Source organism: Vibrio sp. 2433-A1, assembly GCF_056726085.1.
This window is the reverse complement of the sequence record NZ_JBRESC010000003.1, coordinates 173015-230685: the sequence shown is the minus strand read 5'-3', so window position 1 is coordinate 230685 and position 57671 is coordinate 173015. Positions and strand designations below refer to the sequence as shown.

Annotated in this window: 55 protein-coding genes, 1 tRNA gene and 1 pseudogene (2 of these 57 running past the window's edge); 29 read left to right on the top strand and 28 right to left on the bottom strand. The window is 43.5% G+C overall.

Going from position 1 to position 57671, the window contains the following annotated elements; genetic code table 11:
• The 4 genes from epd to mscS all read left to right on the top strand — a co-directional run.
• Positions 1-232 carry the end of an erythrose-4-phosphate dehydrogenase gene (gene epd / locus ACU01J_RS04895; protein WP_481084655.1) on the top strand. 809 nt of this gene lie to the left of the window's left edge, so only the last 232 of its 1041 coding nucleotides appear in the window; the start codon falls outside the window, past its left edge; its stop codon occupies positions 230-232.
• A gap of 153 nt (positions 233-385) precedes the next feature.
• Positions 386-1546, top strand: a complete 1161-nt coding sequence (locus ACU01J_RS04890; RefSeq protein WP_053441065.1) for a phosphoglycerate kinase — start codon at positions 386-388, stop codon at positions 1544-1546.
• 153 nt (positions 1547-1699) lie between these two features.
• The gene (fbaA, locus tag ACU01J_RS04885) at positions 1700-2776 is read left to right on the top strand and encodes a class II fructose-bisphosphate aldolase (RefSeq protein ID WP_049845540.1); all 1077 of its coding nucleotides are present in this window, start codon (positions 1700-1702) and stop codon (positions 2774-2776) included.
• Between the two features lie 317 nt (positions 2777-3093).
• Positions 3094-3960 carry a small-conductance mechanosensitive channel MscS gene (gene mscS, locus ACU01J_RS04880; protein ID WP_481084654.1) on the top strand — a complete coding sequence of 289 codons (867 nt, stop codon included), beginning with the start codon at positions 3094-3096 and terminating at the stop codon, positions 3958-3960.
• A 49-nt stretch (positions 3961-4009) separates the two neighbouring features.
• Here the strand turns inward: mscS and ACU01J_RS04875 are convergent, their stop codons facing one another.
• Complete coding sequence (locus ACU01J_RS04875; RefSeq protein WP_481084653.1) at positions 4010-4492, bottom strand: YbaK/EbsC family protein; 483 nt, start codon at positions 4490-4492, stop codon at positions 4010-4012.
• A 7-nt stretch (positions 4493-4499) separates the two neighbouring features.
• Positions 4500-5126, bottom strand: a complete 627-nt coding sequence (locus tag ACU01J_RS04870; protein ID WP_481084652.1) for a LysE/ArgO family amino acid transporter — start codon at positions 5124-5126, stop codon at positions 4500-4502.
• 117 nt (positions 5127-5243) lie between these two features.
• Between ACU01J_RS04870 and ACU01J_RS04865 the strand changes: the two genes are divergently transcribed.
• A complete protein-coding gene (locus ACU01J_RS04865; protein WP_481084651.1) occupies positions 5244-6140 on the top strand; it encodes a LysR family transcriptional regulator ArgP in 897 nt (298 codons plus the stop codon).
• A gap of 113 nt (positions 6141-6253) precedes the next feature.
• Positions 6254-6949 (top strand): oxidative stress defense protein, encoded by a 696-nt coding sequence (locus tag ACU01J_RS04860; protein WP_481084650.1) that lies wholly within the window; start codon positions 6254-6256, stop codon positions 6947-6949.
• 78 nt (positions 6950-7027) lie between these two features.
• Here ACU01J_RS04860 and pykF read toward each other — a convergent pair whose 3' ends face one another.
• Positions 7028-8440, bottom strand: coding sequence for a pyruvate kinase PykF (pykF, locus tag ACU01J_RS04855; RefSeq protein WP_481084649.1), 1413 nt, complete (start codon positions 8438-8440; stop codon positions 7028-7030).
• A 429-nt stretch (positions 8441-8869) separates the two neighbouring features.
• Between pykF and ACU01J_RS04850 the strand changes: the two genes are divergently transcribed.
• Together ACU01J_RS04850 and glmS are read left to right on the top strand one after the other, a co-directional pair.
• Positions 8870-9631 (top strand): DeoR/GlpR family DNA-binding transcription regulator, encoded by a 762-nt coding sequence (locus ACU01J_RS04850; protein WP_481084648.1) that lies wholly within the window; start codon positions 8870-8872, stop codon positions 9629-9631.
• A gap of 77 nt (positions 9632-9708) precedes the next feature.
• Positions 9709-11541, top strand: coding sequence for a glutamine--fructose-6-phosphate transaminase (isomerizing) (gene glmS, locus ACU01J_RS04845; protein WP_481084647.1), 1833 nt, complete (start codon positions 9709-9711; stop codon positions 11539-11541).
• Positions 11542-11636: 95 nt separating this feature from the next.
• Here glmS and ACU01J_RS04840 read toward each other — a convergent pair whose 3' ends face one another.
• The 3 genes from ACU01J_RS04840 to kdgR all read right to left on the bottom strand — a co-directional run bounded on the left by ACU01J_RS04840 (position 11637) and on the right by kdgR (position 15081).
• A complete protein-coding gene (locus ACU01J_RS04840) occupies positions 11637-12344 on the bottom strand; it encodes a 3'-5' exonuclease (RefSeq protein WP_481084646.1) in 708 nt (235 codons plus the stop codon).
• A 2-nt stretch (positions 12345-12346) separates the two neighbouring features.
• On the bottom strand, positions 12347-14215 hold the full coding sequence (locus ACU01J_RS04835) for a DUF294 nucleotidyltransferase-like domain-containing protein (protein WP_481084645.1): 1869 nt from the start codon (positions 14213-14215) through the stop codon (positions 12347-12349).
• An 83-nt stretch (positions 14216-14298) separates the two neighbouring features.
• Positions 14299-15081: a DNA-binding transcriptional regulator KdgR gene (kdgR, locus tag ACU01J_RS04830; RefSeq protein WP_481084644.1), complete on the bottom strand. Its 783-nt coding sequence runs from the start codon at positions 15079-15081 to the stop codon at positions 14299-14301.
• Positions 15082-15338: 257 nt separating this feature from the next.
• On the opposite strand from kdgR, the gene kduD reads away from it, so the two are divergent.
• The 6 genes from kduD to ACU01J_RS04800 all read left to right on the top strand — a co-directional run bounded on the left by kduD (position 15339) and on the right by ACU01J_RS04800 (position 19449).
• A complete protein-coding gene (gene kduD, locus ACU01J_RS04825; protein WP_481084643.1) occupies positions 15339-16100 on the top strand; it encodes a 2-dehydro-3-deoxy-D-gluconate 5-dehydrogenase KduD in 762 nt (253 codons plus the stop codon).
• A 15-nt stretch (positions 16101-16115) separates the two neighbouring features.
• Positions 16116-16643, top strand: coding sequence for a YgjV family protein (locus ACU01J_RS04820; RefSeq protein ID WP_481084642.1), 528 nt, complete (start codon positions 16116-16118; stop codon positions 16641-16643).
• 7 nt (positions 16644-16650) lie between these two features.
• Positions 16651-16971: a cupin domain-containing protein gene (locus ACU01J_RS04815; RefSeq protein WP_481084641.1), complete on the top strand. Its 321-nt coding sequence runs from the start codon at positions 16651-16653 to the stop codon at positions 16969-16971.
• Between the two features lie 40 nt (positions 16972-17011).
• Positions 17012-17647 carry an RpiB/LacA/LacB family sugar-phosphate isomerase gene (locus tag ACU01J_RS04810; protein WP_481084640.1) on the top strand — a complete coding sequence of 212 codons (636 nt, stop codon included), beginning with the start codon at positions 17012-17014 and terminating at the stop codon, positions 17645-17647.
• Positions 17648-17884: 237 nt separating this feature from the next.
• On the top strand, positions 17885-18814 hold the full coding sequence (kdgK, locus tag ACU01J_RS04805) for a 2-dehydro-3-deoxygluconokinase (RefSeq protein WP_481084639.1): 930 nt from the start codon (positions 17885-17887) through the stop codon (positions 18812-18814).
• Between the two features lie 11 nt (positions 18815-18825).
• A complete protein-coding gene (locus tag ACU01J_RS04800) occupies positions 18826-19449 on the top strand; it encodes a bifunctional 4-hydroxy-2-oxoglutarate aldolase/2-dehydro-3-deoxy-phosphogluconate aldolase (protein ID WP_481084638.1) in 624 nt (207 codons plus the stop codon).
• Positions 19450-19528: 79 nt separating this feature from the next.
• Here ACU01J_RS04800 and ACU01J_RS04795 read toward each other — a convergent pair whose 3' ends face one another.
• From ACU01J_RS04795 to ispB, 9 genes and pseudogenes are all read right to left on the bottom strand, one after another.
• Positions 19529-19729 carry an MATE family efflux transporter gene (locus ACU01J_RS04795; RefSeq protein WP_481084706.1) on the bottom strand — a complete coding sequence of 67 codons (201 nt, stop codon included), beginning with the start codon at positions 19727-19729 and terminating at the stop codon, positions 19529-19531.
• Between the two features lie 276 nt (positions 19730-20005).
• On the bottom strand, positions 20006-22021 hold the full coding sequence (locus tag ACU01J_RS04790) for a heparinase II/III domain-containing protein (RefSeq protein ID WP_481084637.1): 2016 nt from the start codon (positions 22019-22021) through the stop codon (positions 20006-20008).
• A 9-nt stretch (positions 22022-22030) separates the two neighbouring features.
• Positions 22031-23455, bottom strand: coding sequence for a glucuronate isomerase (gene uxaC / locus ACU01J_RS04785; RefSeq protein ID WP_481084636.1), 1425 nt, complete (start codon positions 23453-23455; stop codon positions 22031-22033).
• Positions 23456-23562: 107 nt separating this feature from the next.
• Complete coding sequence (locus ACU01J_RS04780; RefSeq protein ID WP_481084635.1) at positions 23563-25329, bottom strand: sodium:solute symporter family protein; 1767 nt, start codon at positions 25327-25329, stop codon at positions 23563-23565.
• 409 nt (positions 25330-25738) lie between these two features.
• Positions 25739-25837 (bottom strand): annotated as a pseudogene (locus ACU01J_RS04775) (MltR family transcriptional regulator); the annotation flags it as partial.
• Positions 25838-25961: 124 nt separating this feature from the next.
• Positions 25962-26762 (bottom strand): glucosamine-6-phosphate deaminase, encoded by an 801-nt coding sequence (nagB, locus tag ACU01J_RS04770; protein WP_481084634.1) that lies wholly within the window; start codon positions 26760-26762, stop codon positions 25962-25964.
• 214 nt (positions 26763-26976) lie between these two features.
• Positions 26977-28011, bottom strand: a complete 1035-nt coding sequence (locus ACU01J_RS04765) for a TRAP transporter substrate-binding protein (RefSeq protein WP_481084705.1) — start codon at positions 28009-28011, stop codon at positions 26977-26979.
• A 316-nt stretch (positions 28012-28327) separates the two neighbouring features.
• Complete coding sequence (locus ACU01J_RS04760; protein WP_481084633.1) at positions 28328-30088, bottom strand: lysophospholipid acyltransferase family protein; 1761 nt, start codon at positions 30086-30088, stop codon at positions 28328-28330.
• Between the two features lie 436 nt (positions 30089-30524).
• Positions 30525-31496, bottom strand: coding sequence for an octaprenyl diphosphate synthase (gene ispB / locus ACU01J_RS04755; RefSeq protein ID WP_481084632.1), 972 nt, complete (start codon positions 31494-31496; stop codon positions 30525-30527).
• 268 nt (positions 31497-31764) lie between these two features.
• Here ispB and rplU point away from each other — a divergent pair, with 268 nt between their 5' ends.
• From rplU to folA, 7 genes are all read left to right on the top strand, one after another.
• A complete protein-coding gene (rplU, locus tag ACU01J_RS04750) occupies positions 31765-32076 on the top strand; it encodes a 50S ribosomal protein L21 (RefSeq protein ID WP_038207969.1) in 312 nt (103 codons plus the stop codon).
• A gap of 20 nt (positions 32077-32096) precedes the next feature.
• Positions 32097-32354: a 50S ribosomal protein L27 gene (rpmA, locus tag ACU01J_RS04745; protein ID WP_004409945.1), complete on the top strand. Its 258-nt coding sequence runs from the start codon at positions 32097-32099 to the stop codon at positions 32352-32354.
• Between the two features lie 300 nt (positions 32355-32654).
• Positions 32655-33830 (top strand): Obg family GTPase CgtA, encoded by a 1176-nt coding sequence (cgtA, locus tag ACU01J_RS04740; RefSeq protein ID WP_481084631.1) that lies wholly within the window; start codon positions 32655-32657, stop codon positions 33828-33830.
• Between the two features lie 141 nt (positions 33831-33971).
• Complete coding sequence (locus tag ACU01J_RS04735) at positions 33972-35027, top strand: FUSC family protein (protein WP_481084630.1); 1056 nt, start codon at positions 33972-33974, stop codon at positions 35025-35027.
• 108 nt (positions 35028-35135) lie between these two features.
• Complete coding sequence (locus ACU01J_RS04730; protein ID WP_481084704.1) at positions 35136-35903, top strand: threonine/serine exporter family protein; 768 nt, start codon at positions 35136-35138, stop codon at positions 35901-35903.
• Positions 35900-36373, top strand: a complete 474-nt coding sequence (locus tag ACU01J_RS04725; protein WP_481084629.1) for a threonine/serine exporter family protein — start codon at positions 35900-35902, stop codon at positions 36371-36373. The genes ACU01J_RS04730 and ACU01J_RS04725 overlap by 4 nt, the downstream gene beginning before the upstream one ends.
• An 18-nt stretch (positions 36374-36391) precedes the next feature.
• Entirely contained in the window at positions 36392-36871 is a 480-nt protein-coding gene (folA, locus tag ACU01J_RS04720; RefSeq protein WP_481084628.1) for a type 3 dihydrofolate reductase, read from the top strand.
• A gap of 69 nt (positions 36872-36940) precedes the next feature.
• On the opposite strand, the gene apaH is transcribed toward folA, so the two are convergent.
• The 6 genes from apaH to lptD form a co-directional block, all read right to left on the bottom strand.
• On the bottom strand, positions 36941-37744 hold the full coding sequence (gene apaH, locus ACU01J_RS04715) for a bis(5'-nucleosyl)-tetraphosphatase (symmetrical) ApaH (protein ID WP_481084627.1): 804 nt from the start codon (positions 37742-37744) through the stop codon (positions 36941-36943).
• A gap of 9 nt (positions 37745-37753) precedes the next feature.
• On the bottom strand, positions 37754-38131 hold the full coding sequence (gene apaG, locus ACU01J_RS04710; protein WP_481084626.1) for a Co2+/Mg2+ efflux protein ApaG: 378 nt from the start codon (positions 38129-38131) through the stop codon (positions 37754-37756).
• A gap of 69 nt (positions 38132-38200) precedes the next feature.
• Complete coding sequence (gene rsmA / locus ACU01J_RS04705) at positions 38201-39007, bottom strand: 16S rRNA (adenine(1518)-N(6)/adenine(1519)-N(6))-dimethyltransferase RsmA (protein WP_481084625.1); 807 nt, start codon at positions 39005-39007, stop codon at positions 38201-38203.
• Positions 39008-39019: 12 nt separating this feature from the next.
• Complete coding sequence (pdxA, locus tag ACU01J_RS04700; RefSeq protein ID WP_481084624.1) at positions 39020-40012, bottom strand: 4-hydroxythreonine-4-phosphate dehydrogenase PdxA; 993 nt, start codon at positions 40010-40012, stop codon at positions 39020-39022.
• Positions 40002-41300 carry a peptidylprolyl isomerase SurA gene (gene surA / locus ACU01J_RS04695; RefSeq protein ID WP_481084623.1) on the bottom strand — a complete coding sequence of 433 codons (1299 nt, stop codon included), beginning with the start codon at positions 41298-41300 and terminating at the stop codon, positions 40002-40004. Before surA ends, pdxA begins: the two co-directional genes overlap by 11 nt.
• Before the next feature lie 53 nt (positions 41301-41353).
• Positions 41354-43747, bottom strand: a complete 2394-nt coding sequence (lptD, locus tag ACU01J_RS04690; RefSeq protein ID WP_481084622.1) for an LPS assembly protein LptD — start codon at positions 43745-43747, stop codon at positions 41354-41356.
• A 148-nt stretch (positions 43748-43895) separates the two neighbouring features.
• On the opposite strand from lptD, the gene djlA reads away from it, so the two are divergent.
• Complete coding sequence (gene djlA / locus ACU01J_RS04685) at positions 43896-44747, top strand: co-chaperone DjlA (RefSeq protein ID WP_481084621.1); 852 nt, start codon at positions 43896-43898, stop codon at positions 44745-44747.
• Between the two features lie 251 nt (positions 44748-44998).
• Here the strand turns inward: djlA and ACU01J_RS04680 are convergent, their stop codons facing one another.
• The 6 genes from ACU01J_RS04680 to rpsU all read right to left on the bottom strand — a co-directional run bounded on the left by ACU01J_RS04680 (position 44999) and on the right by rpsU (position 52337).
• Positions 44999-46867, bottom strand: coding sequence for a reverse transcriptase/maturase family protein (locus ACU01J_RS04680; RefSeq protein ID WP_481084620.1), 1869 nt, complete (start codon positions 46865-46867; stop codon positions 44999-45001).
• Between the two features lie 139 nt (positions 46868-47006).
• Positions 47007-47082: transfer RNA gene (locus tag ACU01J_RS04675), tRNA-Ile, on the bottom strand.
• Between the two features lie 759 nt (positions 47083-47841).
• The gene (gene rpoD / locus ACU01J_RS04670) at positions 47842-49698 is read right to left on the bottom strand and encodes an RNA polymerase sigma factor RpoD (RefSeq protein ID WP_481084619.1); all 1857 of its coding nucleotides are present in this window, start codon (positions 49696-49698) and stop codon (positions 47842-47844) included.
• A gap of 98 nt (positions 49699-49796) precedes the next feature.
• Complete coding sequence (dnaG, locus tag ACU01J_RS04665; RefSeq protein WP_481084618.1) at positions 49797-51554, bottom strand: DNA primase; 1758 nt, start codon at positions 51552-51554, stop codon at positions 49797-49799.
• Between the two features lie 97 nt (positions 51555-51651).
• On the bottom strand, positions 51652-52095 hold the full coding sequence (locus ACU01J_RS04660; RefSeq protein WP_481084617.1) for a GatB/YqeY domain-containing protein: 444 nt from the start codon (positions 52093-52095) through the stop codon (positions 51652-51654).
• A 26-nt stretch (positions 52096-52121) separates the two neighbouring features.
• Positions 52122-52337 (bottom strand): 30S ribosomal protein S21, encoded by a 216-nt coding sequence (gene rpsU, locus ACU01J_RS04655; protein ID WP_001145625.1) that lies wholly within the window; start codon positions 52335-52337, stop codon positions 52122-52124.
• A 231-nt stretch (positions 52338-52568) separates the two neighbouring features.
• Here rpsU and tsaD point away from each other — a divergent pair, with 231 nt between their 5' ends.
• Together tsaD and ACU01J_RS04645 are read left to right on the top strand one after the other, a co-directional pair.
• Positions 52569-53585 carry a tRNA (adenosine(37)-N6)-threonylcarbamoyltransferase complex transferase subunit TsaD gene (gene tsaD / locus ACU01J_RS04650; RefSeq protein ID WP_481084616.1) on the top strand — a complete coding sequence of 339 codons (1017 nt, stop codon included), beginning with the start codon at positions 52569-52571 and terminating at the stop codon, positions 53583-53585.
• Positions 53586-53718: 133 nt separating this feature from the next.
• Positions 53719-54534: an alpha/beta fold hydrolase gene (locus tag ACU01J_RS04645; protein WP_481084615.1), complete on the top strand. Its 816-nt coding sequence runs from the start codon at positions 53719-53721 to the stop codon at positions 54532-54534.
• A gap of 43 nt (positions 54535-54577) precedes the next feature.
• Here the strand turns inward: ACU01J_RS04645 and plsY are convergent, their stop codons facing one another.
• Complete coding sequence (gene plsY, locus ACU01J_RS04640; protein ID WP_481084614.1) at positions 54578-55189, bottom strand: glycerol-3-phosphate 1-O-acyltransferase PlsY; 612 nt, start codon at positions 55187-55189, stop codon at positions 54578-54580.
• A gap of 153 nt (positions 55190-55342) precedes the next feature.
• On the opposite strand from plsY, the gene folB reads away from it, so the two are divergent.
• The 5 genes from folB to ispD form a co-directional block, all read left to right on the top strand.
• Positions 55343-55696 carry a bifunctional dihydroneopterin aldolase/7,8-dihydroneopterin epimerase gene (folB, locus tag ACU01J_RS04635; RefSeq protein ID WP_481084613.1) on the top strand — a complete coding sequence of 118 codons (354 nt, stop codon included), beginning with the start codon at positions 55343-55345 and terminating at the stop codon, positions 55694-55696.
• Positions 55693-56178, top strand: coding sequence for a 2-amino-4-hydroxy-6-hydroxymethyldihydropteridine diphosphokinase (gene folK, locus ACU01J_RS04630; protein ID WP_481084612.1), 486 nt, complete (start codon positions 55693-55695; stop codon positions 56176-56178). Before folB ends, folK begins: the two co-directional genes overlap by 4 nt.
• A 16-nt stretch (positions 56179-56194) precedes the next feature.
• The gene (locus ACU01J_RS04625; protein ID WP_481084611.1) at positions 56195-56998 is read left to right on the top strand and encodes an undecaprenyl-diphosphate phosphatase; all 804 of its coding nucleotides are present in this window, start codon (positions 56195-56197) and stop codon (positions 56996-56998) included.
• A 111-nt stretch (positions 56999-57109) separates the two neighbouring features.
• Entirely contained in the window at positions 57110-57388 is a 279-nt protein-coding gene (ftsB, locus tag ACU01J_RS04620) for a cell division protein FtsB (protein ID WP_481084610.1), read from the top strand.
• On the top strand, positions 57389-57671 hold the start of the coding sequence (ispD, locus tag ACU01J_RS04615) for a 2-C-methyl-D-erythritol 4-phosphate cytidylyltransferase (protein ID WP_481084609.1). Its footprint extends 422 nt past the window's final position; 283 of the gene's 705 nt are visible here — the first part of the coding sequence; the start codon lies at positions 57389-57391; its stop codon lies off the right edge, out of view.

Sequence of the window (57671 nt, the reverse complement as noted above, 5' to 3'; positions counted from 1 at the left end):
TCAAACCATTGTTAACGCATCTCAGTGTACATTACAGGGGATTGTTGACTATACTGAAGCGCCGCTCGTTTCAATCGACTTTAATCATGATCCCCATAGCGCGATTGTCGATGGTACACAGACACGAGTAAGTAACGGGCACTTAGTTAAAATGCTTGTTTGGTGTGACAACGAATGGGGCTTTGCGAACCGCATGCTGGATACGGCGCTCGCAATGCAAGCTGCAAAATAAGTCGTAATGTAGCGATGGAGAAATATTTATTTTTATACTTGAAATAAATAATCAGCGTCTCCATATCAAAACCAGTTTGAAGAATTTATAGGTCTGGCAGGGTTGCCGGGCTACTGAAAAACTTTACTTATTGAATATTTGAGAGGACACATCATGTCTGTAATCAAGATGACTGACCTGGAACTAGCAGGTAAACGTGTATTTATCCGTGCGGACCTAAACGTACCAGTAAAAGAAGGCAAAGTGACTTCTGATGCACGTATCCTAGCATCTCTACCAACGATCAAGCACTGTCTAGAAGCAGGCGCTAAGGTTATGGTTACTTCTCACCTAGGTCGTCCAACTGAAGGTGAATACGCAGAAGAGTTCTCTCTACAACCTGTAGTTAACTACCTAAACGACGCACTAGATTGCGAAGTTAAACTAGCGAAAGATTACCTAGATGGCCTAGAGCTAAACACTGGGGAACTTGTTGTTCTTGAAAACGTTCGCTTTAACAAAGGCGAAAAGAAGAACGAAGAAGAGCTATCTAAGAAGTACGCTGCACTATGTGACATCTTCGTAATGGACGCATTCGGTACAGCTCACCGTGCACAAGCATCTACTCACGGTGTTGGCATGAACGCACCTGTTGCGTGTGCTGGTCCTCTACTAGCTGCTGAACTTGAAGCATTAGGTAAAGCAATGGACAACCCAGAGCGTCCACTTGTTGCTATCGTTGGTGGCTCTAAAGTTTCTACTAAACTAACAGTTCTAGAATCTCTATCTAAAGTTGCTGACCAACTAGTTGTTGGTGGTGGTATCGCGAATACATTCATCGCAGCTGAAGGCCACAATGTAGGTAAGTCTCTATACGAAGCAGACCTAGTTGAAACTGCTCAGAAGCTAATGAAAGAGTGTGCAATTCCAGTTGCGACTGACGTTGCATGTGCAAAAGCTTTCGATGAGAACGCAGAAGCTGAAATCAAGCACGTATCTGAAGTTGCTGATGACGACATGATTTTCGACCTAGGTCCAGAGTCAACTGCAGCATTAGCTGAAATTATCGCTAACGCAAAAACTATCCTTTGGAACGGCCCTGTAGGCGTATTCGAGTTTAAGAACTTCGAAGCGGGTACAGCTGGTATCTCTAAAGCAATCGCTGAGTCTGCAGGCTTCTCTGTAGCAGGTGGTGGTGACACGCTAGCTGCTATCGACAAGTTCGGTATCAAAGCTGACGTATCTTACATCTCTACTGGTGGTGGTGCATTCCTTGAGTTTGTTGAAGGTAAAGTACTTCCTGCGGTAGCAATGCTTGAAGAGCGCGCTAAGTAATTAGGTGAAAGCGGGAGAGTTAATCTCCCGCTTTCTTGTTTGCTGCACATCACACTTTTTTGCTAGAATAGCGCGAGTTGTGAGCAAACGTTTGCAAGAATTTAAACTTAACAAGTTTTATTTTTAAAACGACAGATAAATAGGATTAAATCCATGTCTAAGATCTTCGATTTCGTAAAACCAGGTGTTATCTCTGGCGACGACGTACAGAAAGTATTTGAAGTAGCAAAAGAGAACAAATTTGCACTTCCAGCAGTAAACGTTGTTGGTACTGACTCTGTAAACGCAGTACTAGAAGCAGCAGCGAAAGTTAAATCTCCTGTTGTTGTTCAGTTCTCTAACGGCGGTGCAGCTTTCTTCGCTGGTAAAGGCGTTAAACTTGAAGGTCAAGGTGCTCAAATCCTTGGTGCTGTAGCTGGTGCTAAATACGTTCACGCTGTAGCTGAAGCTTACGGTGTGCCAGTAATCCTACACACGGACCACGCTGCTAAGAAACTTCTTCCATGGATCGACGGTCTACTAGACGCGGGCGAAGAGTTCTTCGCTCAAACTGGTAAACCTCTATTCTCTTCTCACATGCTAGACCTTTCTGAAGAGTCTCTAGAAGAGAACATCGAAACATGTGCTAAGTACCTAGAGCGCATGGCTAAAATGAACATGACAATCGAGATCGAACTTGGTTGTACTGGTGGTGAAGAAGACGGCGTTGATAACTCTGATATGGACGCATCTGAGCTTTACACTTCTCCAGAAGACGTTGCATACGCATACGAGAAACTAAGCGCAGTTAGCCCACGTTTCACTATCGCTGCATCTTTCGGTAACGTACACGGTGTTTACAAGCCAGGTAACGTTGTTCTAACTCCAACTATTCTACGTGACTCTCAAGCATACTGTGCAGAGAAGTTTGGTATTGCACCTAACGCTCTAAACTTCGTATTCCACGGTGGTTCTGGTTCTACTGAAGCAGAAATCCAAGAGTCTATCGGCTACGGCGTTATCAAAATGAACATCGATACTGATACACAGTGGGCTACATGGGATGGTATCCGTGCATACGAAGCGGAAAACCGCGATTACCTACAAGGTCAAATCGGTAACCCAACTGGCGAAGACGCACCAAACAAGAAGTACTACGATCCACGCGTATGGCTACGTGCTGGTCAAGCTTCAATGGTAGCTCGTCTAGAGAAAGCATTCGCTGACCTAAATGCAGTAGACGTACTATAATTCGTCTCAACTGATTGTTAAAAAACCCGCTCATTTGAGCGGGTTTTTTTATATCTGATACATCACGATTTAAAGACGCATAGGCGAAGAAAAAGTCTGGTGAAATGTAAAATCTTTGCGTAATCTGTAACAAGCCGATATCAGAGTTTTCTGATAAACCTTTGTTTTTGTTCTCTTTGCAAAAACTTGACTTTGAGAAAGGTCAAAAATGAGATATCGTGCCAAAAAACTGACATTACTTCAGTGAATGTATAGGGATGTCGTTGTTAATTAGTAATAGAAAGCAGTTTGGTCCATAGATTTTAGAGGATATAAATATGGCAGGTGAATCAGCGGGAATTGAAACTCCCCTAGTTGATGGTTTAAGCTACGCAAATAATTGGCTAACAAATAATTCTGATTTACTGGTTCAGTACGGTGTGAATATCATCTCAGCGGTTCTGATCCTGTTTATCGGTAACATTATCGTAAAAACAGTAGCGAATAGTGTTTCTAAAGTATTAGAAAAGAAAGACATGGACAAAGCGGTTGTTGGGTTCGTTCATGGATTAGTTCGTTACCTACTATTCGTTATCGTTCTAATTGCAGCATTAGGTCGTGTTGGCGTTCAAACCGCTTCTGTCGTGGCGGTTATCGGTGCAGCCGGTCTTGCTGTTGGTCTTGCTCTACAAGGTTCATTATCTAACTTTGCTGCTGGTGTACTTATCGTTGCGTTCCGTCCATTTAAGTCTGGTGACTACGTGGAAATTGGTGGTGTAGCAGGTAGTGTAGAATCGATTCAAATTTTCCAAACGGTACTAAAAACTCCTGATAACAAAATGGTCGTAGTACCAAACTCAGGTGTTATCGGTAGCCCAATCACCAACTACTCTCGACACGCAACGCGTCGTGTTGACCTTGTTATCGGTGTTTCATACGGTGCGGATCTTAAGCAGACTAAGAAAGTCATTCGTGAAGCGCTAGAAAAAGATGAGCGTATTCTGAAAGATCCTGATATCCAAATCGGTGTTCTGGCTCTTGCTGACTCTTCAGTGAACTTTGTTGTTCGCCCTTGGTGTAAGACAGCGGATTACTGGGATGTATATTTCGACTCAACTCAAGCAATTAAAGAAGCGCTTGATGAAGCGGGTATTGAAATTCCATTCCCACAAATGGATGTTCATTTGAACAAAGTAGAAGCTTAATTTTAGCGATACTAACGATTAATAAGCGAGGCCATAGAGCCTCGCTTTTTTACATCTCAATAACAGGGTTTTCTAACGCTTGCAAGATATCCATTAAACGTGAGCTTGGCAGCCCAATCGTGAAGTCCGGTTTACCAGGGGTGTATAACAACTCGTTTGAGCTAAACAAGTTACGATCGACGATGATTGGAATATGACTCGGTATGCCAAATGGGCACACTGCGCCTGGCACACAGCCTATGGCCTCGGTCATTTCATCATTATCGACAATCGACGGTCGCTTACCCGTTATTGCTTTAATCCCCTTACTGTTTAATCGGCTATCTTTATCGGTTAATAGCAGAGCATATCCTGCCCCTTTTAGCTTTAAAAACAGGCTTTTACTGTGGGTTCCTGTCCAGCCAAGTTCCTTAGCAACCTTCTCGTCGGTAACAAAGTCGAGAATAGGTTCGTGTTGCCACTCTTGATAGTTAATGGACAAGCTTTGCAGTAGTCCTTTGTTGAATTGGTAAATCGTTTCGAGTTTATCCATGTAGCACCTAGATAAATTGGTTCAGTAACTCATTTGCCAAAATGGCCGCAATGACAAACATCATAACGGCAACGGTGATATCAATTCCTTGCTTCACTCGCGGTTGTGACAACATTGGGCCGAGTTTTGCTGCTCCTATTGAAAGAGCAAAGAACCAGACTAGCGAGGCCAGCATCGTTCCTACTGCAAATGCTATACGATCGTCTCCTTCGAATTGACCACCTATCGAGCCGAGAATGACCACTGTATCAAGATAAAGGTGTGGATTAAGCACCGTAACGGCCAGTGCCCCAAGAATGACAGCTCTTTTTCCTCGCTGTGTATGTTGGTTCGCATCTTCATCTTTTTGTGCATAGAAAGCGCTTTTTAATGACAACAAACCATACACGGACAAGAAAGCGATTCCTCCTAGGGTGACCAATAATAATAAGGTGTCATTTTGCGCCAGTAACGCTCCGCCACCAAAGATACCTAATGAGATAAACACAATGTCGAGGACGCTGCATATCGTTGCGGTCGTTAGGTGATGTTGACGCTTGATACCTTGATTCAAAACATAAGCATTTTGAGCGCCAATGGGAATGATCATGCTCGCTCCGAGGCCGAAACCTTGCAGTAGAAGCCAAAGGTTCATGGCTAAGTCTCCAAATTATTTGTTGATGGCGACAAAGATAAGCAAGCTAGTGATATAAGTATATTTAATATTATTTATGCTATATAAGTAACTCTAATATTAAGAGGAGGGGGAGTTATGCGTGGCTTAGATTATCGTTGGATAGAAGCCTTAGAAGCCGTGGTGAGTTATGGCAATTTCGAACGAGCGGCTGAAGCGCTATTCGTGTCTCAATCCGCGGTTTCACAGCGAGTGAAGCAGCTAGAGAAGTTCTTGGCTCAGCCAGTTTTAGTCAGAGAGCAGCCGCCCAAACCGACGCCGGTTGGCCAAAAATTATTGGCTTTATATCAGCAGGTGCAATTGCTAGAAACGGAATTTATCCCTGAGCTGGATGGGAATAAAGTAGGCAAAGTACAACGAGCTGCGATCGCAACTAATGCAGACAGCTTAGCCACTTGGTTACTGCCAGCGTTAGCGCCTGTGATGAAGTCGAGAGATGTTGAACTAAACTTAGCCGTATACGGTGAAGGTCGCACTCTCGATAAGCTGAAAAATGGTGAAGTGATTGGGGCCTTAAGCATGGAGCCTAAGGCAATGGTGGGTTGTGAAGCTAACTACTTAGGCCGAATGGACTATGTTTGTGTCGCCAGTCCGGAGTTTGCTGCCAGTTATTTCCCCCATGGGGTGAATCGAGAGGCTTTACTAGACGCGCCAGCAGTCTCATTCGATCAATATGATCAACTGCATCGAGACTTCCTCAAATTGCACTTTAATATCTCATCTGATGCAGTGACACATCATCATGTCGCAAGCTCTGAAGCATTTGTTAATCTTGCTCTGATGGGGTGTGCTTATTGTTTGATCCCTAAATTGCAGATTGAGAAGGAGCTAGCATTAGGTGAGTTGGTTGATTTGATGCCTGACTTCTTTATGAGCTTTCGTATTTATTGGCATCATTGGCAGCTTGAAACGGCTTTGTTGAGTGAAATTACTCAGGCAATCATCAATCACACCAAAGACTTGTTACCCAAATAGGCCATGAATCAGTTTTTTGAGGTTAATTCTTTGTCAGAACTTGAGCGGGTCTGTGGTCTAAATTTGATCGCTATCTATGATGTAAAGAACTGCATTTAAAATGGTGATGAAGTATGAATGTATTTTCTAAAGTTGCAGCAACGCTATCGCTGTCTGTAATTAGTTTTGCCTCTTTTGCAACCAGCCCGGATTTTCCACACCTTGTTACGACAGGGTATGGCGAAGTTATCGCTAAACCTGATATGGCCCAATTTTCGGTAAAAGTGGTCGACTCAACAATGACCGCAGAGCAGGCGAAGCAGTCGGTAGACAGCAGTGTCACGGCATTCTTAAAGGCATTAAGTGACGAGGGTGTTGAGAATGACGATATCTCTAGCTCTAACCTTTATATTACGCCTCAATATCACTATCCGAAGAAAGGTAAGCCTGAGCTTGTTGGTTACCGAGCATCACGCAGTATTACGGTGACTGTTGAGGAACTTTCGGATCTCAATCGATATTTAGACTTGGCGCTGAACTCAGGAATCAATCAAGTCGATAACATTCAGTTGAAGGTAAAAGATCAGGCAAAATACCAGCAGCAAGCGCGCCTTGAAGCCATTAAAGATGCGAATAGTAAAGCAGAGTCTCTTGCCAAAGGGTTCGGGAAAAAGATTAATGGTGTATGGCGTATCGACTATAACATGTCGGGAAATCAGCCAATTTTGATGCGTTCTATGGCGATGGATGCGAGAACAGAATCAAACAGTTATCAAGACTCAAGTATTGCTATCCGTGACCGAGTTGATGTGATTTACAAGTTAGACTAGAGCTAATTTGAACGCTTTATAAATAAAAAGAGGGCATAAGCCCTCTTTTTATTTAATTGAGTGATTTACTCTAACTAATTATAGAACGTGCACAGATGCAGTGTTGGTTGTGCCTGAAGCAACTAGTGCACCAGAAACCATAACAACGATGTCGCCTTTGTTACCTAGGCCTGATTCTAGAGCGATTTCTTTACCCGCGATGTAGAATGCGTCAGTGCTTTCGATTGAATCAACAACAACTGGTGTAACACCTTTAGTTAGAACTAGCTGTGCAGCAGTCTTAGTGTTAGTTGTTAGAGCGATGATGTTCGCAGTTGGGAAGTACTTACGTACTGAACGTGCAGACTTACCGCCTTCAGTTGCAACAACAATTAGTGGAGCAGCTAGTTTTTCAGCTGTGTCTACAGCACCTTTACATACCGCTTCAGTGATACGTAGACGTGGGCTGTCTAGACGAGAACCTAGTTCAGCTTTAAGCGCTGAGTCAGTACGGTTCGCGATTTGAGCCATGATAGTCACTGCTTCAACTGGGTACTTACCTTTAGCAGTTTCACCAGAAAGCATTACTGCGTCAGTACCGTCCATCACTGCGTTAGCAACGTCGCCAGCTTCTGCACGAGTAGGGCGTGGGTTGTTGATCATAGAATCAAGCATTTGTGTTGCTGTGATAACCATCTTGCGTGCACGGTTACACTTCTCGATCATCATCTTCTGAGCGAAGATTACTTCTTCTGCTGGGATTTCAACACCTAGGTCACCACGAGCAACCATGATGCCGTCAGAAAGCTCTAGGATCTCGTCGAAGTTATCAACACCTTCTTGGTTTTCGATCTTAGAGATGATGTGGATGTTCTCGCCGCCGTTTGCAGTTAGAACTTCACGGATTTCTTGAACGTCAGATGCTTTACGGATGAAAGATGCTGCAACGAAGTCAACGCCTTGCTCACAACCAAATTTAAGGTCGTTCTTATCTTTTTCAGATAGTGCAGGTAGGTTTACAGAAACGCCTGGTAGGTTAACACCTTTGTTTTCACCTAGAGCACCGTTGTTAAGAACTTTACACTTAACTTCAGTTTCAGAGGTTGAGATAACTTCCATTTCGATTAGGCCGTCATCAACAAGGATAGTGTTACCAGCGTTTAGGTCAGCGGCAAAGCCAGCGTAAGTTACTGCAACTTTGTCTTTGTTACCAACAACAGCTGTGTCAGTTGTGAAAGTGAACTCTTGACCAGCTACTAGATCAACGTCGTCGCCGTTCTCTAGTTTGATAGTGCGGATTTCTGGACCTTTAGTATCTAGTAGGATAGCTAGTTGCTTACCAGACTCTTCCATAACTTTACGGAAGTTCGCGATACGAGTGCCGTGCTCTTCATAGTCACCGTGAGAGAAGTTCAGGCGCATTACGTTCATGCCTGCATTTACTAGTTCAGTTAGCTTCTCTACAGATTCAGTTTTAGGGCCAATCGTACATACGATTTTGGTCTTTTTCATGGAAGATACTCTCCGGTCGATATAGTTACAATTTGAAAGTCGGTTATTGGTCTGAAGCCAAAGCTATTTTTAGGCATTTTGTGCCTGCCAACTTATAAAAATAGCCCGTTATGTTGTTAGCTCCAGAACTGAAAGTCTTTCATAAGTTTAGTCATTTTATGACCAACTTATTGGGATTTAATGCCGTATTTGTGTGACAAAACTAGGATATAGGCGCTAGGTTGCAAAAAAATAACGGTCAATTCTGTAATTTTTTTTCTTTTCGGTTGCGAATTCTACCACCGAATCATTTCAATATCACTGCTTAACATTTGTCTTAGGACAAGGTTTTATCTCTATTTATTAATTTTTTGGATCGAAATAAATAGACTTGAAAGTTTCGACTTGACTATAATTGCTTTCAGTTCGAAACTTTAAAGTGTTAATTAAATGTCGAAACGAAACACACAGCTAAGAAGACACGCAATATCTAATCTAGTGAACGAGAAAGGAGAGGTGAGCGTCGAAGCGCTGTCCGCTAAGTTTGAAACATCGGAAGTCACGATTAGAAAGGATCTTGCCTCACTAGAAAAAAATGGTCAGTTACTGCGTCGTTATGGTGGAGCCATTGCACTACCAAAAGAAGTGGTCAGTGACGAAATGAGTGAAAATGTTTCGATTCGAAAGAATGAGCTAGCTCGAGCCGCTGCTAAATTGATTCGTGAACATAATCGAATTGTTATTGATAGTGGCAGTACTACAGGAGCATTGATTAAACAGCTCGATGGCATGAATGGCTTAGTGGTGATGACCAACTCGCTCAACGTAGCGAATGCCCTTAACGAGTTAGAGAGTGAGCCGACTTTATTGATGACTGGCGGTACTTGGGATGCGCATTCTGAGTCCTTTCAGGGGCAAGTCGCTGAATCTGTTCTACGATCATATGACTTTGACCAATTATTTATTGGCGCGGATGGCGTCGACTTAGACCGAGGTACTACAACCTTTAATGAGTTGGTTGGTTTGAGCAAGGTGATGGCAGAAGTATCACGTGAAGTGATTGTGATGGTCGAATCAGAAAAGATCGCTCGCAAGATCCCAAACCTAGAACTGGCATGGGATGCCATCGATATCTTGATTACAAATAAAGACTTAGAGCCTGAGTACAAACAAAAAATCGAATCTCATGGCATTAAAGTGATTTGCGCATAAACAACTAAACGAATTTAAAAACTTACCGAATTTGGCCTTTGCTTGCTGCCAATCGGAATTGAAAAATGGAGTAAAACATGTGTGGAATTGTTGGTGCGGTAGCACAGCGTGATGTAGCAGAAATTTTAGTCGAAGGTCTACGCCGCTTAGAGTACCGTGGCTATGACTCAGCGGGGGTAGTGGTTGTTGATAGCGACTCTAACTTAACTCGTGTACGCCGTTTGGGCAAAGTACAAGAGTTGGCTGATGCGGTCGAACAAGAGAGCGTTGTCGGGGGGACTGGTATTGCACATACACGTTGGGCAACCCATGGTGAACCGTCTGAAGCGAATGCACACCCACATATGTCTGGCGATATCGCGGTGGTACACAATGGCATCATTGAAAACCATGAAGAATTACGTGAACTACTAAAATCTCGTGGCTACGTATTTAATTCTCAAACGGATACTGAAGTGATTGCTCATCTAGTGGAGTGGGAACTTCGCACTTCTGCATCGCTTGTTGAAGCGGTACAAAAAACCGCTAAGCAATTAGAAGGCGCTTACGGCACTGTCGCCGTTGACCGCCAAGACCCTTCTCGAATTGTCGTTGCTCGCTCCGGCAGTCCAATTGTGATTGGTTTCGGTGTTGGCGAAAATTTCCTTGCTTCTGATCAACTAGCTCTGCTTAACGTAACGCGCCGCTTTATGTATCTAGAGGAAGGCGATGTAGCAGAAATTACTCGCCGTGAAGTGACCGTGTTTGATGCAACTGGTGAACGTGTTGAACGTGATATCGCTGAATCAAATGCCGAGCACGATGCGGGAGATAAAGGCAAATACCGTCATTTCATGCAAAAAGAGATCTACGAACAACCGACAGCTCTGATCAATACGATGGAAGGTCGCATTAGTGATGACGCAGTGATAACTGAAGCGATCGGCGTTAACGCGGCAGAGATCTTAAGTAAAGTTGAGCATGTTCAGATCGTAGCTTGTGGTACTTCTTATAATGCCGGTATGACAGCACGTTACTGGTTTGAAGATATCGCTGGTGTTAGCTGTGATGTCGAAATCGCCTCTGAATTCCGCTACCGCAAATTTGTCACTCGTCCAAATAGCCTGTTGATTACGCTCTCTCAGTCTGGTGAAACGGCGGATACTTTAGCGGCTTTGCGCTTAGCCAAAGAGAAAGGCTACATGGCAGCGATGACAATTTGTAACGTGGCGGGCTCTTCGCTGGTTCGTGAGTCAGACTTTGCCTTTATGACTCGTGCCGGTGTCGAGATTGGTGTGGCATCAACCAAAGCCTTTACTACTCAACTTTCTGCGCTATTAATGCTGGTGACTGCGCTAGGCAAGCAGCAAGCTCGCGTATCTAAAGAGAAAGAAAAAGAGATCGTACAGGCTCTGCACGCACTGCCAGCGCAAATCAATGCGGCGCTTTCATTTGAAAAGGACATTGAAGCCCTAGCAGAAGATTTTGCTGATAAGCACCACACATTATTCCTAGGCCGTGGTGAGTTCTATCCAATTGCGATGGAAGCATCTCTAAAACTTAAAGAGATCTCTTACATTCACGCTGAAGCCTACGCGGCGGGTGAATTGAAACATGGCCCTCTCGCACTGATTGATGCGGATATGCCCGTTGTGGTTGTTGCGCCAAGCAATGAGCTGTTAGAGAAGCTTAAATCGAATATTGAAGAAGTACGTGCACGCGGTGGTTTACTGTATGTCTTCGCTGATGAAGAGGCTGGTTTTGAAGCGGATGAAACGATGAAGATCATCACTATGCCGCATGTCAGCGATATTACAGCGCCTATCTACTACACGATACCAATGCAGTTGTTATCGTACTACGTCGCTTTAATCAAAGGGACCGATGTTGACCAGCCTCGTAATCTTGCCAAGGCGGTAACCGTTGAATAGTTTTGTGTTTAAAATGTTGGTAGATGTACGAGAGTAATAAAGTCTCATACTAAGAGGCAGCGAAGATTCGAACTCACTGCCTTTTTAGTCTCTATTCAGTTTATAAATGACTCAACTTTAAGTGTGGAAATGTGTAATTTTTTACTTTGGACTAAAAACAATTCCGCGCATGCCAAGGCATCACTCGCGGCAGAGTGCGACAAGTACCCAGGCAGATGATAGTAATAGCGCAAGTCATTTAATTGGTAACTGGTGTGTGCCCCACTTTTCCCTGCATAACTAAATTGTTTTTCGATTTGTAGAGTATCGACGAAATACACTGGGAAATTATCCAACTGGTAGCGAGAGAAAAAGTAGGCGTTGATGAATGCTTTTTCAATACAGCACCCGTGGGCGAGTACCACTTTGCCTTTTATACGTTGCAGTAAGCGATTCATTCCCTCATCTAATTGCAGTCCTTTGGCAAGAGCTTGAGGGGTTAAACCATTAATTTTTGCTGTTTCTGGTTTGATGTACTGCCCGTGACAAATGTACCACTCTTTGGAGCTAGCGATATCAATACCCTCTAGTGTCAAGTCGACCACGCCAATCGATAATATCTTATCTCCTTGAGCGTCCACGCCTGTGGTTTCAAAGTCTAACGCAACAAAACTCAGATCTTTTAAGGTCTTCGAGGTATCCACCAAAGGTTGTTGAATATAGTCTTTTAGTTCATTGGGCCAATCGTCGATAATATGAATGGCTTGGCGTTTTTGCTCTAGAGAGAGGTGTGTTTCCCACTGCTTAAACCAACGCTTAATCATAGTTATATCCCTTTCATAAACTTCAGTTTCGCGACATCTTGCAGTTCACTGATGATCTTAAATGCATCTTTTAAATGCTTTCGTTCAAAGCTGCTGAAATCATCCGGAGCGATGTGATTATCTGGTGTGGTGCCAGCCAAAATCGCATTTAACTGGTGATGAAAACGTACCTGTGTGATGAATCGATAAGCGCCAATGATGTTTTTGACACTGTCTTTTGACAATGTACCGTGTTGAGCCGCGTAGCGAAAACGCTCTTCTGTGCCGGTTAATGAACCTCCAGCAGAAAGACTGAAAATACGGGCTAGGTCTATGATCAGATTCAAAGCGAATTTTTTAATGTTTAATGTGTTGCTGTTTGCTCCACCTTTTTCTAACACCAAATTGTTGAAAATGCCAAGTGGCGGTTGAGTGTCAATTGCGTCACGGACCAAGGCAGGGATAAAGCTTGGACTTTTTTGAATACAATCATGCAAATGTTGTTGGATCTGGTCGACAAGCTCGCGGTTGCCGTGAATGGCACGTACTTCAAGAAATACGCTAATGCTTAATAGCTTGTTGTATTCTGGGTTGGCAACCCATTTCTGATAGTAGCTTTTCCAACGCTGGACAGGCTGACACCATTTTGGATTTGCAGCCATATATTTACCATCGCATAGCGGGTAGCCACAGGCAGCTAGGCCATTGCAGATACGCATCGCCAGGTGAGTGAAGTAGAGCATGTCCTCTTCGCTAACATCGTCTGAAAGGACAATGGCACTATCTTGATCTGACAGCATATGGACTTCATTGCGCGCATGAGAGCCAGCAACCATCCATGCATAATCGCACGGAGGCGGGCCAAGCAACTCTTCACTTAATTGGATGATGCGGCGGTTAAAGGCATCCATAATCATGGACATCACGCGTCCTTGGATCTCGGCACTAACACCACTTTCAACCAAGGCTTGGAAGATGGTTTGACGTTCTTCTTTCAAAGCTGCTAATGCGTTGATTGAACTGGCATATTTTATTTTCTCAATCAAAAACAACGATTGTGTGCGGTGGTTGTGTACCAAATGTGTCGTTGTTAGAAGCCCTTTCACCTGTTTACTATGTACCACGGGTAAACAGCGAATGTTGTATTGCAGCATCAAGGAAATAGCTTGAATTACCTTAGCATCATCTTCAATCAATATAGGATTTGGCGTCATCACATCTGCAATGGGTTGATTGGTATCCATGTCTTGCGCGACGACCGATTTCGTCATGTCTCGGTCGGTGACTAAGCCAATAATATCGCCACCTTTCATCACAACGGCACATGAGCTGCGCTGTTTGCTACACATGGTCTGTGCCACACTTCGGATAGAGTCGTTCACATTAACAATTGCAATGTTTTCACTCGCGATCTCGCCAACGGTGCGAAAGAACAGTCCCTTTTCTTCTTTTCGACAAACGAACTTCACCGCCGAGCTCAAACGCACATTTGCTTGAGTAGCGAAATAATCAGCAAACTCTGGATGTTTTTCGCTGACGTATTTTAGCTCTGAGTGAGGGATCAAGTAGAGTAATGAGTCTTCAATTGCTTCGGCTTGGTAACCATCTTCGGCATTTTCCATTGGATCGAGAAAAGTAAAGCCAAACTGGTCGTCTTGTCCAAGGCGCGCGCGCAATTCACCGTTAGGCGTGCGTTGTTCGATGGCACCAGTTCGTATGATGTACAGGTAACGTTGGTCGCATAAGGCACTAAAACCAATAGAATCACCTCGCACGAGGTACTTGACTTTGACAGAGTTCGAAATGTTTTCAACCACAGACTCTGGCAGTTTATCAAAGGGGTCAATTTTGATTAAAAAGTCAAAAATATTTGGAGTGAGAGATGTGTTCATGGTACTCCCTAAAAATGAACCGGCGTTTCAAAGTGTTACTGGATGGTAAAAAAAGCAGCCTTGCGACTGCCTCTTGTTTCTCATTATGCAGGGTAATTATGATAACCCAATTGCTCAGATATGTTTTTACCTGCTTGATGCAGTAAGCCTACATAATATTCCAATCTCTTTTCATCGAAACGAATGGTAGGGAATGAGATTGAGAGACCGGCAATAATGTGGCCAAAACGGTCGTATATTGGGGCTGCTATGCAGCGAAGACCAGGTTCTTGCTCTTCGTTGTCTTCCGCAAAGTGGAGAGTACGCACTTTCTCTAATTCTTCTAGCACTTGGTCAGTGCTTTCCAGTGTTTTTTCTGTGTGCTTAATGAACTTAACACTGCTTAATGCGTCTCGGATGAAGTTTTCGTCACGACCAGAAAGTAGCACTTTGCCGATCGCAGTACTATAAAGTGGGTTACGACGACCGATGCGTGATTGCATGCGTAGGTTGTAACCAGAGTCGATTTTGTGGACGTAAATGATGGCATTTTCATCCAGTGCACCAAGGTGTAAGGCTTCATTTGTCTGGTTTGAAATAAGTTGCATCTCTTTATCAGCCAGTTCAATCAAATCGATGTACTCAAGCGATTTTGAACCTAGCTCAAACAACTTAACTGTGAGGGCGTATTTATCTGCTTCATCTTCTTGAGATACGTAACCAAGCGATTTCATTGTTTGTAGAAAACGATAGGTTGTCGCTTTCGACATCATCAGTCGTTGGGACAACTCAGAAACGCCGATGGACTTTTGCTCCCCCAGAGCCTGAAGAATATGAAACACTTTTAGTACTGATGAAACTGCTTCTGGTTGTTTCAACTTTTCCATTGTTACCCCTCTATGTTTAAGTTAGTTGTATTATATAACTTAAATTATTGATAACTAGTTTTTTTAAAATACCATTTTAAAAATTTGATATGACGCAGCAATGAAATTGAGTAAAATAAGATCGCGGTCAATATTTTTGAAACGATATTTTAAAAATAATTTGAAAGTGATTTTCTTTTGGTTCAATATCAAGATATGCGAAGTGACCTGGCAAGCTCGCCATATCACGACATTACCTACTATTTAAGGAAAGCAATATGATTCTTGATTCATTTAACCTTGAAGGCAAAGTTGCCATTGTTACTGGTTGTGATACTGGTCTTGGTCAAGGTATGGCTCTTGGTTTAGCTGCTGCAGGATGTAGCATTGTTGGTGTTAACTATGTTGAACCAACTGAAACGATCGACAAGATGAATGCCGCAGGTTACAAATTCTTAGATGTGCGTGCGAACTTACTCAAACAAGACGATATCCCTAGTATTATTGATAGCGCTTTAACTGAATTTGGCAAAGTAGATATCCTGGTAAACAATGCGGGTATTATTCGCCGAGAAGATGCAATTGAATTTTCAGAGCAAAACTGGGATGACGTAATGAACATTAACTCAAAAACGGTTTACTTTATGTCTCAAGCCGTTGCGAAACAGTTTATTGCTCAAGGTACTGGCGGTAAGATCATTAACATTGCTTCTATGCTTTCTTTCCAAGGCGGTATCCGTGTTCCTTCTTACACAGCCTCTAAGAGTGCAGTGATGGGTATTACACGAGCAATGGCCAACGAATGGGCTCGTCACAACATCAACGTCAATGCAATCGCACCGGGTTACATGGCGACTAACAATACAGCTGCGCTGAGAGCAGATGAAGAGCGCAATGCAGCGATCTTAGAGCGTATTCCTGCTGATCGCTGGGGGACACCAGAAGACGTTGCTGGGCCATGTGTGTTCTTAGCTTCTGATGCTGCATCTTATATCAATGGTTATACGGTTGCTGTAGACGGCGGTTGGTTAGCCCGTTAATCAAATAGTGAGAAGATGACTGTCGATAGCGCCTTGTTGGCGCAAGCATTAGGGTTTGTAAGTTTTGGTTTAGGAATCTCCGTTTTCTACCAGAAAAATGACAGGCTCTTAAAAATCCTTATGCTAGTTTTTAACCTCAATCATCTTCTCCATTTTTTATTACTCGGTTCGATGGTTTCTGCGCTAAGCGCATTATTGTCTGCCTTAAGGACGACCACTGCGATATTTGTCTCGTCGAAACGAGTTGCTGCTGTGTTTATTGTTATCAGTTTAGTCAGCGGTTTTTGGGTTGCAGAGCAATGGCGTGAGTTATGGCCTATTGTTGGAACGGTTATAGGCACATATTCCATGTTTTGTTTATCCGGCATTAAAATGCGAGCTGGTTTTTTATTAGGAGCCACTTGTTGGCTAACTAACAATGTTCTGGTCGGTTCTATTGGTGGAACTTTACTAGAAATGACCGTGATCGTAATGAATTCTATGACGATATACCGTTTATACCGTCAGCAGTCAGAGTCAATGATTAATCAATCAAGTTATTAGGTGAACTATGTTCGTATTTAACCAAGACATTCCGATGGAAGATCTCGGCGAAGGGGTTTCACGCAAAGTACTGGCACACAGCGACAACATGATGTCAGTCGAAGTGCACTTTGTAGAAGGCGCAATCGGCCCAATGCACTCACATCCACATGAGCAGTTAACATACGTGCTGTCCGGTGAATTTGAATTCACCATCGGTGATGAGAAAAAAGTCGTCAAAGCTGGCGACACTATGTACAAACAGCCAGACATCGAGCACGGCTGTGTATGTCTGAAAGCGGGTGTTCTTATCGATACATTCACCCCAATGCGTAAAGATTTTGTTTAAGAATTGATTTTTGAATGCGGTTTATCCGCTGGAGTAATATATGAAAATTGCACTAATGATGGAAAACAGCCAAGCGCCTAAAAACGCAATGGTTGCAGCTGAACTTAACACTGTTGCTGGTGGCCTTGGTCATGATGTATTTAACGTAGGTATGACTGACGAAAACGATCATCACCTAACTTACATCCACCTAGGTATCATGGCGAGCATCTTATTAAACTCGAAAGCAGTAGACTTCGTTGTAACTGGTTGTGGTACTGGTCAAGGCGCTCTAATGTCAAGCAACATGCACCCAGGTGTCGTTTGTGGTTACTGTCTAGAGCCATCAGATGCTTTCTTATTCAATCAAATCAACAACGGTAACGCTATCTCTCTAGCATTCGCTAAAGGTTTTGGTTGGGCTGGTGAACTAAACGTTCGTTACATCTTCGAAAAAGCATTCACGGGTGCACGTGGCGAAGGTTACCCAGTCGAGCGTGCAGCTCCTCAGCAAGCAAACGCAGCTATCCTAAACAACGTGAAAGCAGCGGTTTCTAAAGACGTTCTTGAAGGTCTACGCGCAATCGACCAAGAGCTAGTGAAAACTGCTGTTGGTGGTGCTCAGTTCCAAGAATGTTTCTTCGCAAACTGCCAAGTGCCAGAAATTGCTGAATACGTGAAGTCTCTACTAGACTAATCATTTTTTTTTCGGGAAATATGTCAAAGCCAGCCATCGTGCTGGTTTTTTCGTTATAAAGCTGGAGATTGATGATGCAGGCATTAGGTAGGCGTGGTATCTCGAGAGAAATAAATCATCTCAATCAAATGCTATTTAGATCAGTTTCACAAAATAAATAAACCGATGTTTTGTTTTTGTTGATGGGTGGTTTTGAGGTTGCGATAATAGCGATAACAAATACTGAGGAGAATTCCCATGAACCCTATCAGCCGTGTCGCTATTATTGGCGAATGTATGGTGGAGCTTAAAAAGCATGATGGCGAGTTACAACAAAGCTTTGGCGGTGATACGCTTAATACTGCTGTGTATCTATCTCGTTTAACCAAGCAATACGGAGTCGAAACTTCGTATGTGACTGGACTAGGGCGTGATCCGTTTAGCCGTGAAATGCTGGAAGCATGGCAGGATGAAGGTATCAATACGGATATGGTCTACCTTTCTGAGGATAAAGTGCCGGGTATTTATGCGATTGAAACCGCAGACGACGGTGAGCGTAGTTTCTTTTACTGGCGCAACGATGCTGCAGCAAAATACTGGCTGCGTGATCGCGCGCTGTTGTCACTAGTGAAAGAGCTATGCCAGCACCAAATGATTTATCTAAGTGGTATCAGTCTGGCGATCATCTCTGATGATACGCGAGATATGCTAATTGAGTTATTGACCTTGTGTCGAAAAGAGGGGGTGACCATTGCGTTTGATAATAACTTCCGCCCTAAATTGTGGCCAAGTATCGAACAGGCCCGTGAATTCTACTCTAAAATTCTCAGCGTAACTGACTTGGCATTTTTGACTTACGATGACGAAGTCATGTTGTGGGGCGATAAGCACGAAGATGAAGCAATCAGCCGTACGAAAAACTTTGGGGTTAAAGAGATCATTGTTAAACGTGGCGCGGACGACTGCTTTGTCGTGACTGAAGATGAATACCATATTGTCGCCGCAACCAGAGTTGAATCTGTAGTCGATACGACAGCGGCAGGAGACTCTTTTAGTGCAGGTTATCTTGCAAAACGTATTTTAGACGGAGATATGTCAGAGTCTGCGTTGGCCGGACATAAAGTGGCTGGCACAGTTATTCAACATCGTGGCGCAATCATTCCAAGCGACGCGATGCCTACTATTTAAGGAACGATGAAATGAAAGACCTTAATCAACAACTTTCTGAAATTAAAGTAGTGCCTGTTATCGCTATCAAAGATGCAAACAAGGCAGTAAAACTGGCTCAAGTTCTGATTGAAAACGGCTTGCCTTGTGCTGAAGTTACATTTCGCACGGAAGATGCTGTTCAAGCAATTAAAAACATGCGTGATGCATACCCAGAAATGTTAATAGGTGCTGGTACAGTACTGAATAGTGTTCAAGTCGATCAAGCGATTGATGCGGGCGTTGATTTTATTGTTAGCCCTGGCTTTAACCCAACCACAGTCAAATATTGCCAACAGCGTAATGTGACAATTGTTCCTGGTGTGAACAATCCAAGTTTAGTGGAACAAGCTATGGAAATGGGCCTACGTACCCTTAAGTTCTTCCCTGCAGAACCATCTGGCGGCACGTCAATGCTAAAAGCGCTTGCAGCGGTATATCCTGTTAAATTCATGCCAACAGGTGGCGTGAGTCCAAGTAATGTTAAAGATTATTTAGCGATTCCGTCAGTTCTAGCTTGTGGTGGTACTTGGATGGTGCCGGGCGATTTGATTGATAACGAGCAATGGGATGAATTGGCAAAGCTAGTTCGTGAAGTTGCTGGAATCATAGAATAATACCTACCCCTGATTAGTACTCAAAGCTGTCTATTATATTTAGGCTCCTCGCCAACGCCTGCTCCCACGTAGGCGTTTTTTATCTTAGTGTTCCTCCTCTCCCAAAGGACTGAGCGACTACAACTGAACCAGTTAATGCAACAACGGTCATGACAGAAATGATGATCCAAGCAATACCATCAGTAAAACTGACTGCGGCAGTTTTATCAGCACCTAATCGAGCTACGAGTGCTGTGCTGATGATGCCCATCAATACCAGACAGAAAAGTTCTAAAGTAATTGGCTAAGTAAATGACCATACATTACGTCTTAGTAGAACTTTATGACGATAACGAAATTTAAATGACAACTTTCTGGTTTTTTCTTGCGTAATATTAGTAACTTTGGTGCTTTAGGTATCAGGCTTCTGAGATGATTTTGAACACACAGTTATTCCTATTATTAGTGTGCTCGTATTTTTCACGCATGAGCGTTTCTTGTTGCACTAAAATGCTCATGCGTATAATGACTCTTGATATGCCCTCGTTTTTAGCGTGCAATCATCGCCATCTCATTATCATTCTTTAATAGAAATTAATCTATCAACGCCGCCAGTTGAGCAGTTAATTAGAAGACGCTCAACACGCCCTTTCCTATGCAAATCAAACTCTATCCTTGTATCTAGAATCTTCAGGTTCTTAATACGTACATCTTCGTCTATGGTTAGATTGTGTAACATTGTTAACGATAGCTGTTGCTCTTTTGAGCGCACAATTGTGTATGCAAGATCTGTCGTTGCGGGGTTGTCTGGTGCATACCCTTTTAATACTTTAGTTTTGCCAGAAGTGATAACTTGTTGGTGGAAGTCAGGGTGGTTTTTGATTGAATAAGTCACATGTTCAGTTTGATTTAGATCATATTGATGGCAATTTTTTAAACGTTCCAATGGACCAGACATTGGGTTTTCGCATTGAGTTGCTGGAGCAAGGTATTTATGCTGACCTCGAATGTGCCAGACTAAATCTAGTTGCTGTGCATTTGGGTTTTCAATGGTATTGAACTCAATTGCTACATCACCAAGCCATAGTAACTGGCGCTTAAAACAAACACCGTGATATGCTTCTTCGTCCCACTGAACAATAGTATGACTATCTACCGTAGGTAATTCGCCACACCAATCTGTTTCAACATCAAGCCACGTATAGTTATCCGTTTCAATAAACTTATTCACTACTGGATTTGCAGGTGGTTGATTCTGCTCTGCAACGGTAAGTGTGTTATGGGTTAGAGTGTTCTTATAGTATCCATAATGCAGCTCAGCACCATACCCAGTAGTACCAAGATCAGGCACAATCTCTTTACCATTGCGAGATATAATCAAACCAAGCCTGTCGTAGTGATCATGTTCTCCACCGTATGGGGAGTGCTTCACTAACATCATGTTATTTCTTTGAGGATCATGCATGATGGTGATTCCAGACTCTTTAGTATGAATCGCCTTGCATGATAGCGCCTGCGTTTGAGGGAGCTCTTTAACCCCATAAAGCAGTGCATCAATATTGTTGCGTGGCACACTTTGATAGATTGTGTTAAGTGCCGAAGCAAATAATGGATCCTTAAACTCACGATATGCAAACTCAAATAGATGGGTATGAGTGAGCTTTTCTTGACCAGCAATACAGTCATTAAGGCGTGGGAAATCACCTGTATTAATGATTAGTTTCAGAGGAAAAGCTAACATTGTGTGGAAGTTTGGCAATGATTTTAGAGAGTATTCGGTCTTGCACGCCACTTTTTCAAAGGTAAGTAGTGCTTGAAGCGCGTAGTAGTGGTAATGGATTGAGCCTTCGAACCACAAGCCTTCACCTTTCACGCCGTTTTCTAGCTGGTATTTCAACCCATAAGGTGTGTTGACTGCAAAATCGATGAAGCGATAATCGTTAAGGATTAAACCAATTACACCTATAGTTGCAGATATCTTCATCTCATGGTTGTGAAGTTGGTTCGTTCGATGCTGCATTAAAAACTCGGCACCTTCTCTGAGCAATCGTTCTTCGATATAAGTTTGATCTTCTGTACTTAGCTCATCTTTGATGAAATCGTAACCACGGGCAAAATCAATATTACAGTTCGCTTCACATAAAGTTTGGGCATTGGCTTTACCAGGACCATTATAAGGTATACCTCCATGCTCTTCGTAGTCGGGATAATACTTGGCATACGCTAGCAAAATCTCTCGCACTTTTTCCATGAATTGCCTATCTTGGGTGATCTGCCACAGTAAACCCAAATCATTACAAGCTTTTGCATTAAGGCCATTTAGCCACCGCCACCACGCACCATCATACGGTTCTCCAGTATGAACCTCACCATCAACAGGACAAACATGTTCAGTGGGTTTGTTTCTGTCCCACGTGAGGCGTACACCGTGTGTCGGACAGAAATAGTATAAGTTCCAAGTTGCTCTTGCATCCGGTGGCACAAGTGTATCTGAGCCGAGTACAATTTCATTGTCTTGAGCTATCTGAAAGATAAGATCTTCATTGGCATTTTGGCGAATGATTTCCATTTCTTGGGAGGTAAACTGCAACATAATGGATACCTATTGATTTATTTGTTGTTGTATAAAGTTAAAATAGTCTTTGGCGTTGTAGTAGCAGATATTCTCGATACTTTGTTGAAGCAATGCTTCATCGTTTGGTAACTCACCTTGCTCTACCCAGTTGCCAATGAGGTTGCATAAAATTCGACGGAAGTATTCATGTCTAGACATGGAAAGCACGCTTCTAGAATCAGTCAACATGCCTACAAAACGTCCTAAAGCACCAAGATTAGCAAGATCAGTAAGTTGTTTTTCCATTCCCATTTTGTGATCGTTAAACCACCATGCAGAGCCTAGTTGAACCTTGCCTGATACAGCATCACTATCTTGAAATGCACCAATGATACTTCCAAGAATTGCACTATCCTTGGGATTTAAGCTATACAAGATGGTTTGAGGTAGAGAATTTTCAGAATCAAGCAGGCTCAACAATGCACACAGGTTTTTTGCTATTGGCTGATCATCAATGATACTAAAACCAGTCCCCCCTCCTAATGTCTTAAACCTGCGCTCGTTAACGTTTACTCTAACACCAATGTGGAGTTGCATTGACCAACCATATTGGTGATAAGCCTTACCTAGTACTTGAAAAACCGCGGTTTTAAATTGGGCGACTTGTAGGCTAGAGAGTGTATTCTCTTGAAAGAAGTCAAAAATGAGTTGTTCTAGATCTTTGGCTGTAAACGCCGCAAATTCTACGGTTGGCATACCAAGATCAGAAAGACGGCAGTGATGTTTGGCAAAGAAGCCCACACGTTCAGTAATTGCTTTGGCATAACTTGCAAAATCAATCACTTCAACTCCTGTAGTCTGGTGCAATATCTGCAATGTATTGCGAAACTTTGCCGGATTATCGATAGCTAATAGACTATCCGCTCGGAAAGTTGGAAGAACCTGAACCTCAAAACCTTCTTGATGTAGCTTTTGGTGGTATTTCAGATCACTTAGAGGATCATCTGTCGTGCACAGTGTCTCTACGCGACTATTAATAAGTAGCTTTCTGAAGCTATATTCATCGCTGTCAAATGCGCTTTGGCAATGATTCCAAATTTTTTCACAATTGTCGGGGTTAATGATTAAGTCCAAATTAAAGTACTTTTTCAGTTCGAGATGACACCAGTGATAAAGTGGATTACCAATAAGATATGGCATGGTCTCGCACCACTTTTGAAACTTCTCATAAGCAGGTGCATTACCAGTAATATAATATTCATCGACACCATTACTACGAAGAGCACGCCACAAGTAATGATCACAACTAAGCCACGCTTCGCCGATCGAGCCGTATGTATGGTTTAAATAAATCTCTTTGGCTTCTAGATGATTGTGGTAATCAATAATTGGTAAGTCTGCTGCATATGAGTGGAATAAATGCTTTGCAGTATCACTTTGAAGTAGAAAGTCATCATGAATGAAAGGAGTCATAAAAGACCTCATGAAAATTAAAGTATTGAAAAATAGTTGGTTTACTTTCCAATACTCTAAAGTTTGGGGGAATAAAGCCAGAGAGATACCTCTCTGGCTTTAGTTGATTAGTTTGACACTGAGGCTGAGAGTGTCTTGGGTTGCTTAGCACTCTTAAGTAATAGAGATCCTACTGTTGCGATGACTATTCCACAGAATACAAAGGCCATGCGTCCCCAGAATGGATTTGGAATGAGAACCATGGCAAGTACAAGACCGCCGAAGATAAGAATTAGCTTGCCTAGCATATTGCGTTGCTGACGATCCATTTCATCTTGACCTTCTTCTTCAATCACAGGTGTATTTACGTCGTTCCAGAATAGTTTAAGCTCTTCATTCCGTTGACCTACAGGTTCTTTGTAGAACTTAGTTGTTAAGCAGAAGAAACCACCTGTAATTACTAAATGTCCAACAATACCGAGTAGAACTTTTAGATCACTTGCTTCACGAGCAGTGAAACCTGAATCAAGGTTAAATAAGTTTGCTACTACATCGGCAGTGAATACAAAACTTACCAAATAAGAAACAACCATACCTACAGCGAGCGTTGCCCACGCAGCCCAATCAGGTGTTTTCTTGATGAACATACCAAAAAACAGCGGTACCAAAATTGGCATTTGTAGCAACGTACTAACGTACATCATGGCATCAAATAAGCTTAAGCCACGTAGTGAGTTGATAAATAGTGCCACCATAATAATTAATACACCGAATACCATTGTCACAAACTGGCTCACACGCATTAATTTCTTATCATCCGCATTTTTATTAATAATAGGAGCGTAAAAGTTACGAACAAACACGCCTGCGTTACGGTTTAAACCTGAGTCCATTGAAGACATTGTTGCAGCAAATACTGCTGACATAAGTAAACCAACCATTCCTACCGGCATGGCTTTTTCTACAAATACCAAGTAAACAGCATCCGCAGCCTTGCTCCCAAGCTCCGCGGCGTGAGCGGTTGCTGCATCTGGGTAGATAACAGCAGTTACCCAAGGAGGAAGGAACCAAATAGCTGGGCCAATTAACATGAGAACGAATGCAAGTAATGCTGCTTTACGAGCGTTAATCGAATCTTTCGCAGTTAGGAAACGGTATGAGTCCTGCATGTTGTTAATGCTTTGCAGTTGCTTGACGAACATAAAAATGAACCAAGAAATGAACAACAATGGGTAGTTCATATTTGAGCCCATGACGCTATCAACAGGGAATTGTTCGATAAGGTTTGATGGACCACCAATCTTTACAAGTGCAGCAACAGCGCAGACAACGGTAACAGCCATGATAACCACCATTTGCACGAAGTCTGACGCAACTACACCCCATGCACCACCGAGCACTGAGATAAATAGAACAATTAAACCTGTTACAACTATGGTTGTTTCTATATCTACTTTGAATACGGCACTCACAAATAGTGCTAGACCATTTAACCAAATACCGGTGTAAACTATGCTGGTTGGCATTGTTGCCCAAGTAAATACTTGCTCATTTGTTGCACCAAATCGACGGCGCACACCTTCAATCGGCGTTACCACACGCATCTGACGGAAACGATGAGAGAAGAATAACCAGGAAAGTAGGAAGCCAAATGCGTTTGCCATGAAAATGACCATAATAGGGAAGCCATCTGTGAATGCCTTGCCAGCCGCTCCAGTAAACGTCCACGCACTGAACTGTGTCATGAAAGCCGTTGAACCTACCATCCACCAAAGCATCTTACCACCTCCACGAAAGTAGTCACTGGTGGAACTTCCTGCGAAGCGTTTAAAAATGATGCCTATAGCTATCATGAAGATAAAGTAGACACCGACAACAAAAATGTCGATATTCATCCTGAAACCTCTTTTCTTATTTGAACTTGTAAATTTTATTTTTTAAAACTGTGTTTCATTATTGCAGATGCGGGGGTTCATTAAAGAGAAAAAATATAGTTTTGTGATCTGAATAATAAATTTTTGTAGTACAACAGGAGAGGTAAGTAGTCGGTGAATAAAGTGAGCGGTATCACTATTTGGGGCTGTTAAGAGAACACAGAAATGTCGTTCACGGTTATCGATTCTTTTCTAATATGAATTAGAGAATGGTTATTCTTATTGATGAGTGCTTTTAGCTCCTACTTTCCAATAGAGAATCAAATATTTGTTTTCTTAAATACTTAGATCACTTCCAATAGGTGTTGATAAGGTCAGTCAGCATCTATAGTGGGAGGTTTTTAACGAAGACAGAGAAATTGAACTCCTTCTAGAATGGACTCTCTTTGCTGAGCTCATTACAGATTTCGACAATAGCAAGTGAGAGCCCTGACTTAATGGTTTGTTGTGTATTCTGATGATTTAATTGTGATGTAGATCTGCCTTGGCGTTTTGTGAAAGTTTATAGCGAGCGAAGTTTTGCTAAGAGGGGACAAAAAAAGGCAGCTTACACAAGCTGCCTTTTAAATTGATTTATCACTATTAAGCGATAATTAGAAACCTTTGATGTTCTCAGCTTCTAGCTCAGTGAAGTATTTAACTGTCTTCACTTTTAGCTCTTGAGTTGATGGCTCATCACATACGATCACTGATTTCGGATGTAGCTGAAGTGCAGATACAGTCCATAGGTGGTTTACGCTACCTTCAACTGCTGCTTCTAGTGCTAGTGCTTTGTTGTGACCTGTTACTAGGATCATGATCTCTTCAGAATCTAGTAGTGTACCAACACCGATAGTTAGTGCGTACTTAGGTACTTGGTTGATGTCACCATCAAAGAAACGAGAGTTCGCAATACGAGTATCTTCAGTTAGCGTCTTGATACGAGTGCGTGAAGATAGAGAAGATGCAGGCTCGTTGAATGCGATGTGACCATCGTTACCCACACCACCCATGAAAAGGTTGATCTTGCCGTAAGATTTGATCTTATCTTCGTAACGCTGACATTCAGCATCGTTGTCTGCTGCATTGCCGTCTAGCAGGTTGATGTTCTCTTCTTGAATATCAATGTGGTTGAAGAAGTTGTTGTACATGAAAGAGCGGTATGACTCAGGGTGATCCGCTGGGATACCGATGTACTCATCCATGTTGAATGTCACCACGTGTTTGAAGCTTACTTCGCCCGCTTTGTATAGTTCAATTAGCGCATTGTAAGTTGCTAGAGGAGTACCACCTGTTGGTAGACCAAGAACAAATGGACGATCTGCTGTTGGGTTGAACGCGTTGATCTTGTTTGCAATGTGACGCGCTGCCCATTTACCAACTTGTGCAGCGTTATTTAGAGGAATCAGTCTCATTTGTCTTTCCTATAGAAAATTGTCAGATGTAATGCTTAATTTGCATTGTAAAATAAGAGCAAATTTTAAGCTAGTGTTTTTGCGGGAGAGGCGATGTTTTTCTCTTATTTTAGATCAAATTATGTGCACTTATCTGTGCAGAGCGGAAGAATCTTTGGCTTTTTTTCTATTATGAGAAAAGCGCACGCAAAGCGTTGCTTTGCGTGCGGATAGGTTAGTTATTGCTATCTAGATAAGCTTTCGAAGAAATATCTGTCCAAGCACGAACTTTGGTCAAGTACTGTTTCTGTGACTCAATAATTTCCTTGGCCAGTGCATCTTTATTCGCTTGCTCTGCCAGTAATTCATTAGTCGCCTTTTGCATCGCCTTTTGCATCGCCTTAAGTACGGCTGGTGGGAAGTCTCTCACCTTAATATCTGGGTATTCAGTACTCATGGTTGCCCAGCTATTAGCATTGGCGTCGACAGCTTGGGTATACATATCGAAGGCGGCTACGCGGAAAGCGGTCTCTAGAATAGTCTGGAGATCAGTAGGGAGCTTATCCCATGTCTTCTTATTGACTAAGAATTGTGTTTCAGAACCCGGCTCATGCCACGCCGTGTAGTAATAAGGGGCAATCTTCTGGAAGCCCATACGTAAATCAAATGCAGGTCCAACCCATTCAAGTGCATCAATAGTGCCGCGATCCAGAGAGGTATAGAGTTCGCCCGGTGCGATATTTGTTGGTTTAGCGCCAACACGTGCCATCACTTCTCCGGCAAACCCAGGAATGCGAATTTTTAGTCCTTGTAGATCTTCAATTGAATTGATCTCTTTCTTAAACCAACCACCCATTTGAATATCAGAGTTACCACCAGGGAAAGAGAGTAGGTTATGGGGCGCGTAAACCTTCTCCATTAACTCCATACCACCACCGCGATAGAACCAAGCGTATTGCTCTGTCGAAATCATACCAAATGGCATCGAAGAGAAATAAAGTGTGTTTGGTACTTTGCCCTTCCAATAGTACGAGCTTGAGTGGCCTAAGTCATACTGACCCGACTTGACCATATCAAAAATGCCCAGTGGCGCTTTGTGCTTGTTCGCTGAGTCAATACGAATTTTCAGGCGTCCATTGGACATCTCTTCCGCTAGTTGGGCCATGTTCTTGGTAGCATCACCCAAAATTGGAGTATTTGGGCCCCAAGTTTCAGCAAGTTTAAGGCGATAGACCTTTTCTGCAGCAAAAGCGGAAAATGAGCTAACCATTAGCGACAGTGAAAGTGCTCCTGAAAACAGAGTACGTAAAGGGGATTTTATTTGCAGCATGACGTAATGACTTCCTTATCATTGTGATTGTTATGTCGAGCTAGCTTTTATCCTGTTTGATTTTTCGTCAATCTGAATTTTACTTCTATATAGAGAGGGTGGTAGGTATAGGTTCTAAAATAAAATTATTTACCAGTTAAAATGACTGCATTTTATTGAGATGGTTAATGCAATGCCTTGGTAGGTGACTGACAATGAGTAGAAGTCACTTGATAAGGAAAGTGCTGCATAGGTCACGCAGCACATATTGGTCCAATTAATTGCGTAGCTGTCCGTGTTGCGTTAAATATTTTTCAGCTTGATTCGAGCCCATATAGCGAGCCAGAGTTTTTAGTGGTACTTGGCGCAGATCAACCATAATCAATCCGTCTAATGCGTTGTTGAAGCGGGGATCTACATTGAAAGAGATCAGTTTTCCATTCAGTCCCAGGTATTGGCGCAGTAATACGGGCACATTTTTCCCTTCATCTATTCTTGCGATTAAGCGAGAGAGTAATTGCATGTCTCCTAAAGCTGTTAGCATAGAAGTGTTCCAATTCTTATCCTCTATTGGTAAAGGATTGGATGGGGTGACAAATGCGGCTATTTCTTGATGATAATGATGGAGAGTCATTGTTTCCGCCAGTAACTGTCTGGTTCGTTCGCTATAGTCATTGCTGATGCTGACCGGGCCAAATAGATGCGTGTATTTCGGGTTTCGCTCAACATAAGCGGCGATCCCCTTCCACAGCAGCAGTAGCGGCGCCATCGATTTTTGGTATTTTTCGTCGATCACTGAACGTCCCATTTCGATAGCGGGTCCTATGCTATTGATAAAAGGTTGATCGAAATGAAATAGAGTTCGGGAGTAGAGACCAGTTATACCGTGTTTGTCGACGAGCTTATCAACCAGACCCAAACGATAGGCGCCAACCAGAGTCTGGTTTTCTCGATCCCATATAAATAGCTGTAGGTAGTCACGATCAAACTTATCTATATCGAGGTTTCTTCCAGTCCCTTCGCCGGCATTTCTGAAGTTGATTTCACGCAACCGTCCAATTTCATGCATGATTGAGGGAATACGTTCAGAAGTGGTGCAATAGACATCGAATTCGCTGCTGCTAAGTAATAGCTGTTCTTTATCCAGAGCAGCAAGATCATCAAGTTGATCTTGGAGTGCGACAGGATCGTTGATTGGAACTGGTTGAGTTTCGATATTCGCTGGCGAAGAGTGAGACGTGCTCTGTTGTAGAAGGTAGGTATTGAGACGTAGATAACTGGTCATTTGCTCATCAGACAATCCGTTTACTTCTTTGTATTTGATCGCTGTGCCAATAGAGAGTTGGATCTTTTCATTGCTTTTATTGAGTAGCTCTCGGCCGAGCAGTAAGGTTTTAAGTAGTGGGTGGACCTTACCTGCCAGATAGAATCGTTTGGAGTTCTGTCCTTCGATAAAAATCGGCACTGAGGTCGCGCGTGATTTTCTAATTAAGCGGCTAACGGAATGACTCCAAGCTTTATCGATCACTTTGTTGCTCTTCTTGTCGACCAGCTGCGAGACTTCTCCGGCAGGAAAGAGCAGTAATAATCCACCTTTGGCTAAATGTTGATGCGCTTGACGCAGTGCTGCAAGATTAGCTTGATGAGCATTCTTTCCGTCAAACACATCAACACCAATAAACAACTGGTCGAGTTCAGGAACTGTTTTCAGATATTGATTGGCAAGAATTTGTACGTCATTGCGTACTTGTAACAGCAGCTCTGCCAAAATGACCCCTTCGACACAGCCGAGAGGGTGATTAGCGACAATGACAGTCGCCCCTGATGTTGGAATATGGGCTAGCATGCCTTTGTGAACTTGATACTCGATGCCAAGTGCTTCTAAGGTGAACCTGAGAAATTGTTGTGTATCGCAACCAATAGGACGCTCTGCATAGAACTTGTCTAGTTTAGACAGGCCCGTTGCCCACTCAGTAAAATGCTCGCCAAGCCGAAAAGGCGTTTTAGTTGGTAAACGAAAAGGGCTAGAGACTTCCATATGTCCTCACTACGATGCTGGCTATCATTTGAGGGTATGGGACAGATATTACATAGACGCTTCAGTTCAGTGAGAAATAGATGAAACAAGGGTGGCATTTTAGTGACAGCGGCGCGAGTTTGGCGCTTTTGGGTTAATGCGATGCAATAATGATTATTTAATTAGTCTAAAAAATATATCGCTCACAAAATGTACTAATTTCGTATCTTACCTAAAGTTTAACTGCTAAGTTTTATGTGCGGGTATCGCTATCACTGCAACATATAGGCGTTAGACCTTAGTGAGGATAGCAGCCAAATTACCTTCGTTTTTGCTGATCTGGAATACCTCACCTTAAGAGGTAAAACGGGAACCTAAGGTTCCCGTTGTTGTATGTGTCAGATAGCAAAAAGCCTGAGAAGGTACTCAGGCTTTTTATCTATATATTGAGGTAGAGCTAGCTGGTTCGGTGCACTGCCATATGCGCAATGGTGACAAGAGCTTGTTTGTACGCAGACTCTTCTAATACGCTTAACTCAGCAATGGCTTTATCCGCTTCTTGGTAGGCTTTTTGGCGGGTATACTCCAAAGAGCCCGTTTGTTCCATCGCTTCAAGAATGTCGTTTAGGCGCTCCATTCCGTTTGCTTTCTCTATCGCTTCACGAATCATCGCTGTTTGTTCGGCTGTACCGTTTTTCATTGCATAAAGCAGTGGTAGGGTTGGCTTACCTTCTGCAAGATCATCACCAACGTTTTTGCCCATCTCATCGCCGTCCGATGTGTAATCCATCACATCGTCAATAAGTTGGAACGCAGTCCCCAAGTATTTGCCGTAGTTCTGCAGTGCCAGTTCTACTTCTTCAGGGGCGTCATTAAGAATTGCGCCAATTTGTGTTGCAGCTTCGAATAGACGGGCGGTCTTAGAGTAGATGACCTGCATGTAGCTTTCTTCTGTTGTATCAGGGTTGTTGCAGTTCATTAATTGCTGAACTTCACCCTCGGCGATGACGTTCACCGCATCACTCATTAGTTTAAGGATCTTTAAAGATCCTAGCTCCGTCATCATTTGGAATGAGCGTGTATAAATAAAGTCGCCAACCAAAACGCTTGCCGCATTACCAAAGGCTGCATTGGCTGTTGCTTTACCACGGCGCATGTCGGACTCATCAACAACATCATCATGAAGCAGTGTCGCTGTATGGATGAATTCGATAAATGCTGCAGAAGTTGTATGTGCTTCACCTTGGTAGCCTAGGGCTCTTGCAGATAAAACAGCCAAAAGAGGGCGAATGCGTTTACCACCACCGCTAACGATGTAGAAACCCAATTGATTGATTAAAGAGACATCAGAGTTGAGTTGTGCGTGAATTGTTTCGTTCACTTTTGCCATGTCTTTGGCGGTGAGTGCTTGGATAGCTTTAAAATCCATTGTAAATCCGGCTGAAGTTAGAACTTGTAAGGTATTCTTATTGAGTTTATTTGCTGAATAATACACTAAAAAACGTTGATTAATACATGCTTAACGGGCATGATCTCGGCACTTTTCATTGGCGATTAGCTTTTCGCCAATTTTTTCAAAATATGGCTTGTCATAGGTGCGACCTTTCTGTAGAATCTGCGCCCTATTGATGATTAGTTTAGCGCACACCCTTGATGCTCAAATAGCATACGGCTGTGCGGAAAAAGCGGAGTAAGATATGTACGCTGTTTTCCAATCTGGTGGTAAACAACACCGTGTAAGCGAAGGTCAAACTCTTCGTTTAGAGAAATTAGACGTTGAAACTGGTGCAACTGTTGAATTTGATAAAGTTCTTCTTGTTGCTAACGGTGAAGACATTAAAGTTGGTGCTCCTCTTGTAGAGGGCGGCAAAGTAGTTGCAGAAGTTGTACAACACGGTCGTGGCGATAAAGTTAAAATCGTTAAATTCCGTCGTCGTAAGCATTCTCGCAAACAAGCTGGTCACCGTCAGTGGTTCACGGAAGTGAAAATCACTGGTATCAACGCTTAATCGATTAGGAGAGTTTAACAATGGCACACAAAAAAGCTGGTGGTTCTACTCGTAACGGCCGCGATTCAGAAAGCAAACGTCTAGGTGTTAAGCGTTTCGGTGGTGAGTCTGTTCTTGCAGGTAACATCATCGTTCGTCAACGTGGTACTAAGTTCCACGCTGGTACTAACGTTGGTATCGGTAAAGACCACACTCTTTTCGCTCTTACTGAAGGTAAAGTGAAATTCGAAGTGAAAGGTCCTAAAAACCGTAAATTCGTTAGCATCGAAGCTGAGTAATTAAACCTAGTTTAATTGTTCATTAGCTTTCAAGCTGAATTCAAAAGCCCTGCCGATTCGGCGGGGTTTTTTATTTATGGTGAGTTTGAATTTGCCAGTACGGTGGAATCAATACTAAGGCACTCTGTAAAGAGTCCCTTCATATTTGTTCCAGTAGCAGAGCAGTGAAGATCTCAGGTGAACAGTCTGAAACTGGAATCTGCTAGAATTTATATCATTCACTTTTCCTAATGAGATTGGGAGAGCTGAGATGATATTTGCAACGCAGCTATGGCACATAGCACAAGGGCGGAGTAAGAGATGAAATTCGTTGATGAAGCGGTAGTAAAAGTTCAAGCCGGTGATGGCGGTAACGGTGTAGTGAGTTTCTGGCGTGAGAAATTCGTTGCGAAAGGTGGCCCTGATGGTGGCGACGGTGGCGATGGCGGTGATGTTTATATCCAAGCTGATGAAAACCTTAACACGCTAATTGATTACCGCTTCCAGCGCTTCTATGAAGCGGAACGTGGTGAGAATGGCCGTGGTGGTAACTGTACTGGTAAGCGTGGTAAAGACAAAGTACTTCGCGTGCCTGTAGGTACTCGCGCTGTTGATATCCATACTAATGAGATTGTTGCTGAAGTTGCTGAACATGGCAAAAAAGTGATGGTCGCAAAAGGTGGTTGGCATGGTCTGGGTAACACTCGTTTTAAATCTTCGGTTAACCGCGCACCGCGTCAAAAGACACTAGGTACGAAAGGTGAAATCCGTGAAGTTCGTTTGGAGCTACTGCTGCTTGCTGATGTTGGTATGCTTGGTTTGCCGAATGCAGGTAAATCAACCTTTATTCGCGCGGTATCTGCAGCGAAGCCAAAAGTGGCGGACTACCCATTTACTACATTGATCCCAAGTTTGGGCGTAGTGAGTGTGGTTCCAGAAAAGAGCTTTGTCGTTGCCGATATCCCTGGTCTGATTGAAGGCGCAGCAGATGGTGCGGGCCTTGGTATTCGTTTCTTGAAACACCTTGAGCGTTGTCGTGTTCTACTGCACATGATCGACATCATGCCAGTTGATCAATCTGATCCTGTTCAGAATGCTTTAACGATCATTGATGAGCTTGAGCAATACAGTGAGAAGCTAGCCGACAAACCACGTTGGTTGATCTTCAATAAAGTCGATCTGATGCCAGAAGAAGAAGCGAATGAGATAATTCAAAACATTATCGATGCGCTAGGTTGGGAAGAGGACTACTACAAGATCTCTGCTGTAAACCGCGATGGCACGAAAGAACTGTGTTACAAGTTAGCTGACTTTATGGAAAACTTACCTCGTGAAGAAGAAGAGATCTCTGAAGAAGAGAAAGTCGACTTCATGTGGGATGACTACCACAAAGATGCGATCGCAGGTAAAGACGTGATCACTGAAGATGATGATGACGACTGGGATGACTGGGACGATGAAGAAGATGACGGTCACGTTGTCTACGTCCGTGACTGATTGTTACCTCAATGATTTAAAAAGCTGCAAAGTTACTTTGCAGCTTTTTTTGTACTCAGATTATTTCAGTGTGGCTTGTACTAAGGCAAACTGATACAAACTCTCTTTTCTCCCCCTTTATGTTAGAGGAAGCCATTTTAAATGGATTTAAATCGGCGAATTTCGGATGTAGATGCTCTGATATTTAAATACTACCGTGTTGTACATGGCATTCGGATTTCCGTGGCATTCGTTTTAACTCTAGCTTTAACCAGTTATTTTCAGATTCCCGAAAGCACCTGGATACTCATTACGTTAGTAGTAGTGATTGGCCCTATCTCATATTTAGGTAATGTTTTACCACGAGCTTGGCATCGCACTATGGGAACGATTATTGGAGCATTGTCAGGGATTACCGCCATTTTACTGGGACAATGGTCAATGTTGGCTATGTATGCTTGGTGTGGCGCTGTGATGTTTTGTAGTGCCTATTTTGCGTTAGGTAAACGCCCTTATGTGGGTTTGTTGATTGGTATTACCCTTGCGGTCACTATTGGAGCAGGTAATCACGATATTGAAGTTGCGTTGTGGCGTGGTCTTGATGTAACGATTGGTTGTGTATTAGCGGTGTTGTTTTGCATTATGTATCCGCAAAGAGCGTTTATTCATTGGCGCATGCGTCTAGGCGCCACGCTGGACCGGTTTGCTAAGGTTTATCAAATATCCACATCATTGAACATGCTTGAACAGCCGAACCTTGAGCGCTACCAGCAAACGCTAATGAAGGAGATGGTAACCTTGAGAAGTCTCATTTCTCCTTCAGTTAAAGAGTCAAAGCTAAGTGCACAATTATTAGAAGCGATTCAAGTACAGCTTCGCAACATGCTTTACTCCATGGAACTTTTGAACTCCTCTTATTGGAGCGACAGGCACAGTCATTTGAATATGCTTTGGTCCAAACCTCTTAATGATTGCCAGAAAATCATTGAGAAAGAGTTCGAAGCACTTGCAACATTAATAATGACCGGGAAATTAGAGACCGAGCTTTCAGGTAAAGAAATTGCGACAGCAAGGGAGAGCTTAAAAAACAGTTTGCCAAAGATTGATGGTGAGGAGACAAGCATCAATGGTTACTTATGGCTTAATTTGAAGCTAATGGAAGACCTTGTGAGCTTAAAACGACTGTTAGTTTATTCGCTGAATCTGTCTCAAGAGTAGTTTCACAAATTTGTTGTTTTCAGTCAATCGTGCCCCAGTTTTTAGTTCATCAACAATGAAAATGCCCTTAAAATGGATTCAATACTGAATGACCGCGAAAAAACTGGAATGGATTCTAAGCAACGAGCTGTGTCTCGTTTAATCGCCCAAGCAGGGCAAATGCTTTTGGCTCATGGAGCAGAAAGCACTCTCGTTGGTGACCTTATGCGTCGCTTTGGCTTAGCGGCTGGTATGGACGAAGTTGAAGTGTCGTTATCTGCCAGTTCATTAGTCGTCACGACCGTTTATCAAGAGCACTGTATTACCACTGCTCGCCGCTGTCCCGATCGCGGCATTAATATGTGGGCGATTACTCAAGTGCAACGCATCTGTATTATGCTTGAGCGTGGTATCATCGACTATTCACTAGCGCAGAAAAAGCTCAATGAGATCAGTCCCGAACGCTATAATCGTTGGTTAGTGGTGTTTATGATTGGTCTTTCTTGCGCCGCTTTCAGTAGATTAGCGGGTGGCGATTGGATAGTATTTGCGATGACGTTCCTTGCTTCGTCAACAGGTATGGTCGTGAGACAAGAGATTGGCCATCGTCATTTTAACCCCTTGATGAACTTTGCTGCGACAGCGTTCGTCACTACAGTCGTTTCTGCACAGGCGGTGATTTATCAACTCGGCAATTCGCCATCGTTAGTGATGGCCTCTTCGGTACTGATGTTGGTTCCCGGTTTCCCGTTGATTAATTCTATTGCGGATATGCTTAAAGGTTATATCAATATGGGGATTGCCCGATTTGTCATGGCGAGTTTGCTGACTCTCGCGACCAGTCTCGGAATTGTCGCTGCCATGAGTCTCCTTGGTGTGTCGGGGTGGGTAGTATGATCAACTTGGATCTATTCTGCGGTCTGCTAAACGATATGTTTTTTGCTGCGATTCCTGCTGTAGGATTCGCTCTTGTATTTAATGTTCCTCAGAAAGCCCTGATTTATTGTGCTTTGGGTGGTGCAATCGGTCATGGATCTCGATATGTGATGATGCATTTCGGCCTACCGATTGAGTGGGCCACGTTTTTTGCTGCAATGATCGTCAGCATTGTCGGTATTCACTGGTCGCACCGTTTTTTGGCTCACCCTAAAGTGTTTACTGTTGCGGCTCTTATTCCAATGGTCCCTGGGGTGTTTGCTTTTAAGGCGATGATCGCTCTTGTTGAGCTTAACCACCAAGGATACTCCCCAGACCTTGTTGCGATGCTGATGGAAAACTTCCTCAAAGCGATGTTCATTATTGCCGGTTTAGCAGTTGGCTTAGCTATGCCAGGCTTGCTATTCTATCGCCGCAAACCCATCGTATAAGTCCTGAGGAGTAAGGGAATGATCATTAGTATGATCGCCGCAATGGCAAAAGATCGAGTTATTGGAATAGACAATCAAATGCCATGGCATCTTCCTGCTGACTTTGCTTGGTTTAAACGCTGTACAATGGGTAAGCCCGTTGTGATGGGGCGTAAGACTTACGAATCAATTGGTCGCCCACTGCCGGGGCGTCAGAACATTGTGATCAGTCGTGATACTTCACTGGTGATTGAAGGCGTAACCACAGTGACTTCGATTGATGAAGCGCTGGCGGCTGTTGGTTCTGTCGATGAGGTGATGATCATTGGTGGCGGTACTATCTATGAAGCTTGCCTACCTAAAGCTAATAAATTGTATGTCACCCATATTGAAGCAGATATTCAAGGCGACACTCAGTTCCCTGCTTGGGGTGATGAGTTTAAAGAAACTTATTCTGAAGCTTATTCTGCGGATGAAAAGAACGCTTATGATATGCGTTTTGTCGTTTTAGAAAAGTAACGAGTTCACAATGCATCGAGAAACGAGTAGCGAGTTGAAGTTAATTTACTCGAAGCTCGTTACTCGAAACTATAAAGCTGGCTGAGTAAAAAAGCGCTTATCTTCCCATCTCAACATAGTTAAATGCCCACCCCAAACACAGCCAGTGTCTAAACCAATCACCTCTTCACCTTCATAGCCTTCTAACGCTGCCCAGTGGCCAAATAGCACAGGTTTATCAAGCTTAATACGGCTACTAAGTTGGAACCAAGGAAGCAGTGAGCCATCGTTGACCTGTTTAGGTGGAAGCTTACACTCCATATCCAAACGCCCATCAGGAAAGCAAAAGCGCATTCTGGTGAAAGCGTTGATAATATAACGATAGCGCTCAATGCCATTGAGGCTCTCACTCCAAAGATCCGGTTGGTTGGCGTACATATTTTCGATCAGCCACTGCCAATCTTCACTGTGTAGAATCTCAGTGATCTGCTGGTTGGCTTTACGAGCATCTTCTAGTGTCCATTGTGGAGAAATGCCTGCGTGACACATGACAAACTCATCATGTTCTGCCATCAAAGGTTGCTGACGAAGCCACTCTAACAGCTCATCTTTATCTTCAGCATTGAAAATCGGCGCGGTTTGATCTTTTTCTTTGACCTTAAATAAACCTAATGATACCGCCATCAGGTGGAGATCATGGTTGCCTAAAATGACTTTCGCACTGTCACCAAGAGAACGAATAAAGCGTAATACTTCGAGTGATTTTGGTCCGCGGGCAACTAAATCTCCGGCAACCCACAAGGTATCTTCACTCGTATCAAAATCAGCTTGCTGAAGTAAAAGAAGCAGTTCGTCAAAGCAACCTTGTAAGTCACCAACAATGTAATTAGCCAATGAGTTGTCCTAGTTAAGTATATTGGGAATAGCGAGTCTGAAAGGATCGATTTCAGCGACGAACTCTTTGCCGCCTTCATCATGCATGATGTATTGACCTTGCATCACACCGACAGGCGTTTCAATTACAGTACCGCTGTTATAGGTATATTCGTCATTCGGAGCAATAAAGGGTTGCTGACCGACGACTCCTTCGCCCTCGACTGTCATTTGTCGACCGTTAGAGTCGGTAATCAACCAGCGTCGACTCATCAACTGGACGCTCTGCTGACTTAAGTTCTTAATGGTAATTATGTAGGCAAATACATAACGCTTAGCATCAGGTTGAGACTGATCCGGAATGTATTTGGTGTGAACTTGGACTTTGATACAAGGGGCAGCTTCCATATAAACTCCTTTATAAAGTCAAAAAAGGTGATAAACCAATGGTCTATCACCTTTTTATTTTAGCTGAAACTATTTGTTGTTGGCAGCTAACCAGTTCGCCATATCGACGAATTGAACCAAGGTTAGGTTCTCTGGACGCATGCTTGGGTTAATGCCTAGCTCTTCCAGGACCTCAGCACTTAGTAAGCCTTTGTAGCAATTTCTTACTGTCTTACGACGCTGGTTGAAGCCTTCACGACATACTCGGTCGAGGTATTTAAGATCACTTACTGGGTGTGGGATCTCTTCATAAGGGACTAGACGAACGACCGCTGAATCAACTTTTGGTGGCGGAACAAATGCGGTTGGTGGTACTTCAAGTACAGGCACAACTTTACAGAAGTATTGCGCCATTACCGTAAGGCGACCATAAGCTTTTGTGCCAGGGCCTGCCGCTAGGCGGTTAACCACTTCTTTTTGTAGCATAAAGTGCATGTCTTGAATGTCTTTATGGAACTCAAAAAGATGGAACATCAATGGCGTTGAGATGTTGTATGGCAGGTTACCAAAAATACGTAGCTTATTGTTTGGCTTTACTAGCTGAGTAAAGTCAAAGCGCATCGCATCACCTTCATGAATCGTCAGCTTATCACCAAGTTCTGGGTGATTGCGTAGACGCTCAGCGAGATCGCGGTCAAGCTCAATAACGGTAAACTTGTCGACTTCCTTTCCTACAGGCTCTGTGATTGCACCAAGACCTGGACCAATTTCAACTAGATTTTGACCTGGTTTAGGGTTGATCGAGGAGACAATTCCATCAATGATGTATGGATCGTTAAGGAAGTTTTGACCAAAGCGTTTTCTCGCTTTGTGCCCTAAGTGGACATCGTTTCTCATAGTATTCTCAAGTTATTTCGATTTCTTATCGACTAGCTCAATGGCATGAGCTAAAGCCGTTCGGAAGCTTCCTGTATCTGCTTTGCCTGTTCCTGCTAGGTCAAGTGCAGTGCCGTGATCAACGGAGGTCCTGATAAATGGCAGCCCCAAGGTAATATTAACCGAGCGACCAAAGCCTTTGTATTTTAGTACAGGAAGTACCTGATCGTGGTACATTCCCAGCACTGCGTCAGCATCTTCAAGGTACTTTTCATTGAAGATAGTATCAGCGGGTAATGGACCAATAAGATTGATGCCATCACGTTGACGCAGCTTGTCTAGTGTTGGAGTGATTGTCTCGATCTCTTCTTTACCGAGTACACCATCTTCTCCGGCATGTGGATTAAGCCCACATATATAGATATTAGGTGATGAGATCGCGAACTTCTCGACCAGATCTTTATGCAAAATCGCGATGATTTTTTCGAGTCTCTCTTCTGTTACCGCTTGAGACACATACGCCAGTGGTATGTGCGTTGTAACTAGAGCTACACGTAGCCCTTCGGTTGCTAACATCATCACGACTAATGGGGTATTTGATTTCTCCGCAAAGAACTCAGTATGGCCGCTAAAGGCTACACCAGCGCGGTTAATTACCCCCTTGTGCACAGGGCCGGTGACAATAGCATCAAATTCACCATTCATACAGCCTAAAGCGGCTCTTTCTAGTGTATTTAATACGTAATGGCCGTTCGTTTCGTCCAGTTGGCCCGCAACAGCGCTGTTTGTTAGCGGAATATGGTCGACAACTAAGGTGCCTGCTTTTTGCGCCACGATCGGTGCCTTGGGTTGATAATCAATAAGATCGACATCAATACCAAGCTGTTGTGCACGCTCTGCTAACATTGATTTGTCGGCACAGACCACAATTTGGTGATTCCAACTTTGTTTAGATTGAGCAAGAACTAAGTCTGGCCCAATCCCCGCTGGCTCACCTGCGGTGACGATAATGCGTTTACAGTTCATCTTGCTCTGTATCCTCAACGACTTCTACATAGGCACTGGCACGAATTTCTTGTAGCCATGCACTTGCTTCTTCATTGAACTTACGGTTAAACAAAATTCGGTAAGCTTTGTTCTTTAGCGCAGAATCAGTGCGGTCGACTTCACGGCGATCGAGAATTTCTACGATATGCCAACCATGAACGGTTTTAAATGGTTCACTGATTTGGCCAACAGGCAGTGTGTCTACCTGGTGTTTGAACTCAGGCACATAAAGATCAGAGGTTTGATAACCTAATTCACCACCTTGCGCGGCAGAGCCAGGGTCTTGGCTGTATTGCTGAGCGAGTTCACCAAAGGTCGCTTCACCAGCTTTAATTTGATGGATGATGTTTTCTAAGGTTTTCTTAACGCCTTCATCACTCAGGATAACAGTTGGCTTAATAAGGATATGGCGAGCATTGACCTCAGTAACGGCAACCGTTTCTAAACCTTTGACATCTTCAATTTTTAGAATATGAAAACCAACGCCGCTGCGGAATGGACCAATGATGCTACCTTTGTTTTGTAGCTTGATTTGATCAGCGAAGATGGTTGGCATTTCTTCTTTGCGCATCCAACCCCAATCACCGCCTTGTAGCGCTTTAGGGCCTTTAGAGTAGGTGTACGCCATAGTGCTAAAGTCAGCGCCATTATTAAGCTCTTTAACCAACTCTTTAGCTTGTGCTTCAATTTGTGATTTATCATCGCCGTCATTGACACGCAGTTGGATATGACCAATCTTGTATTGAACCGTAGCGTTAGTCTCTTGGGCTAATAACTCGCTTAAGTTATCAACTTCTGCTGGCAAGATGTTGATGCGGCGGCGAACTAGCGCATTACGCGCTTCGCTAGCGGCAATTTCTTTGCGGATCTGCTCGCGAAACTCAGCATAGCTTAGGCCTTCACTGGCGATAGAGGCACGTAATTGCTCAACTGTTTGCTGGTTATTTTTAGCAATCTCTCCAATCGCTTCATTCAGTCGATTATCATCAATACGCACACCTAAGCGCTCAGCTTCTTGCTGCTGAATTGTGTCGACAATCAGCTTTTCGGTTACTTGCTCAGTTAAGATCTCTTCTGATGGTAAAGATTGACCTTTTTTCTTTGCATTGGCTTTAAGTGTTTTAATCGAAGTATCGATATCACTTTGTAGTATCACACCAGTGTTCACGATGACGGCAACGTTATCCAATGCAACAGGCTCTGCCTGTACTAAGCCAATCGGGCTTGCAATCATCAGTGTCAGTAATATTTGTTTCCAAAACTTCATTGAAAGTCCTATACATTCAAATCGCCTGATGTCTTAGACATCAGGCTTGCTAATTAGTTGTTTAAAAAGAATGGGCGGCCGTAACCTAGTGAGTTACCTGCGCTATCCACACCAGCAAGTCCAGAGTCGGCGCCAATCTTGGTACCAAAACCGATAATGCCAAAATTAAAGCTAAAGTTACTTTCATAGACTGGATTAGCATTTGGGTAGCTTGAGAAGCTCGGGGACCAACTTCTAAGTTGATTGCTGTAGGTAAAACCAACATACCAACAATCAGATGTGTAGTTAAGGCGCGCTAGCCATTCTAAAGCTTCATCAGTAGTGAGATCATAGAAATACTGTGCACTGGTATTCCAGTTACGGTTAATTTGATAGCCTGCCAGTAACCCTGCCTGAGAAATACCATCCACAGTGATTGCATCAACATTAATATTGCCACTGCCTTCTGCAGCACATTGACCAACAGTACAGTCAAGGTACTCTTTCGATACGTAACGGTAATTACCTTGGATATAACCACCAGAGAAACGATACTCAAGGGTACTATTACCTAACTGAACTTCACTGGTATCAATATCGTATTGGATACCACCATGATAAAACAGATAATCATCGTAGTTAAAGTCCATCTCCACGGCCCAAGCTGAGTAGTTAGATTTTCCGCTATCATCTGATTCGGAAGAGTTTTTAATATCTTTGTCGATATAGAAAATCTGACCAAAAGAGATATTCAGTCTTTCTTTATAGCCATCATCAAAGAATCGAGTTGAAGCACCGTAGCTAAATTGGTTTGCTTCGGCGATCTTGTCTACACCGCTATATTTTCGGCTGCGAAATAGGCCGTAGTAGTCGGTTTGCAACAAGGTTGTATCATAGTCGCCTATGCTACTTTGATCTTCTTCAGGTACGTAAACATACTGAACTTGCGGTTCCAGTGTTTGCATGTAGCCGTTAAAGATAGTGGTATCACGTTCTAGCACAACACCAGCATGAGTTCGGAATTCTGGGATGACGCGTGAAACATTTTCTTCTAGGCCATAGTAAGGATTATCTGAGCCACCACTGAGTTTTTCTGTCGTTACATCAACACCATCCAAATCTTGTTGATAGTAAGTACCAAGTAATCTTGCTTCTGTTGTCCAATTGCCCCAAGTTGTTCCAATAGGAATAGTTAAACCTGGCTCGATGTGGACTCGCGTGGCTGATGGTTTGCCTTTCGCATCGGTATCAAAACGTGAAATGTGGCTTGTCATATCAAAGTCAAGGTAGCGCATAAGCTCGGGAGCGTAATAGTTATACTCCAGCTGAGGTAGCAATCGGTATGGCAAGTTGTTGCTAGTGGTTAGAACCTGGAAGTCTCGAGTTAGAATTGATGCATCCCATGATTCTGAACGGTAGGTTGCCTGCGCTTCTTGGATTAACTGACCATCTTCTCGGTTACCGATTGATGAGTCGATGTGTGAGAAGTAGGCAATATCACTGACTTTCGAATAGTCTACCTCAAACTTCCAGTTTTGCTGGAAAATTCCCGAGTGCTGCCATTGGAAGCCCCAACGGTCACCATACTTGGTGTATTTTTTATCATCTGGTAAATATTCAGCCTTTAATGAACTGAAGCCTAGATCAGAAAGGTAGCGAAACTCACTGTTGAGCTGAGTGCCGCGTTCTTGCATATATTTAAATGTGGTCTCTAAGTCATAGTTGGGTGCGAGGTTCCAATAGATAGGAACCTCCATTTCAAAGCCATCACTGGAACCGTAAGAGGCTGTTGGATATAGAAAGCCTGTTTTGCGTGTGTCGCCAATAGGCACCGTAAGATACGGGAGATAGAATACAGGAACGCTAACAACCTCGAAACGTGGGTTGTAGAAGGTTGCTTCTTCTTCATCTTGGTCGATATCAATACTTGAAGCTACCATACGCCATGAGTTGTCACCTTCAGGACAAGAGGTGATAGAGCCATCTTCAATCTCGTAGATGGACTTGCCTGTTTTAGATATGTAGACGGCTTCCCCTCGAGCAGGTTCACACAAGAACTGATAATTGGTATTCTCAAGGGTGACAAAATCAGTATTTAGGTTGTTGGTGGCTTTGTCTGAAATCGTCTTAACTTCACCATCACTGAAGGTAACATTACCTTCTGCTACAACCACATTTTCTTGCTGGTGCAAAGTAACATTGTCAGCAAGCATGCGCTTTTTGCCTTGCACGACAACGACATTACCATGGTAGGTCGCTTTTTCACCGTTAATAGCTTCTAGGCTATCTGCTTCGACGTTTACAGGTAGTTGATTTGGGTTTTCAGGCTCAGGTTCGTTGATCAAACATTGATCTACAGCGGGCAGTTCCTGCACACTATCGACTGAGATAGTTTCTGCTTGAGTCTGAGGCACTACAAAAGCAGCACTGATTGAAGCGGCTAACAAGGAGCGTGGAAAACGTAACATCGAGTTTGACTATCCTGTTGAACTTGATATATCCGGTGAATAGGTGACCGAATGTAAAATAAAACGGTCCTTATAATAAAGTAATTTGAAGCTTACGGCACTATCAGACCGCTTCACGGCGAAAAAATTCAGAGATTGAGAGCACATAATGCATATTTTTGGCAAAATTCTTGGCACCTTCTTTGGTTTCCTATTTGGGGGAGCATTTGGCGCTGTATTCGGCTTATTTATAGGTCACCAATTCGATAAAGCTCGTCGCTTACGTCAAGCAGGGTTTAATACTGGTTTTGGCAGTGGACCAAGCCAAGCTCAGCGTCAGGAAGAGTTTTTTAAAGCGGCATTTGCGGTAATGGGCCATGTAGCGAAAGCAAAAGGGCAAGTAACCAAAGAAGAGATTCAGCTTGCGAGCACCATGATGGATCGTATGAGCTTACATGGCGAGCAACGCAAAGCAGCACAAAATGCATTTCGTGAAGGTAAAGAGAGTGACTTTCCTTTGGATACGGTGCTAGAGAGAGTGCGTATCTCGGCAGGTGGTCGTTTTGACCTTATGCAGTTTTTCTTGGAGCTACAGATTTCTGCAGCGTTTGCTGATGGCGATATCCACCCAAGAGAGCGTAATGTGCTGCACAAAATTGCTCGTGGTTTAAACTTCTCTTCTGAACAGCTTGAACAGCGATTAAGAATGCAAGAAGCGGCATTTCGTTTTCAGCAAGGTGGTTTTGGTGGCCACGCGGGGGGAGGTTCTCACCAGTCGGGTGGCAGTTGGCAACAAGCGTCTAGTGCAGACCAGTTAAGCGATGCGTATAAACTGATAGGTGTAGACAGCAATGCTGATGCTAAAACCGTTAAACGTGCTTATCGTAAACTGATGAATGAGCATCACCCAGACAAACTGATGGCCAAAGGTTTACCACCTGAAATGATGAATGTAGCGAAAGAAAAAGCGCAAGAAATTCAAAATGCTTACGACTTGATCAAGAAGGCCAAAGGCTTTTAGATTGGTTTTAGTTTGAAACGAGAAAGGCGCATAGATTGCTCTATGCGCCTTTTCTGTATTTGGTGGCCCCTCGCAGACTTGAACTGCGGACCAATCGAGTAGGATCGATAACCCATACCTTTCCAGATTTTTAGTTTTGTGGCGTCTTCTAACCGCCACTTCTGAACTGGGTGATGAATTACCTTCCTCCGAACGCAGCGTGCAGGTTTCCAAGCACTACGCTCTCCATTTAGACTCGTCCTTCTTAGCCTCTATGCCATAGCAATGTGAGGATGTGCAAACTTACTTAGGCTAATTCCATCGTATTTTCCGCTATGGATTTTAACGTGGCAAGCTCTACAAACGGGAATCTGCTTGCGATTTAACGCTCGCATCACCTTAGTAAAACCTTTAACTTTTTCACCTATTTTTCGAATGCTTCTCACATGGTGCATCTCGGTATTCTCGGTTTCTCCACATATACAACATGGTGAATCTAGCTTGCTTCGCGTCCTAAGCTTGAAGTGAAGGAAAGCCCTTCCTCCCTCGTTAACAGTTTTGTCTGTTATCAGGAAGTTATTCGGCTGTCTGATCAGACTTCTATGATAGGGGAATTGAGTTACCCTTATCACTTCGTTCTTATCATTCCTTACCTCAATTTTGAGCGTAAAGCCATGCTTCTTGAATATCTTTCTCACGCTGGATCTATGTTTATCTGCTAAGGTTTTGGCACATCCGTATTGTAGGATGTACTGTATTCTTCTCAGATTTGATCTGTTATCCACAAAAGAGTAGTAGTTAAGATACCCTCTCCAGATGCTACTGTATAGTTCCACAATTTGTATGTCATCTAGGTTAGACCATGCTGCTGAGCTTTTGGGTTTCCCATCAGGGTGACAGATTCCTCTGTTCGCCAATCGCTTTACGATATCATGGACTGGGGCTACCATATTCGGGTGCCAGCCTGTGACAGACTTTTTAAATCTGTGTCCCTTTTTACTAGTCAGAGTTGCTTTCTTGCCTTCACCATCATTCCCCACTTTGATGAATGTACCAAGGAAATTGGCATACTCCGTCTTCGCGTGTCTGATGTGTGTTTTCTCAAAGCTGAGTTCCAGCTCTAGTTCATTTTTTAGGTAATCTGCACAGCGCTTTCTGATCTCTGCTGCTAAGGCTCTTGAGCCATTAACTCCAATGATCCAGTCATCGGCGTAGCGAATATATTTAATTCTGATGTAACTTCCATCGTCTAAAACATTCGGTATCGATTTAAGCTTCTTAATATTTTCGTCGATTTCGGCTTTCATCCATTTTGTATCAGGATGTTCGCCCATCGATGAGATTTTCTGCTTTAATCGTAAATTTCGCCTCTGAAGTTTTCTGCGCTCTGGGTGTACTTTCTTGATTTCCCCTGTTTGGTACTTGTTGATTACTTCATTCTCGACCCATCTATCAAATTTATCTAAATAGATGTTGGCGAGGATTGGAGATACGACACTACCTTGTGGAGTGCCTACAACAGCGTTAACAGTTTTACCAAATTGGATGTATCCCGCGTTCAAGGCTTTACGGATGAGGTTCAGGAACCTTTCATCGTCAATCCTTTCTCTTAGGATATCCATTAGTTTTTCGTGGGATATGTTATCAAAGAATCCTTTGATGTCCCCTTCGATTACCCAGTTTACCCCTGACCATTTATTCCGAAATTCTTGGAGTGCTGTGTGGCATCCCTTTCCTGCTCGGAATCCGTGGCTTCTTTCTGAGAATGTTGGTTCATATATCGCTTCCAAGATGAAAAGGATTACCTGCTGGACTACTTTCTCAACTGGTGATGCTATGCCGAGCGGTCGGGTTTTACCATTTGCTTTTGGGATTTCTACTCGGCGAGCAGGTTTAAAGCAGAATGACTCATCCTTCATGCTATTGACTAACTTTTCTATCTTTTCCGCAGAGAATCCATCAATGGTTTCTCCGTCTGAACCAGCCGTCATATTACCCTCTCCACTTTTCAAGAATTCATACGCAATGTAGTAGAAGTCTTTCCTGTAGAGGAGTCGATACAGATCTCTGTTGACCCAATTACGATCATTAGAGTTAAGCTTTCTGATTCTTTCTAATCTATTGATGTCTTTTGCACTCATCCGAGTTAACACCCTTTCATAGAAGTTGTCTAAACTGACGTCCTTTCCAGATTCACTATCCGTTACGATAGTCGTATCTCGTTTGTGGATTTGAAGCTTAAAGGTGTGAGGTTTTCCCGTTTTCCCTGAAGGGGAGAAGTGGTGGACCCACCCAGATTTGAACTGGGACTCAACAAGTTATGAGCTTGCTGCTTTAACCATTAAGCTATGGGTCCACATGATGAGTCTGGTACTACGACGTCTCCGTCACCTGACTGCGTGAAGATGTTGAATTTTTTGGAAAATTCGTCCTCGAATGTTACTTAGAAGAGTTTTCCTTTTCAACCCCCAAGCGATGTCTTTTTAGCGATTACTCGCCTTAGGTGATCCCCAAGTTGATAGCAACAACGTGGTGATTCCTTAGGTGCCTCATTCGTACGTTCTCACTCTACTTGAGTGCGGTAAGGCTTCAGTATCTCAAGAAACGCTCATAATCGTCATTTCTTGTGAAGCCTAATAGCTCTTAGGTATCGTAGCTATTAGTGGGTCGTAAACACCTACCTTGTACTAAGGTTCAAGCAGTATAGCCTTCACCATAGAATCCCTATCTGACAGACCTATTGAGAAGTATACCTCATCTCTCACCTGCCTTTTCCTGACATGCTCTGTTCCTTTCGGGCTTTCGCCTTCCAGTATCGAATGCAATAGCGTGATTCACATCGCTCTACTAATTCTAAGTCAGTGATTTATCCCCGATGATACAGGGGAGCTTACCTCTGTAAGCAACGTTGATGCACCCACATGGGCGCACTTATGAGTCGACTGCTCTAACCACTGAGCTAAGGGGCCGTAATAGGAGAATGATTATAGGGGATGAGGATCGGACTGTCTAGACGCTATCAAGGCTAAATGCGCTTAGTTTTTATCCACTTAAATCCCTAGATACAAAAAAGGTGAGCAAGTGCTCACCTTTTAGTCAATCAAACATCAGTCGATTATTCGTCTAGGAAGCTACGCAGAGTTTCTGAGCGGCTTGGGTGACGAAGTTTACGTAGTGCTTTTGCTTCGATCTGACGGATACGTTCACGAGTAACGTCGAACTGCTTACCTACTTCTTCAAGAGTATGGTCAGTGTTCATGTCGATACCAAAGCGCATACGCAGCACTTTTGCTTCACGTGGTGTTAGGCCCGCTAGAACGTCTTTTGTTGCTACTTTTAGGCTGCCTGCTGTTGCAGAGTCTAGCGGTAGCTCAAGCGTTGTATCTTCAATGAAATCACCTAGATGCGAATCTTCGTCGTCACCGATTGGTGTCTCCATAGAGATTGGCTCTTTAGCAATTTTCAGTACTTTACGGATCTTATCTTCTGGCATCTGCATGCGCTCAGCCAGTTCTTCCGGTAGCGGTTCACGACCCATCTCTTGTAGCATTTGACGAGAGATACGGTTCAGCTTGTTGATCGTTTCGATCATGTGTACCGGAATACGAATCGTACGTGCTTGGTCTGCGATTGAACGTGTGATTGCCTGACGGATCCACCACGTTGCGTAAGTTGAGAACTTGTAGCCACGACGGTATTCAAACTTATCTACTGCTTTCATCAGACCGATGTTACCTTCCTGGATCAGATCCAAGAACTGTAGGCCACGGTTGGTGTATTTCTTCGCAATAGAAATTACCAGACGTAAGTTTGCTTCAACCATCTCTTTCTTCGCACGGCGAGCTTTCGCTTCACCGATAGACATACGACGGCTGATATCTTTGATATTTTGAACCGTTAGAGATGTTTCTTCTTCGATGATCTTCAATTTAGAGATCGAACGACGAATGTCATCTTCACTGCGGCGAACTTTTTCAGCGTATGGCTTATCAGATGCAAGGATTTCATCTAACCAAGCGTCAGTCGATTCGTTACCTGTAAATAGAGTAATAAATGACTTCTTCGGCATCTTACCGTATTCAACCGTCGCCTTCATAATCAGACGTTCTTGAGTACGTACACGCTCCATTGACGTGCGCAGCTCTTCAACTAGGTAGTCAAATTGCTTTGGAGTAAGACGAAACTCTTTGAATACGTCGATAACCATTTCGTGAGCAAGCGTTGCTTTCGGGCTTTCATTGCCGTATTCGTTACATGCTAACTGGTAGTTTTGGAACGTATTGCGAAGTGCAGTGAACTTATCTAGAGCAAGTTCAGGATCAATACCTGTATCTTCCTCTTCTTCCTCATCATCGTCAGAGTCGTCAGATTCTTCCTTTTCAGCGTCTTCATCTTCAAGTTCAGACTCTGCAAGTTCAGAGCCGATGTGAGTCGCTGTAGGTGCTGCCGTTTCGTCAGCATCAGGATCAACAAAGCCCGTGATAAGGTCAGTAAGACGCAGTTCTTCAGCTTGAATTCTATCAAACTGTTCAAGAATGTATGGGATGGTGCCCGGATACTCTGCCACTGCATTTTGAACTTGGTTAATACCATCTTCAATACGCTTTGCGATATCGATCTCGCCTTCACGAGTCAATAGTTCAACAGTACCCATTTCACGCATGTACATACGTACTGGGTCTGTGGTGCGGCCGATTTCGTTTTCTACGCTAGATAGCGCAGCGGCTGCAGCTTCTGCCGCATCTTCATCGGTGATTGTATCGTCATCATTCAATGCAAGATCATCGGCATCTGGAGCAGTTTCAACTACTCGAATGCCCATATCGTTGATCATCTGAATGATATCTTCGACCTGCTCTGAATCGACGATTTCTGCTGGCAGGTGGTCGTTTACTTCTGCGTAGGTCAGATAGCCTTGTTCCTTGCCTTTAATGACAAGTTGTTTCAGCTGTGACTGCGGATTTTGATCCATAGACGGTATCCAACTTAGTATCTGGTGAAGGAATTAGTATGCGAGTTGCAAACCACACATACTAACAAATTAATTGATTGCTGACTATCCGAACAGGGTTACGCTTTTAAATCTAGCATTAACGCTAGCAGCTCCCTTCTTTCTTCGGTTGATAAACCGACACTTCTTTCTTTGGCCTGCAGGTTTTCAATTTGTTTTTCGACGCACTGGGCAAGTATTTTATCCAATGAGTCTAAAAATATATCTTGTTCATTATCTTCATCGAGGGGGATCTCCCACCCTGCAAGTCGAGATAATAGTGCCTCTTGGCTACTGTTTCGCCAATGTTCTATCAACTGGCCCGTAGTTATATTGGGATGTTGATGACAATATTCAAGCACTTCGACAAATAAACTTAGCCCTGGCACTGTTAACTCTCTCACACTTGAGAGATCCGGTACCATTTGAGCATAGCTCGGATTCTGGATAAGCAAAGCGATCACTTCACGCATTGGCGTACGTTTGATCTCTTTATGCGGTTGAGGTCGACTGTTACTTTGCTTCTTGCGAGGCTGGCGTCGTCGGTTGTCAAAACCGGTGCGCTCATCGAGCAGTTTTTCGAGCAATTCTTGGAAGTAAGGGTCGGGTATTTTATCAATCAGAGCGCTGGCGTGTGCTCGCAGTGCGGATTTACCTTCGTTACTGCCAAGGTTTAGCTGGTGTATTTCAATTAAATTATCAAATAGATAGCTTGATAGTGGTGTTGCGTGTTTGATCTGCTGCTCAAACGCCTCTTTGCCATGCTTACGTACGTAGCTATCTGGGTCCTCACCGTCAGGGAGGAACAAAAACTTAAGCGTATTGCCTGTTTTTAGATATTGCAGAGCGTTTTCTAAAGCGCGCCAAGCGGCTTCTTTACCCGCTCTATCTCCGTCGTAGCAACAAACCACTGTATTGGTTTGGCGGAACAATAGCTGAATATGATCGCCAGTTGTCGATGTGCCTAGTGAGGCTACTGAGTAATCGACACCATACTGGGCCAAAGCGACCACATCCATATAACCTTCCACCACCAAGACTTTCGGTGGCTCGCGATAAGCTTGCATCACTTCATATAGGCCGTAGAGCTCTTTGCCTTTATGGAAGATAGGCGTTTCTGGCGAGTTTAGGTATTTTGGCGTCCCATCACCCAGTACACGGCCACCAAAACCGATGACCCGACCTCGGCGGTCACGAATAGGGAACATAATTCGACCACGGAAGCGGTCGTAGCGGTTACCTTTATCGTTTTCAATCAACATACCACCAGAGACAAGCATCTCTTGAGTTTGTGGCGTTTGGCCGAAGTTCTTACGGACTAAATCCCACTCATCAGCGACATAGCCGATACCAAAATTTTGCACAATTTGGCCTGAAAGCCCACGATCTTTTAGGTAATCAATGGCAACTTTGCTTTTTGGCTGCTTGAGCTGGTCACGATAGAACTGAGCAATACTGCCCATCAGGTCATAGAGGTTACGCTTTTGCTCTGAGTTGGCTTTAGGTTGATTAGATTGGAAGCTACCGCCTTGACGCTGCTCTCTTGGAACATCTAAACCAAGGAATGATGCAAGTTCTTCAATCGCCTCAACAAACTCTAAGCGCTCGTACTCCATCATAAAGTCGATGGCATTACCGTGTACGCCACAACCAAAGCAATGATAGAACTGCTTTTCTTGCGAGACGCTAAATGAAGGGGTTTTCTCGTTATGGAACGGGCAGCAAGCACCGTAGTTTTTGCCTTTTTTCTTAAGTTTTACGCGAGCATCAATAATGTCGACGATATCGAGTCGAGCAAGGAGGTCATCAATGAAACTACGAGGGATGTGTCCTGCCATAAAACCTTAGAAAAATGCACTAACAATTAGAGAGGGTAGATACAAACAAGCCGCGCATTCCAGAGGATAGCACGGCTTGTTGCAATAGGGTGGGAGATTAAGCCAGTTTAGCGCGAACTAAACCACTTACCTTACCCATATCTGCGCGCCCTTGGATTTGAGGCTTAAGAACGCCCATCACTTTACCCATGTCTTGCATGCCCACAGCACCAGATTCGGCAATCGCACTTTCAACCAGCGCAGTTACTTCTTCATCAGTCAGCGGTTGAGGCATAAAATCCTCAAGTACAGCGATTTCAGCTTTCTCAGCGTCTGCTAGATCTTGACGATTAGCAGATTCAAATTGAGCTACAGAGTCGCGACGCTGTTTAACCATTTTAGTCAGCACGGCAAGAATGTCGTCATCGCCCAGAGTAATCTGTTCGTCGACTTCACGTTGCTTAATTGCTGACAGAGCTAAACGGATAGTGCCAAGGCGCGGTTTGTCCTTGGCTTTCATCGCTAATTTTTGCTCTTCTTTGAGCGTGTCAATAAGAGCCATAACTATAATCCTTTAGGACTTAGTTATTAGTACAGGCGAACGCGACGTGCGTTTTCGCGAGCTAGCTTCTTAGCGTGACGCTTTTGAGCTGCTGCTTTAGCGCGTTTGCGAACTGTAGTTGGCTTTTCGTAGTGCTCTCGACGACGCACTTCAGAAAGGATACCTGCTTTTTCGCAAGAGCGTTTGAAACGACGTAGAGCAACGTCGAACGGTTCGTTTTCACGTACTTTAACTACTGGCATATGCCTTTCACCTCAGGGGTTAATTCGTTAATGCTGGAACGTTAGTGAGCCAAACACTGATGTTCGGTCTCAAACCAGCTTGATCAAAAATGGTGCGGAATTTTAATCCGATCGCATAGCCTTTGTAAAGTATTTTGTTGGGTAGAGTTTGCACAAAATTTGTTTGCGAAGCCAAGGCGAGGTAAGATTGCGCCAATTTTGAATTAGAGACAAATACATCCGGGACAAAGCATGCGCATTATTGGTATCGAAACCTCTTGTGATGAAACAGGAATTGCAATTTATGATGATGAGAAAGGGCTGCTTTCTCATCAATTATATAGCCAGGTAAAACTGCATGCTGATTACGGCGGTGTAGTACCAGAGCTAGCATCCCGTGATCATGTAAAAAAGACTATTCCTCTTATTAAAGCGGCATTAAAAGAAGCGAACTTAACGCCAAAAGATATTGATGGTGTGGCGTACACAGCCGGTCCCGGTTTAGTCGGTGCACTATTGGTTGGTGCTACGATTGGCCGCAGTATCGCTTATGCGTGGGGCGTGCCAGCGGTTCCTGTTCATCATATGGAAGGTCACTTATTAGCGCCAATGCTTGAAGATAACCCACCACCATTCCCATTTGTTGCGGTATTAGTTTCAGGCGGTCACACCATGATGGTCGAAGTGAAAGGGATTGGTGAGTATAAGATCTTAGGTGAGTCGATTGATGACGCTGCTGGTGAAGCATTCGACAAAACCGCGAAGCTGATGGGACTTGATTACCCAGGTGGCCCGTTATTGTCTAAATTGGCGGAAAAAGGCACGCCAGGTCGTTTTAAATTCCCGCGTCCAATGACCGATCGTCCCGGGCTTGATATGAGCTTCTCGGGTCTTAAAACGTTTACTGCAAATACTATCGCAGCTAATGGTGATGATGAGCAAACCCGTGCGGATATTGCGTTAGCTTTTGAAGAAGCGGTATGTGCCACTTTAACCATTAAATGTAAGCGTGCGTTAGAGCAAACGGGCTTCAAGCGCATTGTTATTGCCGGTGGTGTAAGTGCAAACCGACGCTTACGTGCAGATCTTGAGCAGCTAGCGAAGAAGATTGGTGGTGAAGTTTATTATCCGCGCACTGAGTTTTGTACCGATAACGGTGCAATGATTGCCTATGCTGGTATGCAACGTCTTAAAAATGGTGAAATCGCTGATTTATCGGTACAAGCCACACCGCGCTGGCCAATTGACCAATTGGAACCGATCGCTTAGTAATCATAAGCTATTTAATTAAGGTCGCTGTTTTGGTGGCCTTTTCTTTGTCTCAGCGAAAAGAGTTCCGACTTCTTCGTTGAGAAAATAATGTTACCCTCCGATTTTATAAAAATAACCAATGGATAGAAGTATGTACAAGTTTGCTGTCGATGGTCGAGAAATGGCTTATCAAGATGTAGGTACAGGGCCGGTATTGGTGTTTGGTCATAGCTATTTATGGGATAGCAAGATGTGGACGCCTCAAGTAGAAGCCCTCAGTCAGCATTATCGTTGCATTGTGCCTGAGCTTTGGGCCCATGGTGAGTCTGATGCGGCTCCAGAAATGACCCGCTCACTGTCAGATTATGCTAAGCAGGTTGTTGCTCTTTTAGATCATTTACAGATTGAGCACTTTTCTATCGTTGGTCTATCGGTTGGCGGAATGTGGGGAACGGAAGTGGCCTCTTTGGTTCCTTCGCGAGTTCAGTCGCTCATTTTAATGGATACGTTTGTCGGATTAGAGCCAGAAGTTACCCATAAAAAATACTTTGGTATGTTAGACGCAATTACTCAGGCGAAAGCGGTTCCAGCGCCAATTGTAGAAGCCGTTACACCGCTATTTTTTGCTAATAATGCTAGTCAGGACAACCCAAAGTTAGTTGAGCAGTTCTCTCACTTTCTTAGTCAGCTACAAGGCGAACGAGCGGTGGAAGTGGCAAGAGTCGGTCGAATGGTATTTGGTCGACGCGATCAAATTGAAGAGATTGAAAGCTTTGCTCTGCCAGTGCTGATCGCGGTTGGCCAAGAAGATAAGCCTCGTCCAGTACTTGAGTCTTATCTAATGCATGATTGTATTACAGGTTCAGAGTTGATTCAGATCCCTAAAGCGGGGCATATTTCAAATCTTGAGCAGCCTGAGTTTGTCACTGAGATGTTGAAAAACTTCTTATCGCGCGTTTACGCTTAGCCTGACTTAAACATAAAGCTTCTGTAAAAATAAAGCCTCTATATTAAGAGGCTTTATTTAATCCATTCTTTTTCTCTCCCACTTTGGGCTCAGTCCCGTCAATAAGCCGCTTGATGTTTTGGTGATGACGAAAAACAATCAGGCAGCACAGCATAGCCACTGGCAAGGTATATTGAGGCTTGATCATCCAAGTATAAAACGGCGCTAGTAGAACCGTGACGATAGCGGCCAGAGAAGAGTAGCGAAACACAAAAGCGACGCTTAACCAGGTTGCAATGATCATTCCCGTCAGATCTAAGCCGATTGGCGCAATCGCTCCCAGAGCGGTCGCTACGCCTTTGCCACCTTTAAAATGAAAGAAGAGTGGATACATATGACCTAAGCAGGCAGCAATCGCAATCACACCTAATATGACTGGCTCAATATCAAGAAAGTAACCGCCCCAGACAGGTATGGTGCCTTTTAACATATCGCAGAGCAAAACAGCCGCCGCTGCTTTTTTGCCACCAACACGCAACACATTAGTGGCGCCTGGGTTATTTGAACCAACGCCGCGAGGATCGGGTAAACGTAAGATACGACAGATCAAAACAGCACTCGAGATCGAGCCTAGAAGGTAGGCAACAATGATCATAATCAGTGCTAATGGGGTCATAGTAAGGTAACTCGTCTGAAACAGGTGTTAGTCAAGCAACTAATTGATATCATATCGCGCCTGACACGCTCAAACTACCGCAAGAGTGTTTGAGATTGAAATAGTACGACTTTTTACCTAGCTTGGGTATCCGACCTCTAAAGGAATTAACACATGGATAAAGTATTTATCGAGCAATTAGAAGTAATCACTACCATTGGTGTTTATGACTGGGAGCAAGAGATTAAGCAAAAACTCGTGCTTGATATTGAAATGGCACATGATAACCGTCCAGCGGGTAAGAGTGATGATGTTGTCGATGCGCTTGATTACTCGCAAGTAAGCCAAGCGGTATTAAACCATATTGAAGGCGGACGTTTTCTGTTGGTTGAACGTGTTGCTGAAGAAGTGGCGGAATTGATTATGGCACGATTTAATGTGCCTTGGATTAAAATCCGTTTAACTAAGCCAGGTGCAGTTGCTCAAGCGAAAGGTGTCGGTGTAGTCATCGAGCGAGGTAATGCATGATTACCGTTTATGTCGGAATAGGTTCAAACATAGCCCGGCATAAGCACGTTGAAGCGGCAATTCGTGAACTAAGGGCCTTAGATGCTGAGCTGCGAATCTCGACAATTTATGAATGTGAAGCGGTAGGGTTTAAAGGTCAGCCATTTTACAATCTAGTTGTAGAAATGAAGACGCAGGTAGATTTAACGGAATTTTCACGCCAGTTGCGCGATATTGAGTTTAAATGGGGGCGCGCAGTGGATGCTGGTAAATTGGAACCAAGAACGGTTGATCTCGATATCATTCTATTCGGTGAACAGATTTCCCTGGATACGCCAGAGTTGCCGCGTAGTGATATCTTCAAATATGCCTTTGTGTTGCAGCCGTTGTTGGAACTCTGCCCTCAGTTGGTGGTCCCTAACGATGGTCGAACGATCGAACAGATTGCTCAACAGTTTCAGTTTGAATTACCGCTTTCACCAGTAGCAAAGTGGTTTAGTTAATAATTAAGAGAATCTAATGGGTTATTTTGAAGCTTTTATCCTTGCTTTGATTCAAGGCTTAACTGAATTTTTGCCGATTTCGAGTTCGGCGCATTTGATCCTGCCATCCGCTATTTTGGGTTGGGAAGATCAAGGATTAGCCTTTGATGTCGCGGTACACGTTGGTACGTTAGCGGCAGTCATCATCTATTTCCGCAAAGAAGTGGTCTCTCTGTTGAGTGCTTTCTTTGCTTCTATCTTTAAAGGTAAGCGCAGTAAAGAAGCTAAATTGGCTTGGATGATTGTGATTGCGACGATTCCTGCCTGTCTCTTTGGTCTATTGATGAAAGACTTCATCGAGCTTTACCTGCGCAGTGCGTGGGTGATTGCAACGACGACCATCGTATTTGGTTTACTGCTTTGGCATGTCGACAAAAATTCTAAATTGGCTGATGACGAATACCAAGCTGACTGGAAAAAAGCCCTATTTATCGGTATTAGCCAAGCGTTAGCAATGATTCCGGGCACCTCTCGTTCAGGGGCTACGATTACTGCGGCACTTTATCTTGGTTTTACCCGTGAAGCGGCGGCGCGTTTTTCATTCTTAATGTCTATTCCAATTATTTTGCTAGCAGGCAGCTATCTAGGTTTGAAGCTGGTGACCAGTGGCGAACCGATTCACTTTGGCTTCTTAATGACGGGTATCGTAACGTCATTTATTAGTGCTTATATCTGTATTCACTTCTTCTTGAAGTTGATTTCAAAGATGGGTATGACACCGTTTGTTATTTATCGATTGCTACTTGGTTTGGGTTTGTTTGCTTTTCTAGCACTCAACTAATCGTTAAATATCAGTCTTTTCTTTGTAAGACCACATTGTCCAATCTCGCGCCAGCAGCGACATTGTGATATATATGTGGTCTTTCTTTCTCTCTCTTTTTTAATTGACGATATGCGAATTTTTGCACTGACCTTACTCTTGGTTTTAGGCTGGCTACAAGCTGAATTGTGGTTCGGAAAAAATGGAATTGCTGATTTTCAAGCGGTCAATGCGGAAACTCAGGCACAGCACCAGGTCAATAGCAATCTTCAAGGGCGTAACAATGAAATGTTCGCTGAGATTGATGACTTGCGCCAAGGTCTTGATGCGATTGAAGAACGTGCTCGGCATGAGCTTGGTATGATTAAAGAAGGCGAAACGTTTTATCGGATTATTGGAGACGATAACTAGATGTCTACAATCTCTCCATCGATTGTCGCAATTGTTCCAGCGGCGGGTGTCGGTAGCCGCATGAAAGCGGATCGACCAAAGCAATACCTTCAGATCAATCAACAGACGGTACTAGAACACACCATAGAGAAGTTATTGCTTCACTCTGCAGTGAGTCATGTGGTGGTCGCAATTACTGATGGTGACCCGTATTTTCCCGAACTCTCTTTAGCATCCAGTCCGCAAGTCATTCGTGTTGCTGGCGGTAAAGAGCGCGCTGATTCGGTATTATCTGCATTACACT

What these genes read in the sequence shown, in the direction of transcription:
- ACU01J_RS04735 (WP_481084630.1), top strand. Translation starts at nt 33,972, where the DNA reads ATGGATTTAAATCGGCGAATTTCGGATGTAGATGCTCTGATATTTAAA.
- mscS (WP_481084654.1), top strand. Translation starts at nt 3,094, where the DNA reads ATGGCAGGTGAATCAGCGGGAATTGAAACTCCCCTAGTTGATGGTTTA.
- ACU01J_RS04645 (WP_481084615.1), top strand. Translation starts at nt 53,719, where the DNA reads ATGTACAAGTTTGCTGTCGATGGTCGAGAAATGGCTTATCAAGATGTA.
- surA (WP_481084623.1), bottom strand. Translation starts at nt 41,300, where the DNA reads ATGAAGTTTTGGAAACAAATATTACTGACACTGATGATTGCAAGCCCG.
- ACU01J_RS04820 (WP_481084642.1), top strand. Translation starts at nt 16,116, where the DNA reads ATGACTGTCGATAGCGCCTTGTTGGCGCAAGCATTAGGGTTTGTAAGT.
- ispB (WP_481084632.1), bottom strand. Translation starts at nt 31,496, where the DNA reads ATGGATTTTAAAGCTATCCAAGCACTCACCGCCAAAGACATGGCAAAA.
- ACU01J_RS04840 (WP_481084646.1), bottom strand. Translation starts at nt 12,344, where the DNA reads ATGATTAAGCGTTGGTTTAAGCAGTGGGAAACACACCTCTCTCTAGAG.
- folB (WP_481084613.1), top strand. Translation starts at nt 55,343, where the DNA reads ATGGATAAAGTATTTATCGAGCAATTAGAAGTAATCACTACCATTGGT.
- ACU01J_RS04780 (WP_481084635.1), bottom strand. Translation starts at nt 25,329, where the DNA reads ATGAATATCGACATTTTTGTTGTCGGTGTCTACTTTATCTTCATGATA.
- ACU01J_RS04800 (WP_481084638.1), top strand. Translation starts at nt 18,826, where the DNA reads ATGAAAGACCTTAATCAACAACTTTCTGAAATTAAAGTAGTGCCTGTT.
- pdxA (WP_481084624.1), bottom strand. Translation starts at nt 40,012, where the DNA reads ATGAACTGTAAACGCATTATCGTCACCGCAGGTGAGCCAGCGGGGATT.
- rplU (WP_038207969.1), top strand. Translation starts at nt 31,765, where the DNA reads ATGTACGCTGTTTTCCAATCTGGTGGTAAACAACACCGTGTAAGCGAA.
- djlA (WP_481084621.1), top strand. Translation starts at nt 43,896, where the DNA reads ATGCATATTTTTGGCAAAATTCTTGGCACCTTCTTTGGTTTCCTATTT.
- ACU01J_RS04680 (WP_481084620.1), bottom strand. Translation starts at nt 46,867, where the DNA reads ATGAGTGCAAAAGACATCAATAGATTAGAAAGAATCAGAAAGCTTAAC.
- ftsB (WP_481084610.1), top strand. Translation starts at nt 57,110, where the DNA reads ATGCGAATTTTTGCACTGACCTTACTCTTGGTTTTAGGCTGGCTACAA.
- kdgK (WP_481084639.1), top strand. Translation starts at nt 17,885, where the DNA reads ATGAACCCTATCAGCCGTGTCGCTATTATTGGCGAATGTATGGTGGAG.
- nagB (WP_481084634.1), bottom strand. Translation starts at nt 26,762, where the DNA reads ATGAGACTGATTCCTCTAAATAACGCTGCACAAGTTGGTAAATGGGCA.
- rpsU (WP_001145625.1), bottom strand. Translation starts at nt 52,337, where the DNA reads ATGCCAGTAGTTAAAGTACGTGAAAACGAACCGTTCGACGTTGCTCTA.
- ACU01J_RS04865 (WP_481084651.1), top strand. Translation starts at nt 5,244, where the DNA reads ATGCGTGGCTTAGATTATCGTTGGATAGAAGCCTTAGAAGCCGTGGTG.
- fbaA (WP_049845540.1), top strand. Translation starts at nt 1,700, where the DNA reads ATGTCTAAGATCTTCGATTTCGTAAAACCAGGTGTTATCTCTGGCGAC.
- plsY (WP_481084614.1), bottom strand. Translation starts at nt 55,189, where the DNA reads ATGACCCCATTAGCACTGATTATGATCATTGTTGCCTACCTTCTAGGC.
- ACU01J_RS04875 (WP_481084653.1), bottom strand. Translation starts at nt 4,492, where the DNA reads ATGGATAAACTCGAAACGATTTACCAATTCAACAAAGGACTACTGCAA.
- ACU01J_RS04730 (WP_481084704.1), top strand. Translation starts at nt 35,136, where the DNA reads ATGGATTCTAAGCAACGAGCTGTGTCTCGTTTAATCGCCCAAGCAGGG.
- uxaC (WP_481084636.1), bottom strand. Translation starts at nt 23,455, where the DNA reads ATGACTCCTTTCATTCATGATGACTTTCTACTTCAAAGTGATACTGCA.
- rpmA (WP_004409945.1), top strand. Translation starts at nt 32,097, where the DNA reads ATGGCACACAAAAAAGCTGGTGGTTCTACTCGTAACGGCCGCGATTCA.
- ACU01J_RS04760 (WP_481084633.1), bottom strand. Translation starts at nt 30,088, where the DNA reads ATGGAAGTCTCTAGCCCTTTTCGTTTACCAACTAAAACGCCTTTTCGG.
- dnaG (WP_481084618.1), bottom strand. Translation starts at nt 51,554, where the DNA reads ATGGCAGGACACATCCCTCGTAGTTTCATTGATGACCTCCTTGCTCGA.
- ACU01J_RS04860 (WP_481084650.1), top strand. Translation starts at nt 6,254, where the DNA reads ATGAATGTATTTTCTAAAGTTGCAGCAACGCTATCGCTGTCTGTAATT.
- rsmA (WP_481084625.1), bottom strand. Translation starts at nt 39,007, where the DNA reads ATGAGAAACGATGTCCACTTAGGGCACAAAGCGAGAAAACGCTTTGGT.
- lptD (WP_481084622.1), bottom strand. Translation starts at nt 43,747, where the DNA reads ATGTTACGTTTTCCACGCTCCTTGTTAGCCGCTTCAATCAGTGCTGCT.
- ACU01J_RS04625 (WP_481084611.1), top strand. Translation starts at nt 56,195, where the DNA reads ATGGGTTATTTTGAAGCTTTTATCCTTGCTTTGATTCAAGGCTTAACT.
- pykF (WP_481084649.1), bottom strand. Translation starts at nt 8,440, where the DNA reads ATGAAAAAGACCAAAATCGTATGTACGATTGGCCCTAAAACTGAATCT.
- ACU01J_RS04660 (WP_481084617.1), bottom strand. Translation starts at nt 52,095, where the DNA reads ATGGCTCTTATTGACACGCTCAAAGAAGAGCAAAAATTAGCGATGAAA.
- ACU01J_RS04765 (WP_481084705.1), bottom strand. Translation starts at nt 28,011, where the DNA reads ATGGTTAGCTCATTTTCCGCTTTTGCTGCAGAAAAGGTCTATCGCCTT.
- kdgR (WP_481084644.1), bottom strand. Translation starts at nt 15,081, where the DNA reads ATGGAAAAGTTGAAACAACCAGAAGCAGTTTCATCAGTACTAAAAGTG.
- ACU01J_RS04815 (WP_481084641.1), top strand. Translation starts at nt 16,651, where the DNA reads ATGTTCGTATTTAACCAAGACATTCCGATGGAAGATCTCGGCGAAGGG.
- ACU01J_RS04850 (WP_481084648.1), top strand. Translation starts at nt 8,870, where the DNA reads ATGTCGAAACGAAACACACAGCTAAGAAGACACGCAATATCTAATCTA.
- ACU01J_RS04810 (WP_481084640.1), top strand. Translation starts at nt 17,012, where the DNA reads ATGAAAATTGCACTAATGATGGAAAACAGCCAAGCGCCTAAAAACGCA.
- ACU01J_RS04790 (WP_481084637.1), bottom strand. Translation starts at nt 22,021, where the DNA reads ATGTTGCAGTTTACCTCCCAAGAAATGGAAATCATTCGCCAAAATGCC.
- apaG (WP_481084626.1), bottom strand. Translation starts at nt 38,131, where the DNA reads ATGGAAGCTGCCCCTTGTATCAAAGTCCAAGTTCACACCAAATACATT.
- rpoD (WP_481084619.1), bottom strand. Translation starts at nt 49,698, where the DNA reads ATGGATCAAAATCCGCAGTCACAGCTGAAACAACTTGTCATTAAAGGC.
- kduD (WP_481084643.1), top strand. Translation starts at nt 15,339, where the DNA reads ATGATTCTTGATTCATTTAACCTTGAAGGCAAAGTTGCCATTGTTACT.
- ACU01J_RS04870 (WP_481084652.1), bottom strand. Translation starts at nt 5,126, where the DNA reads ATGAACCTTTGGCTTCTACTGCAAGGTTTCGGCCTCGGAGCGAGCATG.
- ACU01J_RS04890 (WP_053441065.1), top strand. Translation starts at nt 386, where the DNA reads ATGTCTGTAATCAAGATGACTGACCTGGAACTAGCAGGTAAACGTGTA.
- cgtA (WP_481084631.1), top strand. Translation starts at nt 32,655, where the DNA reads ATGAAATTCGTTGATGAAGCGGTAGTAAAAGTTCAAGCCGGTGATGGC.
- glmS (WP_481084647.1), top strand. Translation starts at nt 9,709, where the DNA reads ATGTGTGGAATTGTTGGTGCGGTAGCACAGCGTGATGTAGCAGAAATT.
- folK (WP_481084612.1), top strand. Translation starts at nt 55,693, where the DNA reads ATGATTACCGTTTATGTCGGAATAGGTTCAAACATAGCCCGGCATAAG.
- ACU01J_RS04725 (WP_481084629.1), top strand. Translation starts at nt 35,900, where the DNA reads ATGATCAACTTGGATCTATTCTGCGGTCTGCTAAACGATATGTTTTTT.
- folA (WP_481084628.1), top strand. Translation starts at nt 36,392, where the DNA reads ATGATCATTAGTATGATCGCCGCAATGGCAAAAGATCGAGTTATTGGA.
- tsaD (WP_481084616.1), top strand. Translation starts at nt 52,569, where the DNA reads ATGCGCATTATTGGTATCGAAACCTCTTGTGATGAAACAGGAATTGCA.
- ACU01J_RS04835 (WP_481084645.1), bottom strand. Translation starts at nt 14,215, where the DNA reads ATGAACACATCTCTCACTCCAAATATTTTTGACTTTTTAATCAAAATT.